This window comes from Dyella sp. (assembly GCF_035503745.1).
Lineage (GTDB): Bacteria > Pseudomonadota > Gammaproteobacteria > Xanthomonadales > Rhodanobacteraceae > Dyella_B.
Genome location: NZ_DATJTC010000022.1, coordinates 1 through 55805 on the forward strand (window position 1 = coordinate 1; position 55805 = coordinate 55805).

Annotated in this window: 55 protein-coding genes (1 of these 55 running past the window's edge); 23 read left to right on the top strand and 32 right to left on the bottom strand. The window is 64.2% G+C overall.

What is annotated here, in order from left to right; all coding sequences use genetic code 11:
- Window positions 1-54: 54 nt before the first annotated feature.
- From VME63_RS08690 to xth, 7 genes are all read right to left on the bottom strand, one after another.
- Window positions 55-924: a ParB/RepB/Spo0J family partition protein gene (locus VME63_RS08690; RefSeq protein ID WP_325432318.1), complete on the bottom strand. Its 870-nt coding sequence runs from the start codon at window positions 922-924 to the stop codon at window positions 55-57.
- Between the two features lie 269 nt (window positions 925-1193).
- Window positions 1194-2045, bottom strand: coding sequence for a ParA family protein (locus tag VME63_RS08695; protein ID WP_325432320.1), 852 nt, complete (start codon window positions 2043-2045; stop codon window positions 1194-1196).
- Between the two features lie 195 nt (window positions 2046-2240).
- Window positions 2241-2882 (bottom strand): 16S rRNA (guanine(527)-N(7))-methyltransferase RsmG, encoded by a 642-nt coding sequence (rsmG, locus tag VME63_RS08700; protein WP_325432322.1) that lies wholly within the window; start codon window positions 2880-2882, stop codon window positions 2241-2243.
- A gap of 167 nt (window positions 2883-3049) precedes the next feature.
- A complete protein-coding gene (locus VME63_RS08705) occupies window positions 3050-3451 on the bottom strand; it encodes an SPFH domain-containing protein (protein WP_325432324.1) in 402 nt (133 codons plus the stop codon).
- 309 nt (window positions 3452-3760) lie between these two features.
- Window positions 3761-4594 (bottom strand): pirin family protein, encoded by an 834-nt coding sequence (locus VME63_RS08710; RefSeq protein WP_325432326.1) that lies wholly within the window; start codon window positions 4592-4594, stop codon window positions 3761-3763.
- Between the two features lie 93 nt (window positions 4595-4687).
- Window positions 4688-5365 (bottom strand): YecA family protein, encoded by a 678-nt coding sequence (locus VME63_RS08715; RefSeq protein ID WP_325432328.1) that lies wholly within the window; start codon window positions 5363-5365, stop codon window positions 4688-4690.
- Window positions 5365-6144: an exodeoxyribonuclease III gene (gene xth / locus VME63_RS08720; protein WP_325432330.1), complete on the bottom strand. Its 780-nt coding sequence runs from the start codon at window positions 6142-6144 to the stop codon at window positions 5365-5367. Before xth ends, VME63_RS08715 begins: the two co-directional genes overlap by 1 nt.
- A 323-nt stretch (window positions 6145-6467) precedes the next feature.
- Here xth and VME63_RS08725 point away from each other — a divergent pair, with 323 nt between their 5' ends.
- Window positions 6468-8522, top strand: coding sequence for a S9 family peptidase (locus VME63_RS08725; protein ID WP_325432332.1), 2055 nt, complete (start codon window positions 6468-6470; stop codon window positions 8520-8522).
- A gap of 88 nt (window positions 8523-8610) precedes the next feature.
- Here VME63_RS08725 and VME63_RS08730 read toward each other — a convergent pair whose 3' ends face one another.
- Together VME63_RS08730 and VME63_RS08735 are read right to left on the bottom strand one after the other, a co-directional pair.
- Entirely contained in the window at window positions 8611-9693 is a 1083-nt protein-coding gene (locus tag VME63_RS08730) for a PA0069 family radical SAM protein (protein ID WP_325432334.1), read from the bottom strand.
- Between the two features lie 41 nt (window positions 9694-9734).
- Window positions 9735-11945 carry a hypothetical protein gene (locus VME63_RS08735; protein ID WP_325432336.1) on the bottom strand — a complete coding sequence of 737 codons (2211 nt, stop codon included), beginning with the start codon at window positions 11943-11945 and terminating at the stop codon, window positions 9735-9737.
- A 135-nt stretch (window positions 11946-12080) separates the two neighbouring features.
- Between VME63_RS08735 and VME63_RS08740 the strand changes: the two genes are divergently transcribed.
- The 4 genes from VME63_RS08740 (at window position 12081) to VME63_RS08755 (ending at window position 15874) form a co-directional block, all read left to right on the top strand.
- The gene (locus tag VME63_RS08740; protein ID WP_325432338.1) at window positions 12081-12302 is read left to right on the top strand and encodes a hypothetical protein; all 222 of its coding nucleotides are present in this window, start codon (window positions 12081-12083) and stop codon (window positions 12300-12302) included.
- A gap of 133 nt (window positions 12303-12435) precedes the next feature.
- On the top strand, window positions 12436-14376 hold the full coding sequence (acs, locus tag VME63_RS08745) for an acetate--CoA ligase (RefSeq protein WP_325432340.1): 1941 nt from the start codon (window positions 12436-12438) through the stop codon (window positions 14374-14376).
- A gap of 69 nt (window positions 14377-14445) precedes the next feature.
- On the top strand, window positions 14446-15087 hold the full coding sequence (locus VME63_RS08750) for a 4'-phosphopantetheinyl transferase family protein (RefSeq protein WP_325432342.1): 642 nt from the start codon (window positions 14446-14448) through the stop codon (window positions 15085-15087).
- Window positions 15088-15130: 43 nt separating this feature from the next.
- Window positions 15131-15874: a pyridoxine 5'-phosphate synthase gene (locus VME63_RS08755; RefSeq protein ID WP_325432344.1), complete on the top strand. Its 744-nt coding sequence runs from the start codon at window positions 15131-15133 to the stop codon at window positions 15872-15874.
- A 133-nt stretch (window positions 15875-16007) separates the two neighbouring features.
- On the opposite strand, the gene VME63_RS08760 is transcribed toward VME63_RS08755, so the two are convergent.
- The 9 genes from VME63_RS08760 to dnaA all read right to left on the bottom strand — a co-directional run bounded on the left by VME63_RS08760 (window position 16008) and on the right by dnaA (window position 26521).
- Window positions 16008-16427, bottom strand: coding sequence for a biopolymer transporter ExbD (locus VME63_RS08760; protein ID WP_325432345.1), 420 nt, complete (start codon window positions 16425-16427; stop codon window positions 16008-16010).
- A gap of 6 nt (window positions 16428-16433) precedes the next feature.
- Window positions 16434-16856 carry a biopolymer transporter ExbD gene (locus tag VME63_RS08765; RefSeq protein WP_325432347.1) on the bottom strand — a complete coding sequence of 141 codons (423 nt, stop codon included), beginning with the start codon at window positions 16854-16856 and terminating at the stop codon, window positions 16434-16436.
- An 11-nt stretch (window positions 16857-16867) separates the two neighbouring features.
- On the bottom strand, window positions 16868-17644 hold the full coding sequence (locus VME63_RS08770) for a MotA/TolQ/ExbB proton channel family protein (RefSeq protein ID WP_325432349.1): 777 nt from the start codon (window positions 17642-17644) through the stop codon (window positions 16868-16870).
- A gap of 47 nt (window positions 17645-17691) precedes the next feature.
- Window positions 17692-18351 carry a TonB family protein gene (locus tag VME63_RS08775; protein ID WP_325432351.1) on the bottom strand — a complete coding sequence of 220 codons (660 nt, stop codon included), beginning with the start codon at window positions 18349-18351 and terminating at the stop codon, window positions 17692-17694.
- A 208-nt stretch (window positions 18352-18559) separates the two neighbouring features.
- Entirely contained in the window at window positions 18560-19858 is a 1299-nt protein-coding gene (locus tag VME63_RS08780; protein ID WP_325432353.1) for a tetratricopeptide repeat protein, read from the bottom strand.
- Window positions 19859-20173: 315 nt separating this feature from the next.
- Entirely contained in the window at window positions 20174-22588 is a 2415-nt protein-coding gene (gene gyrB / locus VME63_RS08785) for a DNA topoisomerase (ATP-hydrolyzing) subunit B (RefSeq protein WP_325432355.1), read from the bottom strand.
- Between the two features lie 72 nt (window positions 22589-22660).
- Entirely contained in the window at window positions 22661-23740 is a 1080-nt protein-coding gene (gene recF / locus VME63_RS08790) for a DNA replication/repair protein RecF (RefSeq protein ID WP_414648228.1), read from the bottom strand.
- 90 nt (window positions 23741-23830) lie between these two features.
- Window positions 23831-24931, bottom strand: a complete 1101-nt coding sequence (dnaN, locus tag VME63_RS08795) for a DNA polymerase III subunit beta (RefSeq protein ID WP_325432358.1) — start codon at window positions 24929-24931, stop codon at window positions 23831-23833.
- A gap of 246 nt (window positions 24932-25177) precedes the next feature.
- Entirely contained in the window at window positions 25178-26521 is a 1344-nt protein-coding gene (gene dnaA / locus VME63_RS08800) for a chromosomal replication initiator protein DnaA (protein ID WP_325432359.1), read from the bottom strand.
- 181 nt (window positions 26522-26702) lie between these two features.
- On the opposite strand from dnaA, the gene rpmH reads away from it, so the two are divergent.
- The 8 genes from rpmH to VME63_RS08840 all read left to right on the top strand — a co-directional run bounded on the left by rpmH (window position 26703) and on the right by VME63_RS08840 (window position 33007).
- A complete protein-coding gene (gene rpmH / locus VME63_RS08805) occupies window positions 26703-26837 on the top strand; it encodes a 50S ribosomal protein L34 (protein WP_008438884.1) in 135 nt (44 codons plus the stop codon).
- A gap of 12 nt (window positions 26838-26849) precedes the next feature.
- Entirely contained in the window at window positions 26850-27230 is a 381-nt protein-coding gene (gene rnpA, locus VME63_RS08810; protein WP_325432362.1) for a ribonuclease P protein component, read from the top strand.
- Window positions 27231-27291: 61 nt separating this feature from the next.
- Window positions 27292-28995: a membrane protein insertase YidC gene (yidC, locus tag VME63_RS08815; RefSeq protein ID WP_325432364.1), complete on the top strand. Its 1704-nt coding sequence runs from the start codon at window positions 27292-27294 to the stop codon at window positions 28993-28995.
- Window positions 28996-29045: 50 nt separating this feature from the next.
- Window positions 29046-30398 carry a tRNA uridine-5-carboxymethylaminomethyl(34) synthesis GTPase MnmE gene (mnmE, locus tag VME63_RS08820; RefSeq protein ID WP_325432366.1) on the top strand — a complete coding sequence of 451 codons (1353 nt, stop codon included), beginning with the start codon at window positions 29046-29048 and terminating at the stop codon, window positions 30396-30398.
- Between the two features lie 367 nt (window positions 30399-30765).
- Window positions 30766-31215: a hypothetical protein gene (locus VME63_RS08825; protein WP_325432368.1), complete on the top strand. Its 450-nt coding sequence runs from the start codon at window positions 30766-30768 to the stop codon at window positions 31213-31215.
- 292 nt (window positions 31216-31507) lie between these two features.
- Window positions 31508-31654 carry a hypothetical protein gene (locus VME63_RS08830; protein ID WP_325432464.1) on the top strand — a complete coding sequence of 49 codons (147 nt, stop codon included), beginning with the start codon at window positions 31508-31510 and terminating at the stop codon, window positions 31652-31654.
- A gap of 34 nt (window positions 31655-31688) precedes the next feature.
- Window positions 31689-32180 (top strand): hypothetical protein, encoded by a 492-nt coding sequence (locus tag VME63_RS08835; protein ID WP_325432370.1) that lies wholly within the window; start codon window positions 31689-31691, stop codon window positions 32178-32180.
- A gap of 170 nt (window positions 32181-32350) precedes the next feature.
- Entirely contained in the window at window positions 32351-33007 is a 657-nt protein-coding gene (locus VME63_RS08840) for a hypothetical protein (RefSeq protein ID WP_325432372.1), read from the top strand.
- Between the two features lie 224 nt (window positions 33008-33231).
- On the opposite strand, the gene rbsK is transcribed toward VME63_RS08840, so the two are convergent.
- Window positions 33232-34128 (bottom strand): ribokinase, encoded by an 897-nt coding sequence (rbsK, locus tag VME63_RS08845; RefSeq protein WP_325432374.1) that lies wholly within the window; start codon window positions 34126-34128, stop codon window positions 33232-33234.
- Window positions 34129-34248: 120 nt separating this feature from the next.
- Window positions 34249-34707 (bottom strand): hypothetical protein, encoded by a 459-nt coding sequence (locus VME63_RS08850; protein WP_325432376.1) that lies wholly within the window; start codon window positions 34705-34707, stop codon window positions 34249-34251.
- Window positions 34708-34920: 213 nt separating this feature from the next.
- Here VME63_RS08850 and VME63_RS08855 point away from each other — a divergent pair, with 213 nt between their 5' ends.
- Window positions 34921-35607: a glutathione binding-like protein gene (locus VME63_RS08855; protein WP_325432378.1), complete on the top strand. Its 687-nt coding sequence runs from the start codon at window positions 34921-34923 to the stop codon at window positions 35605-35607.
- Window positions 35608-35675: 68 nt separating this feature from the next.
- Here the strand turns inward: VME63_RS08855 and VME63_RS08860 are convergent, their stop codons facing one another.
- The 7 genes from VME63_RS08860 to lptM all read right to left on the bottom strand — a co-directional run bounded on the left by VME63_RS08860 (window position 35676) and on the right by lptM (window position 41281).
- On the bottom strand, window positions 35676-36290 hold the full coding sequence (locus tag VME63_RS08860) for a hypothetical protein (RefSeq protein WP_325432380.1): 615 nt from the start codon (window positions 36288-36290) through the stop codon (window positions 35676-35678).
- 113 nt (window positions 36291-36403) lie between these two features.
- A complete protein-coding gene (gene hslU, locus VME63_RS08865) occupies window positions 36404-37744 on the bottom strand; it encodes an ATP-dependent protease ATPase subunit HslU (protein ID WP_325432382.1) in 1341 nt (446 codons plus the stop codon).
- A gap of 106 nt (window positions 37745-37850) precedes the next feature.
- Window positions 37851-38384, bottom strand: a complete 534-nt coding sequence (hslV, locus tag VME63_RS08870; RefSeq protein ID WP_325432384.1) for an ATP-dependent protease subunit HslV — start codon at window positions 38382-38384, stop codon at window positions 37851-37853.
- 154 nt (window positions 38385-38538) lie between these two features.
- Window positions 38539-39429 (bottom strand): tyrosine recombinase XerC, encoded by an 891-nt coding sequence (gene xerC, locus VME63_RS08875; protein ID WP_325432386.1) that lies wholly within the window; start codon window positions 39427-39429, stop codon window positions 38539-38541.
- A gap of 8 nt (window positions 39430-39437) precedes the next feature.
- Entirely contained in the window at window positions 39438-40121 is a 684-nt protein-coding gene (locus tag VME63_RS08880) for a DUF484 family protein (RefSeq protein ID WP_325432388.1), read from the bottom strand.
- Between the two features lie 72 nt (window positions 40122-40193).
- Window positions 40194-41042 carry a diaminopimelate epimerase gene (gene dapF, locus VME63_RS08885; protein ID WP_325432390.1) on the bottom strand — a complete coding sequence of 283 codons (849 nt, stop codon included), beginning with the start codon at window positions 41040-41042 and terminating at the stop codon, window positions 40194-40196.
- 17 nt (window positions 41043-41059) lie between these two features.
- Window positions 41060-41281 (bottom strand): LPS translocon maturation chaperone LptM, encoded by a 222-nt coding sequence (gene lptM / locus VME63_RS08890; RefSeq protein WP_325432392.1) that lies wholly within the window; start codon window positions 41279-41281, stop codon window positions 41060-41062.
- A gap of 136 nt (window positions 41282-41417) precedes the next feature.
- On the opposite strand from lptM, the gene VME63_RS08895 reads away from it, so the two are divergent.
- The gene (locus VME63_RS08895) at window positions 41418-42107 is read left to right on the top strand and encodes a hypothetical protein (RefSeq protein ID WP_325432394.1); all 690 of its coding nucleotides are present in this window, start codon (window positions 41418-41420) and stop codon (window positions 42105-42107) included.
- A 212-nt stretch (window positions 42108-42319) separates the two neighbouring features.
- On the opposite strand, the gene VME63_RS08900 is transcribed toward VME63_RS08895, so the two are convergent.
- Window positions 42320-42811, bottom strand: a complete 492-nt coding sequence (locus VME63_RS08900) for a GNAT family N-acetyltransferase (RefSeq protein WP_325432396.1) — start codon at window positions 42809-42811, stop codon at window positions 42320-42322.
- Between the two features lie 275 nt (window positions 42812-43086).
- Between VME63_RS08900 and VME63_RS08905 the strand changes: the two genes are divergently transcribed.
- A complete protein-coding gene (locus VME63_RS08905) occupies window positions 43087-44571 on the top strand; it encodes a RimK family protein (protein WP_325432398.1) in 1485 nt (494 codons plus the stop codon).
- Window positions 44572-44737: 166 nt separating this feature from the next.
- Here the strand turns inward: VME63_RS08905 and VME63_RS08910 are convergent, their stop codons facing one another.
- Window positions 44738-44995: a hypothetical protein gene (locus tag VME63_RS08910; protein ID WP_325432400.1), complete on the bottom strand. Its 258-nt coding sequence runs from the start codon at window positions 44993-44995 to the stop codon at window positions 44738-44740.
- Window positions 44996-45176: 181 nt separating this feature from the next.
- On the opposite strand from VME63_RS08910, the gene aroE reads away from it, so the two are divergent.
- From aroE to VME63_RS08935, 5 genes are all read left to right on the top strand, one after another.
- Complete coding sequence (gene aroE, locus VME63_RS08915) at window positions 45177-46007, top strand: shikimate dehydrogenase (RefSeq protein WP_325432402.1); 831 nt, start codon at window positions 45177-45179, stop codon at window positions 46005-46007.
- A complete protein-coding gene (locus VME63_RS08920; RefSeq protein ID WP_325432404.1) occupies window positions 46004-46273 on the top strand; it encodes a YkgJ family cysteine cluster protein in 270 nt (89 codons plus the stop codon). Before aroE ends, VME63_RS08920 begins: the two co-directional genes overlap by 4 nt.
- A 146-nt stretch (window positions 46274-46419) precedes the next feature.
- The gene (locus VME63_RS08925) at window positions 46420-48144 is read left to right on the top strand and encodes a peptide-N4-asparagine amidase (RefSeq protein ID WP_325432406.1); all 1725 of its coding nucleotides are present in this window, start codon (window positions 46420-46422) and stop codon (window positions 48142-48144) included.
- Window positions 48145-48248: 104 nt separating this feature from the next.
- Window positions 48249-48545, top strand: coding sequence for a hypothetical protein (locus VME63_RS08930; protein ID WP_325432408.1), 297 nt, complete (start codon window positions 48249-48251; stop codon window positions 48543-48545).
- A 310-nt stretch (window positions 48546-48855) separates the two neighbouring features.
- Window positions 48856-49332: a hypothetical protein gene (locus VME63_RS08935; RefSeq protein WP_325432410.1), complete on the top strand. Its 477-nt coding sequence runs from the start codon at window positions 48856-48858 to the stop codon at window positions 49330-49332.
- A gap of 54 nt (window positions 49333-49386) precedes the next feature.
- Here the strand turns inward: VME63_RS08935 and VME63_RS08940 are convergent, their stop codons facing one another.
- Both VME63_RS08940 and VME63_RS08945 read right to left on the bottom strand, forming a co-directional pair.
- Window positions 49387-49920, bottom strand: a complete 534-nt coding sequence (locus VME63_RS08940; protein WP_325432412.1) for a gamma carbonic anhydrase family protein — start codon at window positions 49918-49920, stop codon at window positions 49387-49389.
- Between the two features lie 9 nt (window positions 49921-49929).
- Window positions 49930-51795, bottom strand: a complete 1866-nt coding sequence (locus VME63_RS08945; protein ID WP_325432414.1) for a patatin-like phospholipase family protein — start codon at window positions 51793-51795, stop codon at window positions 49930-49932.
- A 24-nt stretch (window positions 51796-51819) separates the two neighbouring features.
- On the opposite strand from VME63_RS08945, the gene VME63_RS08950 reads away from it, so the two are divergent.
- Both VME63_RS08950 and VME63_RS08955 read left to right on the top strand, forming a co-directional pair.
- Window positions 51820-53877 carry a M3 family metallopeptidase gene (locus VME63_RS08950; RefSeq protein ID WP_325432416.1) on the top strand — a complete coding sequence of 686 codons (2058 nt, stop codon included), beginning with the start codon at window positions 51820-51822 and terminating at the stop codon, window positions 53875-53877.
- 161 nt (window positions 53878-54038) lie between these two features.
- The gene (locus VME63_RS08955; protein ID WP_325432418.1) at window positions 54039-54920 is read left to right on the top strand and encodes a 2OG-Fe(II) oxygenase; all 882 of its coding nucleotides are present in this window, start codon (window positions 54039-54041) and stop codon (window positions 54918-54920) included.
- 49 nt (window positions 54921-54969) lie between these two features.
- On the opposite strand, the gene VME63_RS08960 is transcribed toward VME63_RS08955, so the two are convergent.
- Window positions 54970-55805 carry the 3' portion of a class 1 fructose-bisphosphatase gene (locus VME63_RS08960; RefSeq protein ID WP_325432420.1) on the bottom strand. Its footprint extends 181 nt past the window's final position, so the window shows 836 of its 1017 coding nt (coding positions 182-1017); the start codon falls outside the window, past its right edge; its stop codon occupies window positions 54970-54972.

Genomic DNA, 55805 nt, shown 5'->3' on the forward strand with positions numbered 1-55805 from the left:
TGCGCTGACAAGCTTTACTCTCGTTTCTCACTCCTCTTCACTCATTTCTAACTCTCAACGCATCTTGCCCAGAATCCCTTCCAGCTCGTCATTGCTGTGGTAGTGGATCACCAGCTTGCCGCGGCCGCCGCTGCCGGTGTCGAGTTCGACGCGGGTGGCGAAGCGTTCGGCCAGTTCGCGTTCCAGCGCGTCGACGTTCGGGTCGCGCGCGGGCGCGCTCTTGGCTTTGCCCTTGGGTGCGGTTTGCGCTTTACGTGCGGCGTCTTCCAGTTCGCGCACGCTCCAGTTGTTGCGCGCCGCTTCCAGCGCCAGGGCTTCGGCCTGATGCTCGGGCAGCGTGAGCAGGCAGCGCGCGTGACCCATTTCCAGCTTGCCGTCATCGAGCAGGCGCTTGATGGAAGCGGGCAGATCGATCAGACGCAGCATGTTCGACACCGCCGCACGCGAACGGCCCACGGCGTCGGCCGCCTGCTGATGCGTGAGATCGAAATCGTCGATCAGGCGCTTGATCGCGTCGGCTTCTTCCAGCGGGGTCAGATCCTGGCGCTGGATGTTTTCGATCAGCGCCATCGCCGGCACGGCCACTTCCGGCACGTCTTTCACCAGCGCGGGAATCTCGCTGAGCTGCGCGCGTTGCGCCGCGCGCCAGCGACGTTCGCCGGCGATCAGCTCGTAGCTGTTCTTGCCCAGCGCACGCACTACGACCGGTTGAATCAGGCCTTGTGCGCGAATCGATGCCGCCAGCTCGTCCAGCGCTTCGTCGTTCCAGTGACGACGCGGCTGGTATTTGCCGGGCTGGATGTACTGGATCGGCAGGGTGCGCAGCTCGCCTTCCTGTTCGATTACCGATGGCGTGCCGCTGTCGCCGCCGCCGAGCAGGGCATCCAGGCCACGTCCCAATCCACGCTTCTTAGCGGCTGACATGCTTTAGAACCTATGTATGGTTTGAGCGTAGCCCGCGCTGCCGCGGTGCGTTCGCCAGGTAGTGGTGCGCGGCGCAGCGCTTGCCTGGCTGGCAAACCCAGCCGCGCGTTGACGCATGGTGGATGCAGCGCGGCAACCCTTCGGGCCGGGGCTGTCTGCCTGCCGGGCGGCGTCCGTACGCCGTGGTGTATGGACATACACGCCTTCGTTCCTCCTTGCCCCAGCGGCAAGCAGTGCCCGCGCGGGCGACGCCAAACGATGCATAGGCTCTATTCCTGATCCATGGGGGCCGAGGCTTCCACCGATGCCTCGGCGGCGTCGCCATGCATGGCGTGCAAGGCGGCCACGGCGGCCTGCGAGCCGCGCTCGCGGCGGATGATTTCGCCGGCGAGCCCGATGTAGGCGATGGCGCCGCGCGAGCTGCGGTCGTAGAGATGGATCGGCTGGCCATGGCTGGGCGCTTCGGCCAGGCGTACGTTGCGCGGAATGATCGAGCGCAACACCTTGTCGCCGAAATGCTGGGTGAGCTGCGCGGACACTTCGTTGCCGAGGTTGTTGCGCACGTCGTACATGGTGCGCAGCAGGCCTTCGATTTCCAGCTGCGGATTCAAGTGCTGGCGCACCGCCTTGACCGTGTCGAGCAGACTGGAAAGACCTTCCAGCGCGAAGTATTCGCACTGCACGGGAATCAACAGGCTGTTGGCGGCGGTAAGCGCGTTGACGGTCAGCAGGTGCAGCGTAGGCGGACAGTCGACCAGGATGGTGTCGTACTTGTCGGCGATTTTCGCCAGCTGTTCCTTCAAGCGGTTTTCGCGTGCGAACGCGTCCATCAGCTTGAGTTCGGCGGCGGTGAGATCGCCATTGCCGGGCAGCAGGTCGTAATGCGCCTGGGTGGTGACGATGGCCTTGTCGATCGGCGCTTCGCCCAGCAGCACTTCGCAACCGCTGGGCGAGGCCTCGTGCTTGTCCACGCCCGATGCCATGGTCGCATTGCCCTGCGGATCGAGATCGATCAGCAGCACTTTGCGCTTCGCCGCGGCCAGCGCCGCGGCGAGATTGACAGCAGTGGTGGTTTTGCCGACGCCACCCTTCTGGTTGGCGACAGCGATGATACGGGCCATGTCTCGTCCGGTACCGTGCGTGTTCGAAAGGACGGCTAGATTAGCAGGAAGGGGTCGCCACGGCCCGGCGTACCTTGGCATTTGCCACGCCTTGCGCCCTCTTCCCCGCGCAAACACGGCTGGGAAGGGGCCGGCCCTGCCGGAAGCTTTCCGCGTGAAACGAAGCCGGCGAAGATGCGTCGGCCCGGCGGTAGATCAGCCGGGTAATGCCCGGCCCAACTCGATCACGTGGCGGTCCGCCGCCTCCAGCCCGGGCACGCGCAGCGCGCGGATCTGGCGCACGGCAAACGCCGGCGGCACGCCGCGCAGTTCATCCTCGGGCGTCTTGCCCTTCATCGCCAGCCACACGCCCTCAGGCGCCAGCAGGTGGCCGCCCCAGGCGAGCATGTCGCCCAGGGTGGCGAAGGCGCGGGCGGTGACGCAGTCAAACTGGCCCTGGACTTCTTCCACCCGCGCTTGCACGGCCTGCACGCCCTCCAGCTTCAGCGAGCGGATCGCCTCGCGCAGGAAGCGCACCTTTTTGCCGTTGGAATCGACCAGCAGCACGCGCCGGCCCGGCGCGGCGATGGCCAGCGGAATGCCGGGCAGACCGGGACCGGTGCCGAGGTCGGCCAGGCTGTCGCCCTGCACGTAGGGCAGTACCGCCAGCGAATCGAGCAGATGGCGGCTCACCATTTCGGCCGGATCGCGGATGGCGGTGAGGTTGTAGGTCGCGTTCCAGCGCGCCAGCAGCGCAATGTAGTCCAGCAGCCGGCCCGGCGCGTCGGCGGGCAGGCTCACGCCTAGCGCGTCGATGCCCTGTTCGAGCTTGGTGTGCAGGGCGTCGCGGTCGGTCATCGGTATTCCATGGACATGGGGGCCGCTCAGTATCGGGAACGGCGCCGCCGGATGCCAGCGCCGCAAAAAAGAAGACCCGCCGTAGCGGGTCGATACTTTCAGGACTCCCCTGCGCCGGTGCTTCTTTTAGGGCGACCTGGCTCAGATTCCCCTGTGAATCCTGTCGATCAGGCGGCTTCCAGCTCCACGCGCGTCACCATCACGCCGCGCTCGCGCAGATGTTTGTTGAGACTGCATTTCAGGCGCGCGGCCACTTCGCGGCGCTCGTCCTGGACGGCATCGGAATCGGCGTGCAGCGCATCGAGCACACCCTCGCGTATCAGCTGGTCGGCCTGCTCGATCACGGCATCGGCGCGCTCGGGTTCGAGCACCTGCCAGTACACCGTGCCCAGCAACGGCTGAGTGACCGCGGCGGAAGCATCGAAACGCAGCGTGCGGCCGCCCAGATCGATGCGGTGCCCGACCCGGTCCAGCAGCGGCAGCACCACGTGGGTGCCCGGCTGCAGCAGGCGAACGGGCTTGCCGTGGCGGTACACGCTATGCACCTGTCCCGCCGGCACACGCTTCACCGCAGCCGCCACCAGGGCGAGGACTGCGAAGAGAAGAGTGGTCGTCAGGAGGGTCATATTCTATAAAAACAACAAGTTAGGTTGGTTTTCTAAATTTTTCACGAGGCTTTATTCTACAGGCCCATGAACATCCGTGGATTAATCCTAATTTAACGGCAGTACAAACGATTTCGCAACGATTAAGCACTAACGATTTGCTGACAAATGCGAAGCATCGTCTGTGCCAGCCCCACGCCAAAAAGCATCGCCCCGCCGGTATTTCTATCGGCAGGGCGAGGACTTGGCTTGAATGAATCGCCGCGGGCGGCTTTAGAACTTGCCGGCGCGGAAATCGGCGATGGCCTGGTGGATCTGCTCGGGCGTGTTCATCACGAATGGGCCGTAGCGCGCGACCGGCTCATGTAGTGGTTGACCGGCCACCAGCAGCACACGGGCTGGGGTTTCGCGCCCGGCCACGCGCACGCACGCGCCCTTGGAAAGCACCGCCAGTTCGCTGCGCAAAAGCTTCTCGCCGGCAACCTGGGCATCGCTGCCGTCGAACACGTAGGCGAACGCGTGGTGGTTTTCGGGCAGTGGAATCTCCACGCCCGCGCCGGGCTGGACTTCGATATCCAGGTACACCGGTGCGGTGGCGATGCCCGAAACCGGACCCGTAGCGTCACCCAGCGTGCCGGCAATGACCTTGACCGTCACCCCGCTGGCCGGATGGACCACCGGGATCCGGTCCGGCGCGATGTCCTGGTAGCGCGGCTCGGTCAGCTTGTCCTTGGAGGGCAGGTTGACCCATAGCTGGAAGCCCCACATCAGGCCGTTTTCCTGCTGCGGCATTTCCGAATGCAGGATGCCGCGGCCGGCGGTCATCCATTGCACGCTACCGGGTAGGAGGTCGCCGCGATGGCCCTTGTTGTCGCCGTGCTGCATGTGGCCGGCCAGCATGTAGGTGACGGTTTCGAAGCCGCGGTGGGGATGCTCGGGAAAGCCGGCGATGTAATCGCCCGCCTGGTCGGAACGGAATTCGTCCAGCAGCAGGAACGGGTCCAGCATGTCCAGCCCTGGCTGCCCGATGATGCGCTTGAGTTTGACCCCGGCGCCGTCGGCGGTGTCGGTGCCGCGGATGCGGCGAAGGATGCTGCGCTCGGTCATGGCTTGGCTCCACTGAAAAGAACTGCCGCCCATGATGGTTGCACGCGCCGTGTCGCCCAAGTAGGGCGATACGAACGGACTGTTTCCGTGACCTCAATGCACCCAGTGGCCACTGCGCTGGCGCGGCGGCGAAGGCTGCTCGTCCTCGATGTCGCGGCTGTGGCTGAGCGCGTCCAGCTCCGCTTGGGTGGCCGGGTGCTGGTCCCAGTAGTGATTGACCGCACCCAGCACGGCGGGCAGTTGCGCCAGGCAGTCGTCGTATTCTTCTTCGCTGAGCTTTTCGAATTCCGCCTCGGCGCTGAGGATGCCTTCATCGACGGCCAGGGCCATGACCGGGCCGAGCATTTCCATCAGCGGCGGATCGTCGGCCAGGCGCTTTTCCCACAGCTGCGCGCGCAGGTCGATGCCGCGGCTGAATCCCTCGCACCAGCCGGCCGCCGACAATGCGGGACCGTTTTCGGTATCCACCTCGCCCAGGATCGGCTCGTAGGCGTCGACATCAAGCTCGGCGCTGATCGAATCATTGAGCTTGGCCAGCAGCGCCAGGACGCGGTTGCCTTCGTCTTCGTTGGCGAAGGGTTCGTGCAGCACTTCGGGCAGCCATTCGTCCGGCAGCACGCGCATGGGGCCCACCGCGATGGCCGAGAGCAGGCCGTGCACGCCGTCCAGCAGCAAGTGGCCTTCCTGGGCGTGCGCGCGCAGGTAGGCGTCCAGTTCGTCCAGTTCGCCGTCGTTGAGTGAGCTTGGCCAATCAGTAGTGCTGTGTGTCATCAGATATCCAGGTCCACGGTGACCGGAGTGTGGTCGGAAGGTCGTTCCCAGCGGCGCGGTTCGCGGTCGATGGCGGCGGCCCTGGCCGACGATTTCAGGGCATTGCCCAGCAGGATCAAGTCGATGCGCAACCCCATGTTGCGCCGGAACGCGCCCTGCCGGTAGTCCCACCAACTGTAATGGCCGGCGTCCTGTTCAAACATCCGAAAGCTGTCGTTTAGGCCCAGTTCGATGATGGTTTTCAGGGCCGCTCGCTCGGGCGGCGAGCACAGGATGTCCTCGCCCCAGCCTTCGGGATCGTGGACATCGCGGCTGTCGGGGGCGATGTTGAAGTCGCCCAGCACCACCAGCCTGGGATGGCGCTTGATTTCGCCTTCCAGGAACTGGCTGACGTGCTTTAGCCAGCGCAGCTTGTATTCGTACTTTTCGTCGCCCACGGCCTTGCCGTTGACCACGTACAGATCCACCACGCGTACGCCGCCGACGGTGGCGGCCAGGATGCGTCGCTGCGGGTCGTCCAGGCCGGGGATGTCGGTGACCACGTCCTGGAAGGCGAGCCCCGCGTCGCTGCGCGCCAGGATCGCCACGCCGTTGTAGGTCTTCTGCCCGGCATATACCGCGTGGTAACCGGCCGCGGCCAGTTCATCGACCGGAAATTTGGCGTCTTCGAGCTTGGTTTCCTGCAGCGCCACCACGTCCGGCCGGGCGTCGGCCAGCCATTGCGCCAAGTGCGGGATGCGCACCTTCAGCGAATTCACATTCCATGAGGCGATTTTCATGGGATCGATTGTAAGGGATGCAGATGACCGGTTACCGATGCGCGGCCCAGCCTGCGTTCGCGTTCGACTCGTGTACGAAAGCCCTGGCGTGCCAGGTGTTGATCCAACGCTGTCGCCAGGCGGCATGCTCGGACTGATCGCAGGCAACAGCGCGGGCAAATTCGCGCTGATCCGCGCACGCGGCCGGCGCGGTCGGCGAGGACGCGCGCATCCGCTTCTGACGGTGGGGGCGATCGTGGGTGAGGTGCCGTTTTTCCCATGGGCACGGCGACCGCCAGCTGTTAGCGTAGCGGTTTTTCCGGTAACTGTCGGACATCCCCGCCATGCGCAAACCCGCCCATCTGCTGCTGCCGTTGCTGGCAGCCCTGGTTTCCCCGCTTGCCCTCGCCGATACGCACGGCACCACCGATCCGCGCATCGATGCGCTGCTGACCCAGCTCGGCAAAGTGCGCGACATCAACGAAGTGGCGTTGTCGCCCGATGGCCATCAACTGGCGTGGGTGGTCATGACCAACGGCAAGCCGGGCATCGTGCTGGCCGACGCCAATGGCCAGCACGCGCACAACGTGGGCCTGGCGAGCCAGCCGGGCACGTGCAGCGAGAGCGGCCTGGCCTGGGCGCCCGATTCGCGGCATTTGGCCTTCCTTTCCAATTGTGCCAGCGCGCGCGCGGGGATGGGCGGCAGCAAGCAGCCGGATATCTACGTGCTGGACACGCAGGCGCAAGACAAACCCATGCATCTTGCAAGCCTTGCAGGTTACGCGCATGCGCTGAGCTGGTCGCCGGACGGTAAAACGCTGGCGTTCCTGTACGTGCAAGGCGCCACGCGCCGTGCCAGTGCCTTGGCGGCGGCGAAACCGCAGACCGGCGAGATCGGCGTGGAAGGCATCGAGGTACAGCGCGTGGCCACGCTGCCCGCGCAGGGCGGCGTGCCGCAAGCGGTGACGCCCGCCGGCAGCTACGTCTATGAATTCAGCTGGGCGCCCGATAGCCAGCGCGTGGCCTACGTCGCGGCACCCGCGCCGGGCGACAACAACTGGTGGATCGCGCAGCTCTATGTGCAGGCGGCGCAGCCCGGCGCACCGCGCACCGCGCTGGTCGATCCGCACACCGTCAGTGGGCCGTTGCGCGGCTTGCAGATCGCCTTGCCGCGCTGGTCGCCGGATGGTTCGCGCATTGCATTTATCGGCGGACTGATGAGCGATCAAGGTTCCACCGGCGGAGATATCTACAGTGTTGCGGCCAACGGCGGCGCGCTCGTGGATCTCACGCCCGGCATCCACGTCACGCCTTCCTGGCTGAGCTGGCGTTCGCCCGAGTCGATGCTGGTAACGCAGATCAACAACGGCCAGGCCGAATTGGCCGAATACACCGTGCAGGCGGACCGTGCGCAACAGCAGCGCGTGTTGTTCGTCGCGCCCGGTTACGTCGGCGACGGCACGGCACTGCTGGCGCTGTCTTTCTCGGCCGATCACAAGCTGGTCGCGTTCAGCCAGTCCTCGTTCGAGGTGGCGCCGGAGGTTTACGCCGGCGCGGTGGGCGAGGCGATGCCCAAGGCCGTCACCGCGATCAACGACGGCCAGAAGCCCAGCTGGGGCAAGGCGCGCTCGGTGGAGTGGAACAACCAGGGCATGCATGTGCAGGGCTGGCTGCTTTATCCGGCCCATTACGATCCAAGCAAGCGCTATCCGATGATCGTCAATATCCATGGCGGCCCGTCCGCCGCGGTGATTCCGCACTGGCCGTCGGTGGGCTATGGCGCGGTGCCGTTCTCTACGCTCGGCTATTTCGTGTTCATGACCAATCCGCGCGGCAGCTTCGGCGAAGGCGAGGCGTTTGTGCAGGCCAATCGCAAGGACTTCGGCTACGGCGATCTGCGCGACACGCTGGCCGGCGTGGATGCGGTGGAGAAGATGGTGCCGGTGGACGATCATCGCCTGGGCCTGACCGGCTGGAGCTACGGCGGCTTCATGAGCATGTTCGCGCCCACGCAGACGCAGCGCTTCCGCGCGGTGGTCGCCGGCGCGGGCATAGCCAACTGGCAGAGCTACTACGGACAGAACCTGATCGACCAATGGATGATTCCGTTCTTCGGCGCTTCCGTGTACGACGATCCGGCCGTCTACGCCAAAAGTTCGGCAATCAATTTCATCAAGCAGGTAAAAACGCCCACGCTGATCGTCGTCGGCGAACGCGATGCGGAGTGTCCCGCACCGCAATCGTTCGAATACTGGCATGCGCTGCGCGCGCTGGGCGTGGCGACTTCGCTGGTGGTGTATCCCAACGAGGGGCATCACTTCTACAACCCGGCCAACCAGCGTGACGTGCTGCAGCGTGCGCTCAACTGGTTCGAGAAATACCTGCCGCCGGGACAGTAAGGTTCTGGCGTAGCGCGTGTGATTCCGGCGCCGGCGGGAATCACGCGCGGGTAGAACGCTGGCCGTTGCATCACGCCATGATCCGGCGCTAAAACAATTCTCCCTGCGGCGAGCGCTCGCGCGGCGGCACGAAACGCGTGCCGTCCAGCGCCAGTTCGCGCGTACGGCCAAGATCGTGACGCCGGCACGCCAGTTCGAAACGCTTGCGCAGCAGGTCGGCAAATACGCCCTGGCCGCGCATGCGCGTAGCGAAGTTGCTGTCGTAGTCGCGCCCCTGGTTCATCTGCCGCACCAGGCTCATCACGTGTTCGGCGCGCTGCGGCGCGTGCAAGGCCAACCATTGGCGAAACAGCGCCTTCAACTCCAACGGCAGTCGCAGCACGGTGTATCCCGCGCACGCGGCGCCGGCCTGGGCTGCCTGTTCGATCACCGCTTCCATGTCGCAGTCGTTCAGCGCGGGAATGATCGGCGCCACCAGCACGCCCACCGGCACGCCCGCCTGGGCCAATGTCCGAATCGCCTTGATGCGCCGATGCGGCGCGCTTGCGCGTGGCTCGAGCTTGGCGGCCAGGTGGTTGTCCAGCGAATTGACCGAAACGAAAACCTGCACCAGCCGTTCGCGCGCCATCGGCACCAGCAGATCGAGGTCGCGCTCCACCAGCGCGTTCTTGGTGACGATGACGCAGGGGTGGCGACATTGGGCCAGCACTTCCAGCGCTGCGCGCGTGATGCGCCAGCGCTTTTCGATCGGCTGATACGGATCGGTGCTGCTGCCAATGTTGATCGGGCTCACCACGTAACCTGGCTTGGTCAGCTCCGCGCGCAACACCTGGGCGAAGTTGGTCTTGGCGCGCAGTTTTGTTTCGAAATCCAGGCCCGGGGAAAGATTGAGATAGCTGTGCGTGGGTCGGGCGAAGCAATAAATGCATCCATGTTCGCAGCCGCGGTACGGATTCATCGCCTGGCTGAAGTGGATGTCGGGCGAGTCGTTGTGTGTGATGACGCTGCGTGCGCGCTCCTCGGTGACCTGTGTGCACGGGCGCGGCGTTTCTTGATCCAGCACCGCTTGTTGCCAGCCGTCATCTTCGGCGTGGTGCCGGATCGTCTCGAAGCGTCCTTCCGGATTGGAAGCGGCGCCACGGCCCTTGAATGCGGTGGGGTGCTCAGCCATCGCTCCATCATGCATGCGCGCCATCTCAGACGGTGCGACACTCAGGGTTGCGCGGCATCGCGCAGTTGCTGGTCCAGCCAGGCTGCCATCGCCGGCAGGGGATAGTTTTGTTCGAGCTGCCGCTGCATCTCGTCGAACACCGGCGGCGAGATGGTCCAGCCGAGCGGCAGCGGATAATGGCCGGGACAAAGACGCATATGCCAGAGCACGTCGCCGCCATTCGGTTCGGCGGCATCCAGGTGCAGCGAGGCGAGCAATTGGGCGCGGGCAAATTCGCCGCGTGCGTCGCGCGTGCCGAGCAGGGCGATCGCCGGTGCAAGCACATCGCCGTAGCTGGCACGTTCTGTGGCGCTTGGCACGCGCGGGCATGCGGCCGAATACAGAGGAAGCGGGTGGTCGGGATCGTGCGCGTCGACGAAATCGTGCAGGCTCGGGTCGTTGCTGATGTGTATCACGATGAAGCGTAGCGGCTGGTGTTGCCGCGCCGCGATGGCGCGCAGGCGCCGCATGATTTCGCGCAAGGTGGTGGTGCCGGAGTTTTCGAAGTAACCGCCATCGACCAGCTGCAGCGAAGGAAGCGCCGCGGATGAAGCGTGGGCCGGCGCGGCGGTTTGCAACGTGCCGGCGGGACTGAAGTAGGTGAAGCGCGCACTGTTGAGCACGGCCTCGCTCAGCGGCATGCGCGGGTCGAGCCAGCGCGAGCCGTCGTAGGCCGTGGTCCATGGGCTGTTTGCGAACGGCTGGAATGGATCCTCGATGAAACGCCATCCCTGGCCCACGGTAGTGCTGTTGAAGAACAGTGCGGGCGCGTCGATGTTGGCGCTGCCATCGGCGTGTTCGTATAAGTTGGCAAAGGGCGCGGACCATGACGTGATGCCCTGCGCGCCCGCAGCCTGTTCCCACGCGCGTGCGAGCGCGCGTCCGCGGTCGTCGAACAAGGCGAACGGCAGCCAGCGTTGGGTGAAATCGACGAACCACGTATTGGCCATCACCGGCGCCAGGAAATCGTGGTTCAGCATGTTCTCGCACAGTGCCTGCGCGGACAGGCCGGTATGCGGTGCCACTTGCAAGCTGGTGACGTAGGCCGCAAGCCCCATGCTTCCGCCCGAAACGCCGCTGCCGGCGAAAAAGTAGCGTTCGAACACCGGCTCGCCGCCGTTCGGCGGCGACGTCCGATCGACCAGCGCGGTAAACCGGCTTAGCACCATCGCCGTCCATGCCGCGCTGCGCAGGCCGCCGCCTTCGGTGGATACCACGATCACCGGGCAGGCACGTTGCGGCACGCAGCGGCTATCGAGCCATGCGCGCGCATAGGCGTCGAAATCCGGGCGTCGATCCGGCGGCGGCGGGGCGGGCCGCTGGTGCGTGCTCATCGACGGATACTGGCGCACGCGGTGGTTGTCGTTCAAATGCAACGCCTGCAGCGTTGCGGCTGTCAGCATCAACAGGCTGATCAGCGGCAAGCCGCGGCGGTCGGCGAGCATGCACAGGAATCCGCCACTCATGCAGAAGAAGCTGCCCACGATCAGCAGCACCGCCAGCGTACCCATGCCATCGAACTGGCGCGGCTGCAGCACCACCAGACCGGTCACCAGCACATTGAGCAGCAAGCTGGCGATGAAGATGCTTAGCGGCAGCATGCCAAGTGCGCTGATCGACTGCACGCGCGATTCAACCGCCTCGGCCGTCGCTGGGCCGCTGTTCCTGTTGCGTGCCTTCACGAACCATTGATGTCCGGTAAACAGCGCGATCATCGCGGCGGCTTCGATCAGCAGGCCCGCGCAGCGCAGGTCGCGGCGATGGCACGCCTCAAGGGTGCTGCAACTGGCTTGCGGCGCACCGCGCAACGCCAGCGCGTAGCCGAACAACAGGAGCAACGGCGCGCTGGCGCCCAACACCCTGGGAATCCACCGGCGCAACGGTGCGGCGCGCGGATCCTGCAGCGACGGCCAGCGCGGATAGGTCAGGCGATAGGCGTGATAGGCGCTGTACCAACCCGCCCAGCCCGCCATGGCCGCGGTAGCCAGCAGGAAGACGTAGCGGGTGCTGCTGGGATCGGCCCACATCGCGATCAGGAACAGCTCCGAAACCTGTTCGACGTTGCTCACCACCACCGTGGCGAAGGCCAGCACGAGCAACGGCACGCGGACCGGCTTGGCGTGGTCCAGCGCAACGCCGAGCCACTGGACCGCGCCCAGGACCGCCGCCCATGGCTGTCGCCGCAGGGACGTGGATGAAGCCCGCTCTGCCATCTATCTGCGTTCCTGTGCCGGTGGGCCTCCATAGTAAGCACAAGGCGGCACCGGACTGGTGCCAGGGATCGCACTGGCGCGCCGGCCGCCAGCGTATGATGCGTTTGGCGCTTTCGGTGGCGGAAGGGGCTTGTCATGCGTTGGTTATGGCTGGTTGCAACGTTGCTGTCATGGATGCTGTGCTTTACCCGCCACGGCGCCGGCGCGATGATGGTGTGGTTGCTGCTTGGCGTCCTGGGCGCGGTCGCCACGGTACTGATGTTCGCGCAGGCACGCATCCGTGCCGTTGCGCGGCCGGAGCCGCCGATCGAGCTGATGCGCCGTTCAGACGATTTCAACAAGCCTCCCCAGGCATGATGTTGCACTGCAACTTTGGCGGTTTAGCCACCCGAACGCTACACTCGAACGTTGATGGTTGACGCCAGCAGCGCAGGTGTCGCGCCGTTTCCCCTGAGTGCGCTCGCCGATGAACGGCGAGCAGGAGGCAAGCATGTCCAAGGTCTATCCGGTCGATCCCACATTCGCCGCCAAGGCGCGCCTGCGCAAGGATGATTACGAACACTTGTACGCCGAGTCGGTGGGCGACCCGGAAGGTTTTTGGAAGCGCATGAGCGAGCGGCTGGCGTGGATCAAGCCGCCCACCCGCATCCGCGATGTATCGTTCGATCCGAACGACCTGCACATCCGCTGGTACGACGACGGCCAGCTCAACGTTTCGGCCAACTGCCTCGATCGCCACCTGGCCACGCGCGGCGACAAGACCGCGATCATCTTCGAGGGCGACGATCCGAACGAGTCGCGCCGCATCAGCTACCGCCAGCTGCATACGGAAGTTTGCAAGTTCGCCAACACGCTCAAGCATCTGGGCGTGGCCAAGGGCGATCGTGTGGCGATCTACATGCCGATGGTTCCAGAAGCGGCCGTGGCCATGCTGGCGTGCGCCCGCATCGGCGCGGTTCACTCGGTGGTATTTGGCGGCTTCTCGCCCGATTCGCTGGCCGGCCGCATCGCCGACTCCACCGCCAAGCTGGTGGTGACCGCTGATGAAGGCGTGCGCGGCGGCAAGAAGATTCCTCTGAAAGCCAACGTGGACGCTGCCCTGGAGCGCCCCGGCACCAACAGCGTGGAAACGGTGGTGGTGGTGCGCCGCACGGGTTCGGCAGTGCCGATGCAATCGCCGCGCGATCGTTATTACCACGTGCTGATGGAAGGCCAGTCGGCCGATTGTCCGGCCGAGCCGATGGAGGCCGAGCACCCGCTGTTCATCCTCTACACCTCCGGCTCCACCGGCAAGCCCAAGGGCGTGCTGCACACCTCCGGCGGATACCTCGTGTATGCCGGCCTGACGCACGAGATGATTTTCGATCTGCGCGAGGATGACGTGTACTGGTGCACCGCCGACGTGGGCTGGGTCACCGGCCACAGTTACGTGGTGTATGGACCGCTGGCCAACGGCGCGACCACGCTGATGTTCGACGGCGTGCCGAACTATCCGGATTTCAGCCGCTTCTGGCAGGTGGTGGACAAGCACAAGGTGAGCCTGTTCTATACCGCGCCCACCGCGATCCGCGCATTGATGCGCGAAGGCGAAGCGCCGGTAAAGAAGTGCTCGCGCGCCAGCCTGCGCCTGCTCGGCTCGGTGGGTGAGCCGATCAATCCGGAAGCCTGGGAGTGGTATCACCGCGTCGTCGGCGACGAGCGCTGCCCGATCGTCGATACCTGGTGGCAAACCGAAACCGGCGGCATTCTCATCACGCCGCTGGCCGGCGCCATCGCGACCAAGCCCGGATCGGCTACGTTGCCGTTCTTTGGCGTCAAGCCCGCGGTGGTTGACGCCGGCGGCGCGGTGCTCGAGGGCCCGGCCGAAGGTAACTTGCTGATCACCGATTCCTGGCCGGGCCAGATGCGCACCGTCTACGGCGATCACCAGCGTTTCATCGACACCTATTTCAAGGCGTATCCGGGTAGCTACTTCACCGGTGACGGCGTGCGCCGCGACGAGGACGGTTATTACTGGATCACCGGTCGCGTCGATGACGTCATCAATGTATCGGGGCATCGCATCGGCACCGCCGAGGTTGAAAGTGCGCTGGTGTCGCATCCCAAGGTAGCCGAGGCGGCGGTGGTGGGTTGCCCGCACGAGATCAAGGGCCAGGGCATTTATGCGTACGTCACGCTGGTTGCCGGCGAACAGGGCAGCGAGGAGCTGCGCAAGGAGCTGGTGGCATGGGTGCGCAAGGAAATCGGCCCGATCGCCACGCCCGACTACATCCAGTGGGCGCCGGGTCTGCCCAAGACGCGTTCGGGCAAGATCATGCGTCGCATCCTGCGCAAGATCGGCGAGAACCAGCCCGATCAGCTGGGCGATATTTCGACGCTCGCCGATCCGGGCGTGGTGAAGAATCTGGTCGATGAACGTCTGATCCGCTGACCTCGCGCCTGGGCAAAGGCAACGCCGTCGCGCTTGTCAGCGGCGGCGGCGATCCGGCAGCATGTGGCGATGCAGACCACCCTCGGCCAGGACGTCGCGACCATTGCCGCGGGCTTGGGCAACGAGCGTATCGACGTTTGGCAACTCGCGTATCGGCGCGCGCAGCGGCGCGATCCGCTGCGTGCATTGCTGGCCGTTTACCTGGGTGTGCCGGCCGATGCGGTAACGTTTGTCCAGGATGTGCACGGCCGGCCGGAGCTGGCGCCTCCGTGGCACGGACTGCTGCAATTCAATTGGTCGCATAGCGTGGATCGCGCATTGATTGCCGTTACGCGCGATGTCGCACCGGGCATCGATGTGGAGCGAATTCGGCCCCGACCGCGCGCGATGGCATTGGCCGAGCGTTTTTTTCACAGCGAGGAAACCGCGGCGTTGGCCGCACTGGACCCAGCACGGCGCGAGCATGCTTTTCTTGAGCTGTGGACGGGCAAGGAAGCGGTCTTGAAGGCGCTAGGCCGTGGCCTTGCCTTCGGCCTGGACCGCCTGCGGCTGGGCGTAACGCCACCGGGACCATTGCTGTGGCTTGACGGCGACGATCCCGGGCAATGGCAATTGCATCGCCTCCCGCTCGGCGCCGACCATGTGGCCAGCGTGGCCTGGCGCGGCCCACCTCGCGAGATACGCCTATGGACACTTGCCGACGGCCCTTGAACGGCGCACTGTGTGCGGCCCGGAGCTATTTTCCTGCCGATCCATGACTCTGCTTAGCGTCAATCTCAACAAGATTGCGGTGCTGCGCAATTCGCGCGGTGGACACGAACCTGAGATCGCGCGCGCGGCGGCCACCTGCATCGAAGCCGGCTGCGGCGGCATCACCGTGCATCCGCGGCCGGACATGCGGCACGTAAGGCCCGGCGATGTGCGCAGCCTGGCGGCATTGCTGCGCGGACGCGTGGAATACAACATCGAGGGCAACCCCTTTGCCGCGCCGCGTGGAGAATATCCCGGCCTGATCGCGCTGGCGCGCGAAGTGCGCCCGACCCAGGTGACCCTGGTGCCCGACAGCGATGGGCAAATTACTTCCGATCACGGGTTCGACCTGGCCAACGACGCCGAACGCTTGCGTCCGCTGGTAGCGCAGTTGCGCGAACTAGGCTGCCGCGTAAGCCTGTTCGTCGATCCGGGCGCCACCGGCTTCGAACACGCCGTGGCCATCGGTGCGCAGCGCGTGGAAATCTACACCGGTCCTTACGCCGAAGCCTTCGCCGACGGCAACGCCGCCGCGCAGCTGGCCTTGTGCGTAGACACCGCGCGCCGCGCGCAACAGGCAGGTTTGGCCGTCAATGCCGGACACGACCTGAGCCAGGCCAATCTCGGCACCTTGCGCGTGGCCATTCCGGGTTTGGCGGAAGTGTCGATCGGGCATGCCCTGATCGGCGAGGCGCTTTATGAAGGGCTCGCCAACACGGTTCGCCATTACCTGCAGATCCTGCGCTGACCGGTCCTTTCCATTTGGACGGCTATACGGATAGGCGCTGCCGGCCGGCAAACAAAAACCCCCGCTTGCGCGGGGGTTTTTGCGGGTAGCGCCGGGTGGCGATTGAATTGCTCCGGTTCAATCGCCGCCTTTATTACTGACCATTGCTGTCGGTGAAGCCGATCTTGTTCAGGCCGTAGCTCTTCGCATCGGCAAGCACGCGGGCGACCACCTGGTAAGGCACTTCGTCGGCCGCATCGATCTGCAATTCCGGCTGATCGGCATCCGCCTTGGTCGCGATCACGGCGATCTGCGTCTTCAGCTGGGCCTCGTCCACCGGCGTGTCGTTCCAGTAGAACGCACCGGACTGGTCGATCTTCAGATGCACCGGCTCGGGCGGATTCGACGGCGGAATCACGTTCGGGTTCGGTTGCGGCAGGTCGATCTTGATCTTGTGGGTCATGATCGGCGCCGTGATCATGAAGATGATCAGCAGCACCAACATCACGTCGACGAGCGGCGTAACGTTGATGTCGGCCATCGGGCCTTTGCCACTTCCACTACTGAATGCCATGGCTCGTCACTCCTTGCCGGTCGTCATGAAACCGACGTGGACCATGCCCGAATCCTTGGCTTCACCCAGCACCTTGCGGACCGTCTTGAATTCGGTGTCCTTGGCGGCGCGAATCTGCAGCTCAGGCTGCGGAGTCATCGACGCATAGACCACGAACTTCGCTTTCAACTCGCTATCGCTGAGCGACTGCTGGCTGTCGTTGAGGTACATACTGCCATCGTCCTTGATGGCCAGATCAATCGGCTCGACCTTGGGCGCCTCGTCGGCGGTCTTGGGGTTGGCCGTCGGCAGCTTCACCGTAATCCGGTGCGACATCAGGGGTGCCGTGATCATGAAGATGATCAGTAGCACCAACATCACGTCGACGAGCGGCGTGACGTTGATTTCCGACATCGGCGAGCCGGATTCGTTTCCGGAACTCATCGCCATGGGTCAATCCCTCACTTTTGGCTCGGAGCGGTGCCTTCGACACGAGCGCCGGTCGCGAAGAAGTCGTGCAGGTCGTGCGCGAATTCGTCGAAGCGAGCGTAGGTCAGGCGGTTCGAACGGGTGAAGAAGTTGTAGGCGAGCACGGCCGGGATAGCGGTGAACAGACCGAACGCGGTCATGATCAGCGCTTCACCCACGGGGCCGGCCACCGCTTCCATCGACGCGTTACCGGAGGCGGCGATGCGGATCAGCGCACCGTAAATACCCCACACGGTACCGAGCAGACCGACGAACGGAGCGGACGAACCGACCGTGGCGAGCAGGGTCATGCCGCCTTCCATGCGCAGGCTTTCGCGAGCGACGGCCTGGCGCAGGGCGCGGTCGATGAATTCCGAGCGGCTCAGCGATTCGGCGAGGCGGCCACCGCCGGCCGAAGCCTGCTGGTGGTGAGCCACCGCGGAAGCGGCGTCGAGGGCGATCTTGGAGAAGGGTTCGCCCTTGGGCTGGGCTTCCAGCTCACGGATGGCGTCCTGGGTCGAGTTATTCGACCAGAAGCCGTTGATCACGCCGTCGGCACGACCGCGCACCATTTGGTTGCGGATGGCGTTGGCGATGATGAAGTACCAGGAGGAGAAGGACATCACCACCAGTACCACGAACACCGTCCACCCCAGAAAATCGAAGTTGTGGAGCAGGTCGTGGAAACCCATTTGTTGCATCGCCATTGCGTTGGCGTTGCCACCCAGAGCCGGAGCGGCATTGGACGGAGCAGGAGTCTGTTGGAACATAAACGCTACCCTTGGAAGTCAAGCGTGAACTGTAACTGTAATTGGTATTACAGCTGATTGAGATTGAAGTTGACGGGTACGCGAACGTAACCCTCAATCTTCTGGCCATTTTTGATTTCAGGATTGAAACGCCACTTTTGCGCCGTTTCAACCGCTGCACGGTCAAGCTCGCGGTAGCCGCTGGACTGTTCGACCTTGATGTCCTTGGGCGTACCGTCGACAGACACCAGGATCAACAGCGTAACCGTGCCCTCATGCCGCTGGCGAATGGCCTGGGGCGGGTACCTGGGCGTAATGCGGCTGTTGTAGCTGATGTCTTGCGCTGCCTGGATATCCTGCGGCGGTGCCGGCGGCGCGGGTGGCGCGGGCGGCGGCGACGGCGCTGGATTGGTGGACTGCTCCGTCACAGCCGGCGGCGGTGCCGGCGGCGGCGGCGTCGGCGGCGGGATCACCTGCTTGATGATCTTCGGCGGCGGCTGCTTGGGCGGCTCCGGCGGCGGCGGCGGCGGGGGAGGAGGCGGCGGCGGGGGTTCGATGAAGTTCACCTGCACGATCTTTTCTTTCTGAACTTCCGCCGTTTTCGGGGGCGCCATTGGCGCGATCAGTATCAGGAAAGCAAACGCATGCAGCGCAATGGCTACCGCCAGCGCCCATGTGCGCCCCCAACTGAACGGCTTTACGCCGGTGTCTTCGTTACTTGAGGCCATCTGTCGCTTTCAATCAGGAGCTAGTCAATCGAGTGACGTGGTCGCAGCACCCAGCGGCAAAGCCGTTCCCAAGAGGGTGACATTTGCCACTGGACAATGCGGGAAAAGTCCAACGGTACAACAGCACATGGCGTTTGTATAGCGTTTTCAGGGCGGATTTATGGCCGCCTAGAAGGCCGCGAAACGACAAACGCCACGTGTTCTTACATCAATTACCCACACCGGCTTTTTGCAGCCAGGCCTTGGCCTGGGCCGCGGTTTCCGGATCCTTCTCTGCATCGAGCATGGCGGTCGCGGCACCTGCCTTGTCCTTCAAGCCGATATTGGCCTGGGCCAGATCCATGTAGGCCCGTCCCTTGTGCTGCACACCTTTGTTGATGCCTTGCTGGATAAGCTGCTTGGCATCGGTGTAGTTGTTGTTTTCCAACTGGGCGAGGCCGGCCTTGACGTAGATCTCGCCGGTCTTGGCATCAGGTATCGCTTTCTTGTACGCGGCGATGGCAGTGTCGTAGTCACCGCCGTTGAAGGCGGCATCGCCGAGCAGTTCGTTGCTCTCGGCATCGTCGGGCACGACACCCTTGCTGATGCCTTCCTTCAATACGGCAATGGCCTTGTCCGAATCAGGCTTGGGATCGTCGGCCTGCTGCGCGGCCATCATGTGGAGCTTGGCCAGGATCACGTATTCCTGCTTGTCTTTGAGCAGGCCTTGCGTGCGGCCTTTCTCCAGCAGGCTCATGGCCTCGGGATACTTCTGGGTCTGCACGAGCAGGTTGACGTTGTTCTCGAACGCCACCGGGTTGCTGCTGTCGGTGCTGAGCTGCTTCTGTGCAATCTGCGTGGCCAGATCCTTCTGCCCCGTGGCGTTGTACGACTGCAGCAGCACCTCATCCCAATTGGGTTCGGACTTGCCGCCGTTCATCGCCTGGGCTTGCTTGATCTGCGCGATAGCCTCGGGATATTTCTTCAGGCCGTAATACGCTTCGCCTTCCCAACCGTGCGAGTCGACGTTGTCGCTGTGACCGTCTGCGCGCCATTTTTCCAGCGTATCGATCGTCTGCTGAAACTGCTGGTTGACCAGGTAGAAGTTGGCCAGCTGCAGTTCCATCTGGAAGTAGTCGTCGTTGTCCAGCGAATCGAGCGCGAGCGCGCGCTGGATCATGTCCGTGGCGGTCTTCACGTCGTTGTTCTTGGCATGCGCGAAGGCCAATCCCTGGAGCGCCTTGGCCTGGGCGTACTTGCTTTTGCTGGAGTCGATCAGAGGCTGCAGCAGCGGCGTGGCCTTGGCCAGGTCGCCGGCGTTCGCCGCGGTGAGACCTTCCTGCAGGGCTTTGGCTTCCTTGGCGTTGGTGAGGTCGTTCTTGGGCGCCTTGCGCGTCGCATTCGGGTACAGCGTCGCGGCTTTCTGATCGCCGGAGGAGGACGAATGGTCGCTCGCTAGCGCCGGAGTGCTCGCCAACATCAGCGCGAATGCAGCGCCGGCCAGCATCTTCAGGGAAGCGTTTGTCATAGCGTTCCTCAAAATGGAGGGGAGTCGGATTTCACGCACAAGCTGTGCGGGGGATCACTGAGATTAACCTGAGGTGATACCTGATAACAAGTCGCAATGCCGCATGAAAGGCATTTTTAAATCAAAGGCTTATGGTACCCGGGCCATACGCGGGCGCATTTTTTGCGGCTGGAGACGGATATGACAGGCATAAGTCATGTCTGGCCGGTGTGAAGGAGCGCTGTACGGCTTGTACCTTTGCACTAACGCATTAACACACTAGTTTGGCCGGTCACGCGTGCGGCGCGCGCTATCCGCACGCCGCACTTGCGGGTGTTACACGTCCAGGTTGGCCACTTTAAGCGCGTTTGCTTCGATGAAGTCGCGCCGCGGTTCCACCGCCTCGCCCATCAGCATGGAGAACATCTGATCGGCCGCGATCGCGTCTTCGATGCCTACCTGCAACATGCGGCGCGTGTCCGGATTGACGGTGGTTTCCCATAGCTGCTCCGGGTTCATTTCACCCAGGCCCTTGAAGCGCTGGATGGTGCGGCCCTTCTTCGCCTCGTCGAGCAACCAGCCGCGCACGTCGGCAAAACGCAGGACGCCGCGCGAACCGTTGCCCCGGCGGACCACGGCACTGGGCTGGATCAAGCCGGCCAGCTGTTGGCTTATGTTGAGGATCGGGCGGAATTCAGAGCTGCTGAAGAACGTTTGCGGTAGCAGCCAGGTGTGATTGAGGCCATGCTGGTCGCGTATGACTTCGATCGCCGCCGTCTGGTCGCCCTGGGCCGGACGCAGGGCCAGGCGGTAGCGCGGCTTGCCCAGGCCGCTGCTGGCAAGGTTCTTGGCCACGCCATCCAGCCAGGTTTGCATGGCGGCGGCGTCCTGCCAATGACGGGCTTCCAGCGGCGCGTGCTCGACCATCGCGGTAAGTACGTTGGCATCGAAGCGATGTCCCAGGCGCTCGATCTGATCCAATGCGAGCTGGTAATCGCGCAGCAGCTTTTCGAGGGCCTCGCCGGTAATGGGCGGGGCGTCGGGACTGTAGGCCAGTTCGGCGTTGTCCACCGCGTTGGAGATCAGGTAGGCGTTGAGCGCCGCATCGTCTTTCAGGTAAAGCTCTTGCTTGCCCTGCTTGAGTTTGTACAGCGGCGGCAGGCCGATGTAGACATGGCCGCGCTCGATCAGCTCGGGCATCTGGCGATAGAAGAACGTGAGCAGCAGCGTGCGGATGTGCGAGCCGTCCACGTCCGCGTCGGTCATGATGATGATGTGGTGATAGCGCAGCTTGTCGGGGTTGTAATCCTCTTTGCCGATGCCGGTACCCAGGGCCGTGATCAGCGTGCCGACTTCGGCGGAGGACAGCATTTTGTCGAAGCGCGCTTTCTCGACGTTGAGGATCTTGCCCTTTAGCGGCAGCACCGCCTGGGTCTTGCGATTTCGGCCCTGCTTGGCCGAGCCGCCGGCGGAGTCACCCTCGACCAGGAACAGTTCGCACAGCGAGGGATCTTTTTCCTGGCAATCGGCCAGCTTGCCCGGCAGGCCGGCGATGTCGAGCGCGCCCTTGCGGCGGGTCATTTCGCGTGCTTTACGGGCCGCTTCGCGCGCGCGCGCGGCGTCCACCACCTTGACGGCAATGGCCTTGGCTTCGTTGGGATGCTCAAGCAGGAACTCGCCGAGCTTTTCGTAGACCACCTGCTCCACCACCGTCTTGACCTCGGACGAAACGAGCTTGTCCTTGGTCTGCGAGGAGAACTTCGGATCGGGCACCTTCACCGACAGCACCGCGATCAGGCCTTCGCGCATGTCATCGCCCGACAGCGTGACCTTGGCGTTCTTGGCCAAGCCTTCCTTCTCGATGTAGGCCTGCAGCGCGCGTGTCAGTGCCGCGCGAAACCCGGTCAGGTGCGTGCCGCCGTCGCGCTGCGGAATGTTGTTGGTGAAGCAGAACATCGTCTCCTGGTAGGAGTCGGTCCATTGCATCGCAAGTTCCACGGTGATGCTGTCTTGCTGGGCGCTTAGACTGATCACGTTGGGGTGCAGCGCCGTCTTCAGCTGGGCCAGATGCTGCACGAACGAGCGGATGCCGCCTTCGTACGCAAACGTGTCGTGCCGCCCTTCCCCGCGCTCATCGTACAGTTCGATGGTGACGCCGGAATTGGGGAAGGCCAGCTCGCGCAGGCGCTTGGCCAGCACGTCGTAATGGAATTCGATGTGGGTGAAGGTCTGCGGGCTGGGCAGAAAGCGCACGGTGGTGCCGCGCTTGTCCGACGGACCTACCATTTTCACCGGGTACTGCGGCTCGCCCAGCGAATATTCCTGCTGGTATTCGTGGCCGTCGCGATGGATGGTCAGCCACAGGCGTTCGCTAAGCGCATTGACCACCGACACGCCCACGCCGTGCAGGCCGCCGGACACCTTGTACGAGTTCGCGTCGAACTTGCCGCCCGCGTGCAGCACGGTCATCACCACTTCCGCGGTGGAACGGCCCTCTTCCGGATGCATATCCACCGGGATACCGCGGCCGTTATCGATCACGCTGACGGAGCCATCGTCGTGGATGGTCACGATCACGCGGTCGCAATAGCCGGCTAGCGCCTCGTCGATGGAGTTATCAACGACTTCGAACACCATGTGGTGGAGTCCGGTGCCATCGTCGGTATCGCCGATGTACATCCCGGGGCGCTTGCGCACCGCTTCCAGTCCCTTGAGTACCTTGATGCTGTTCGAATCGTAGGATGCGTTCATGCAGTAACCATTTTCGACGCCATGAACCGCCCGGATGGCGCCAGGAAAGCCGGGACGGATGCAACCCTGCAATTATAGCAGGGCCGTCAATCGGCCCTGTTCCACGTGGAACACTTTGGGCTGGGTTTGGCGCAGGAGCATGGGGATCTCGGTACCGGTAATGAGCACCTGCGCCGGGACAGCCTGAAGGCGCTCAATCACCGCGGCCTGATGCGACAGATCCAGCTCGGACGCCAAATCATCCAGGCATACGACCGGCCACTCGCCGCGCCGCTCGGCATCCAGCCTGGCCTGGGCCAGCAGGCAGACCATCGCCACCAGTTTCTCCTGCCCTCGCGAAAGGTGCTCGCGCTGTGGCGCCTGATCGAAGGAGAGGGACCAATCGGCACGATGAGGGCCCGCCGAAGTATGCCCCTTGGCAAGATCGCGCCGGCGCTGGTTAGCCAGCGTCCAGGCGAGGTCTTCGTCGTCCGGCCAGCCGGGCTTGTAACGCAGCTCCAGGCCACCCAATTCGGGTAGCAGAGCGGCGGCCAGCTCGCGCAGGTAATTCATCAACCCGGCTATATAAGCGCGGCGCCACGCATCAATTTGCGCCCCGTTTCGCGCCAGCTCCAGCTCCCAGGGGCCGTACAAGTCGTCATGGGGCCCCTGGTCGGAACGCAGCAAGCTATTTCGTTGCTTGAGGGCCCGCTGATAGCGGCGCCACGCGGCGAGGAACTCATGTTCCACGTGGAACACACCCCAATCCAGGAAGCGGCGGCGTTCCTCAGCGGCCCCGGCGATCAGCGCGTGCGACCCCGGCTCAAAGCAAACCACCGCGCATTCCCGCACCAACTGGCCGATAAGCACGTCCTGCCCCTCAACCCGGGCATTCCAACGCGAACCCTCACGCCCCAAACCGAGCCGGACCAACCGACCGTCCTGGCGGCGCAAGGTTGAAAAAATGCTCAAGCCGGCGCTACCACGTTGAAGCAAGGCCTCCCGCGCCCCGCTGCGAAAGGAGCGTCCATGCGAAAGCAAGAAGGCGGCTTCAAGCACCGAGGTCTTGCCAGCGCCATTCGCCCCGACGAGCACGTTAAAGCCCGGAGCGAGCTCCAGCGACGCATCGTCGATGCACCGCAGCGCGCGCAGCTGCAAGCGTTCAAACCTCAAAAGCGCGTACTCCAAAACGACAACGCCGGAGCTTCAAGGCTCCGGCGTCGCAATAAAAACAGACGAGAGGGTCCAACCCCGTCCGGCCCATCAGAGCCGCAACGGCATGATCACATGCCGGGATTGTTCGTTGTCGTCTTCCTGCACCAGGCAGCTCGATTGCGCATCGCGCAAGCTCAAACGCGCTTTATCGCCGCGCAGCGCCGCGAGCGCATCCAGCAGATACCCCACGTTGAACCCCACCGTGAGATCGGAAACGCCGGTATCGGCTTCGACCTCCTCTACCGCTTCCTCCTGCTCGGGGTTGTGCGCCACGATACGCAGCTTTCCGGGCGAAAACTCCAGTTTTACGCCACGGTACTTCTCATTGGACAAGATGGCCGCGCGCTGCAGCGCACCGCGCAATACTTCCCGATCGAGCGTGGCCCGCTTGTCGGCGCCCAGTGGGATCACTGCTTCGTAATCCGGAAAGCGCCCGTCGATCAGCTTGGACGTAAATACCACCTCGCCGCGGCGCACGCGCAGATGATTGCGTCCAAACTCAAGCTCCACCGCGCCTTCTCCGGACTCAAGCAGACCGACCAGCTCATTGACACCTTTGCGCGGAATGATGATCTGGCGGCGCGTGGACACCTTGCTTTCCAGGTGCGTCTCTTTCAACGCCAAACGATGCCCATCGGTGGCGACGCAGCGCAGCGCATGCTCCTGCAGATCCAGCAACATACCGTTGAGGTAGTAGCGGACATCCTGGTTGGCCATGGCAAACGCGGTGCGGTCCATCAAGTCGCGTAGCACTTCTTCGGGCAAGCTCACGCGCTCGACCAGTTCTATTTCATCGATGGTCGGAAACTCGGTAGCCGGCAAGGTGGCCAGGGTGAAGCGGCTGCGACCGGCATTCAAGGCGACGCGGTCGCCATTCTGCTTCAGCTCGATCTTGGCCCCGTCCGGCAGCGCCCGAACGATGTCGAACAACTTGCGAGCCGGAATGGTGGTTTCGCCGTCGACCAGTTTGTCGGCGTCGGTGGCGGCGACCATCTCCACCTCCAGGTCTGTGCCGGTAAACGACAGCTTGCCGCCGCTCACCTTCACCAGGAGATTGGCAAGTACAGGCAGCGTCTGGCGACGTTCGACCACACCGACGACCTGCTGCAGGGGTTTAAGCAGAGCTTCTCGTTGGATGCTGAATTGCATGTTTGTGCTTTCCCTATCCTGCAGTTCTGTTTTTAAAAGAAGAGTGGTGGTTGCAGTAGGTGCCGTGGATAACTTGAAAAGCCAAAATTACCCTTTAAAAACAACACCTTGAACCGAAACTCCGCTGTGTCTCGAAACACCTTCAGCTTGTGCATCGCCGGTGGATAACTTTGGCGCACCAAAGCATGTTCATATTATCCACAGGATTCCCGCGCGGTTTTCAAGCACTTATTCAAGGCGGCGCGATCAACCGGTCAACGTGCGGATCAACTGCTCCCAATCCTGGCGCATGCGGGTGTCGGTTTCGCATAACTTGCGGATGGTCCGGCACGCATGCAGCACCGTGGTGTGGTCGCGACCGCCGAAGGCTTCGCCGATTTCCGGCAGGCTGTGCTCGGTCAGCTCCTTGGACAGCGCCATCGCGATCTGCCGCGGCCGCGCCAGCGAACGAACGCGGCGTTTGGAGAGCAGGTCCTGCAGGCGCACGCCAAAATACTCGGCGACAATCTTCTGGATATTGGGCACAGTGACCGCCTGCGCGTGCGTGGCTAGCAGATCACGCAAGGTCTCTTCCGCGAAATCGGTGGTGATCGGGCGGCCGTAGAAATTGGCGCGCGCGGCGAGCGTATTGAGCGCGCCTTCCAGGTCGCGCACGTTGGAACGGATGCGCTTGGCCAGCAGCATGGCCACGTTTTCGCTCACCGAAACGCCTTTGTCGTGCGCCTTGGCCAGCAAAATGGCGGCGCGCGTTTCGAAATCCGGCGGCTCGATCGCCACCGACAAGCCCCAGCCCAGGCGCGATTTCAGGCGCGGTTCGAGCTTGTCCACTTCCTTGGGATAACGATCGCAAGTAAGGATGATCTGCTGCTTGGATTCGAACAGCGCATTGAAGGTGTGGAAAAACTCTTCCTGCGTGGTGTCCTTGCCGGCGAAAAACTGGATGTCGTCGATCAGCAGCGCGTCAACCGAACGGAAGCGGCGCTTGAACTCATCCATGCTCTTGGTGCGCAGCGCTTCGATCATCGACCCGACGAATTGTTCCGAGCGCAGATACAGCACCTTGCAGTTGGGGTTGTGCTGGCGCATCAGATTGCCGGCCGCATGCATCAGGTGCGTCTTGCCCAGCCCCGTACCGCCGTACAGCAGCAACGGGTTGTAGGCGCGCCCGGGATTTTGCGCCACCTGCATGGCCGCGGCCTTGCCGAGCTGGTTCGACTTGCCCTCGACGAAGGTCTCGAAGGTGTAATGAGGGTCGAGGTTGTGCGTGAACGAGACGGGCGGCGCCTCGCCGGCCGCCGCGGGCCGGCCCGTGGCCGCCAAAGCCGCGGGCCGGTGGCCGTTGGTGACGGCCGCACTGGAGCCCACTTCCAGCCGCACGGGCATGGTGCGACCGGTGAGCAGGGTCAGCACCGCCTCGATACGCGTGAGGTAACGTTCGCGAACGGCATCCAACGTGTAGGGATTGGGCGCGTAAAGCTGTAAGCCGTCCGCGTCATCGCGTGCCTGCAGCGGCATCAGCCACGTATGCAGGTCCTCGGCGCTCAACTCACCTTCCAGACGCTCCAGACAGCGCCGCCACAAATCACTCATGGATACTTTTCAAACACAGCAGGGGCGCTTTCGCGCAGGGTGGACCGGGAAGTCTAGCAGCACGCGCAGGGCAACTATCCACATGGATATCCACAAGTTGCTGTCAAGGCCCTATTTGACATGAGCCGGGCCCGTTCTGCATAATTTCCAACCTTTTTCACCCATTCAGTAGGAGGAAGCCATGAAGCGGACCTTCCAGCCCAGCAAGCTCAAGCGCGCCCGCACCCACGGCTTTCGTGCCCGTATGGCCACGGCCGACGGTCGCAAGGTTCTCAGCGCCCGCCGCGCCAAGGGCCGCAAGCGCCTGATCCCGTAAGCGCCTGCGCTTATGGGTCCCGCCGGCCTGCCGCGCGAGGCGCGGATTCGCCGAGCCGGTGACTTCGCCGTCTTGCGTCAAGCCAGCGGCCGCCTCGGCGGCCGCTGTTTTTCTGTGCGCTACCGCCAGAACGAGCAAGGCCACGCCCGGCTCGGCACGGCCGTGTCCAAACGCGTGTCCAAGCGCGCCGTGGAACGCAATCGCATCAAACGGCTGCTGCGTGAGTCGTTTCGTCGCGCCCGCAGCCAGCTACCCCCCCTGGATGTGATGGTGATCGCCCGCGAACAGGCGGCCGGCGTGCCCGGCCCGGAGCTGTTGGCCGAGCTTGAGCGGCTGTGGCGCAAGCTTGTGCCGTTGAAGCGCGGCGACGACACCTCCACAATCGCGTGCTGACCTTCCACTTTCCCACTCTCCAGGCCCGCCGCCGCGGTGCCCCATACCGGATCGCTACGCGATGAATCAAACGCGCACCTTCCTGACCTTCGCCCTGCTGGCGGTGGCTTTCCTGCTCTGGCAGGCCTGGGAACAAGACTACGGCCCGCACCCGACCCCTGCCCCGGCCGCCACGTCGAGCAACGCGCCGAGCGGTGCCAGCCCAGGCAACGGCGTACCGGGCACCTCTACGCCCGCCATCAACAGCGGCGATGCCGAAGGTGCATCCGCCTCGGCGCAGCTGGTAACCGTCACCACCGACGTGCTGCGCCTGACCATCGACACGCGCGGCGGCAGCATCGTGCGCGCCGAACTGCTGGATTACCCGATCGCACCGCGCACCAAGAAGGACCCCAACCCTGCGCCGATCCACCTGCTCGACGACGGCAGCACCGACTATTTCACCGCGCAGAGCGGCCTGGTCAGCGCCGACGGTGCCGCACCCGACCACCTGGCCGTCTTCCAGGCGGCCCAGACCAGCTACCAACTGGCCGCTGGCCAGGATGCCCTGAACATCGACCTTACCTGGACCGATCCTTCGGGCATCAAGGTCATCAAGCGCTACACCCTGCACCGCGGCAGCTACGTCATCGACCTTAGCCAGCAGATCGACAACGGCAGCGGCAGGACCTGGGACGGCAACGCCTACCGCCAGCTGCAGCGCGTGGACCGGCCCGCGCCGGTGTACAGCAACTTCCTGCAGCGCATGTCCGACCAATCGCGCTACGGCTTCTTCGGTGCGGTGTGGTACAGCCCCGAGCAGAAATTCAACAAGATCGCCTTCGACAAATACGCCAAAGACGGACTGCAAAACAACCCCGTCACCGGCGGCTGGGTGGCGATGATGCAGAACTACTTCCTCGGCGCGTGGATCCCGCCGGCGAAGGAAGCCGATACGTTCTCCACCACCATCGTCACCCACGGCGGGGCACCCCACTACGTGATCCGCGCGTTCGGCCCAGCGATCAGCGTGGCACCGGGCCAGCAGGCCAGCAGCGACGCGCAGCTGTACATCGGCCCGAAATTGTCCGACGTGCTGCAGACCGTGGCGCCGGGCCTGGAACTGACTATCGACTACGGCATGCTGAAAATTTTCGCCGAACCCTTGCACTGGGTGCTGGCGAAGCTGGACAAGCTCACCCACAACTGGGGCGTGTCGATCATCCTGCTGGTGCTGCTGATCAACCTGGCCACCTTCAAGTTCACCAACGCGCAGTTCAAATCCGCGGCCAAGATGCGCAAGCTCAAGCCGCGCATGGATGCGCTGAAAGAGCGCTACGGCGACGATCGCCAGAAAATGCAGCAGGCGATGATGGAGCTGTACAAGAAAGAAAAGGTGAACCCGGCCGCCGGCTGCCTGCCGCTGCTCATCACCATCCCGATCTTCTACGGCCTGTACTACGTGCTGCGCGACAGCGTGGAACTGCGCCAGGCACCGTTCTTCGGCTGGATCCACGACCTGTCCGCGGCCGATCCTTATTTTGTGCTGCCGGTGCTCTACACGATCGTGATGCTGGTCCAGCAGTGGATGATGCCGCAGACCGCGGGCATGGATCCCACCCAGGCGAAGATGATGAAGTTCATGCCGCTGATGTTCGCGGTGATCTTCCTGTTCTTCCCGTCAGGCCTGGTGCTCTATTACGCGGTCAACGGCCTGTGCCGCCTGTTGCAGCAATGGTGGATGATGCGCCGCGAAGACGCGGCGCCCGCCAAGGCAGCCACCTGAACCTCGCGCGGGCGGCCATGTGCCACCCGCCGCGGTTATGCTGATACGCCATGACCGCCGACGCACCCCAGCAAGACACCATCGCCGCCATTGCCAGCGCGCCCGGCGCTGCGGGCGTGGGCGTATTGCGCGTGTCCGGGCCGCGCGTGCCGGCCATCGCGCGAACCTTGCTGGGACGCATACCGGCGCCGCGCCACGCGCATTTCGCCGCATTCCGTGCGGGCGACGGTCAACTCATCGATCGCGGCCTGCTGCTGTATTTCCCTTCGCCAGCCTCCTACACCGGCGAACACGTGCTCGAGCTGCAAGGCCACGGCAGCGCCGTGCTGCTGGATCTACTGCTACGCCGCGTGTGCGAACTCGGCGCGCGGCTCGCGCGTCCGGGCGAATTCACCGAGCGCGCCTTTCTCAACGGCAAGCTCGACCTGGCGCAGGCCGAAGCCGTTGCCGACCTGATCGCCGCGCATTCGCAAGCCGGGGCACGCGCCGCGCTGCAATCGATGGAAGGCGTGTTCTCGCGCAAGGTCGATGCCCTGCTGCAGGCGTTGATCCTCCTGCGCGTGCACATCGAGGCGGCGATCGATTTTCCCGAAGAAGAAATCGATTTTCTCGCCGACCCCGCCATTGCGCGGAAACTCGACGCCTTGCGCGCGCAACTGGCCGAACTGTTGCGCGAAGCGCAACGCGGCGTGCGGCTCAATGACGGTTTGCGCGTAGCCATCATCGGACGTCCAAACACCGGCAAATCCAGCTTGCTCAACGCACTGGCCGGCAGCGAGCGCGCCATCGTCACCGACATCGCCGGCACCACGCGCGACGTATTGCGCGAACACATCAACCTCGACGGCATCACGCTGGAACTCGCCGATACGGCGGGTCTGCGCGACACCCACGATCCGGTCGAACGCGAAGGCGTGCGCCGCGCACATGGCGAGCGCGAGCGTGCCGACGTAGTCATGCTCGTCACCGATGCACAGCACGCCCAGGCCGATCTCTCGTGGCTGAAAGATCTGCCCGACACAGTCGAGCGAATCGTCGTCGTCAACAAGATCGACCTCGGCCACGACCACGCGCACAGCGAACAACACGCAAACACACATTGGCTGTGGCTTTCGGCAAAAACCAGCGCCGGCCTGCCAACCCTGTGCGAATACCTCAAGCGATTGGCCGGCGCCGGCAGCGGCGAAGGCGCCTTCAGCGCACGCCGCCGCCATGTACTGGCACTGCAGCAAGTCGCCGAACACCTCGCACGCACGGCCGACGTCCTGAACGCAACACGATCAGGCGAACTCGCCGCCGAAGAACTCCGCCACGCGCAGCACGCACTGGGTGAAATCACCGGGACTTACAGCAGCGATGACTTGCTGGGTGCAATTTTTAGTTCGTTCTGCATCGGCAAGTAAACTGAGATCCAACGACATCCACAGCAGCGTCTGGTTCGAAGTAAGTCCCACCATTTAGCCAATTTTCCGTCCATAGCCGTGCAGCCAATTCCGCCGTAGACCGGACGAATTTAGGACCACAGGTGGCAACTAGTAATGGTGCACAATCATCCCGACATTTATAGCAATCTCGATCTGACTTAACTGTTTCGGTGGCGTTGATAGATTGATTCATCCATCAACTCGCTTTGGACCCCCAAGCAAGCGTTCTTCCCGCCAGATTACCCAATGTACTCGTCAATCTATGGGCTATTTCTGGCGTCAATTCCCTAGTAACAGGGTGTTAAATTAGCCCCGACTTTAAAATGTTAAATCCCGGGGGACTAGTATGAGAAAAAGCGTCAAGGTCACGCTGCGTCTCTTGGCAGTGGCAGCCATCGCACTACTAAGTGCGATGATCGGACTTTGGGAGGGCATGAAAATTGGAGAAAGGACCGCGGCTAGGGTCGGGCACTACATTAACGCGCGTAAGGCATTATCCGCGGTGCAATCTTCGATGATCGGATTGGATCAAAGTGATTTGAACGTATCGCAACGTCAACTGGCGCGTAATCTCCAAGCAGCGCTGTCTCAATTGGGTGGATTGTCCAAGATAGACAACAACGTCGAGTGTACGGACGATGATCAGCGTACGCTAAAAGATGCCTCTGCTTATGTACAAGCACATCACGACGCGTTCGAAGAAAGCGAGCTCTTAAGCGACGGTATTCGCTTCTGTAAGTCTCAAACACCTGGTCCAAAGGTCACCGTTAATTATATGACCACCGGCCGTGATTAAAGGATAGTCGCAAGGTTTCATCCCGGAGCGCCGACTTTGGTTGAGTACGGAGGAGCCCGAGCAACGCTGTAAGGTCCTCAACCCGAAGCGGACGCCTGGTGTACTTTCGAGGTGATTTGCGTAAACAAGGGGGGAATGATCCGGTGCGCTCGCACCTTCGACGCCATTTTCTGGAGTTCAGTGCCATCCGAGTGGTCGCATACTGGGGGTGAAGACACGCTCTGCGGCAAGCTTGCCGATTTCCGCCGCGTCGTGTGGGCGATAGGAGGACGAGTCCGTGGTGTTTTCCTGGGTGGAATGGCTCGACAAATCCATCCGCGATACCTGCATGGAGAAACTCGTGAGAGGTCCGCGTATGGATGCCGCCACATACATACCCTCCGATGGAAGGCGCATGATCTTCCGCAGCTTTACACCGTTGGTCAGCCTGCCGGACTAGGAAGCAGTCCGATTCCAATTCGAAGGAGACGAAAATGGCAATACCTGATTGGGTTAGTTACGTGAGCTTGGCTGGAGGGATCGTGGGCACGATCTCGGGTTGCCTAGCGTATCGTCGAACGGGCCAGCTCAAAGCATTGGATCTCCGCCTAGAATTACGAAAAGTTGACTCCGAGCTAAGAAATTTCTTTAGCCCTTTGTCGGCGAAACTTGATTACGCCAAGCGTTCAAGAGAAAGAATTGCGGCGGTGACCGGTGGTGTTCAGTCTGGGCCGATGCAGAAATGGCTGGCTGAGTACAACGAGGATTTGTCCAACTTCCATAGGATGGAAGCTTCACTACCAACACCAAGCGAAAGCTATCGTTCCGACGCAGCTGCGACGTTAGAGTCTAAGTTAGTCATGCGCCACAATTTGATGATTGATGCAAAGGCACTTCTAGCAAAATATGAAGCTTCCGTGGTCCGGGACGATAAGGAGCGGGAATCACTTCGTGATGCGCTACAAAACTTAAGAGAACCACGATAGCGGAGCGTTTGTTTACGACCCAAGTCCATGCAGAGGTCGATGGAGGACATCCATATGCGGACGACGCGCTCGCGGCTTTATCCTGAGGATGCGTCCGGTTCTCACCCAACGCGTACAAAATTTTTCTTTTGAATGCCTTTTCATACGAAGCGCAAGCAACAGGGGATAACGTGAAAACGTATCGAGAAATACTCAAAAGAGTTGGCGTTGTTTTGATATTCGTCGGCTTGGCCGACCTTGCGTATATGGTTTACTGCATCAGTACCAAACAGAACTATTCGTCTAGCTTGAACATCTTTGCAGTCGCCGCTGGAATATTTCTTTGGCGCGGCCACCTAGGTGCGGCACGTCTTGTAGCTCGCTTCGGTGCCTTCTTTCTCGCCGCCTCTATCGGAACGCTTCTGTTCCTTGCCCCGTTCCTTCAACCTATGGATCTGTGGATTACTAAGCTAAGGCTGAATCCGATCGCGTCGGCATGGGGATTTATGGTGACGTTGGCTCTACTCGGTCTGTTCGCGTGGGCCTATGCGCAATTGCGCTCCGCTCCCGTTCTCCAGGCCCTCCAGAGCCACGGTCGTCCTACGGCGGCTCCAAAACTGACCATAGGCATTGGGTTCGCGCTTCCGATCGCCATGTCGATTCTCTTTCACTTCACTTTGAGTGGTGATGCGGGATCCAAGGCTATTGATCTGGCCAAGTCAGAATATGGAACTCAATACAAGTACTCCCCAACGGCAATCAATTGGGCCGACAATCATGTCCTAGTAACGTTAACGGCCTACAACGACCATGAGATCAAAGTCGTAACCGTTGAATGGCAGCAATAGTCGCTTGAAAAGGTCCGTTCCCAAAGCAGACGTCGGCCCCGCGTTTGATACCGTCACAGTTGACAGCAGCCCGCCGTGGAAAAGCTCGCGGTAACTATCCAACTGACCGAAGACGACTATCGGCAAGGCTCGCTGGTTGCGGCGCGCTGGAGGAAAAGAAGATGGATTGCAGGGGGATTATCGTGGTCATCCATCACTGATGATGGAGTCAAGTCGGCAAATAATCAGCCGCGCTGACGGGCCAGCAACGCATCGACTTCCGCGGGGTGCGGCATGCCGCCGCGCGCGCCAAGGCGGGTGACGGAGAGTGCTGCCGCGGCGCAGGCTTTGCGCACGGCAATGGGCAGGCCTTCATGCAGGAACACGGCCAATGCGGCATTGAAGGTGTCGCCGGCGCCGGTGCTGTCCACGGCTTCCACGTTGAAGCCTTCCTGGTGTTGGGCCTCGCCTTCCTCGCGGAACCACGCGCCCTCGGCGCCGCGTGTCAGCACCACGGGGCACGGCGAACGGCGCATCAATGTGCGGAAATCCTCGCTGGCGTCCGCGTCGAGCAGGGTGGCCAGTTCGTGCTGGTTGGGTGTGATGTAGCGGGCCAGTTGCAGCCATTCCGACGGAAGGCGCTGCGCCGGCGCCGGGTTCAGGATGACCGGCACGTGCAGGGCGTGCCCGATGCGCAGCGTCGCTTCCACCGTTTCCAGCGGTATTTCCATCTGCACCAGCACGGCATCGGCGCGCGCGATCGCTTCGCGTGCATCCTCCACTTGCGCGGGTGTCACCCGCGCATTGGCGCCGGGTGTCACGATGATCTGGTTTTCGCCGCCAGCGACGGTGATCGACGCGGTGCCGCTGCTGCAATCGTCGATGCGCGCGACGTGTTCGACGTCGATGTCTTCGGCAGCGAGCGCGTCGCGCAGCGGCTGGCCGAACGCATCGTCGCCCACGGCACCGACCATGTGTACCTGCGCGCCCAGGCGCGCCGCCGCTACGGCCTGGTTACCGCCTTTGCCACCGTGCAGGGATACGAAACGTTCACCGAGCAAGGTTTCGCCCGGCGCGGGAAACCGCGGCGACACCGTGACCAGGTCCATGTTGATGCTGCCGACGACGACCAGGCGAGTCATAGGGTGCTCTTCAAGCGACGCGCAAATGCGTACCCCGGAGAGCGTATAGGCGAACGTGCCGATGTGGTAGCGCGTTTCCCCCTGCGCGCCGGCGGTGGCCGGTGCGCAGGGGTTTCGCCGTCAGTTGCCGCCGCCGGAGCTGCTTTCGCCGCCGTTGCCTTGGCCGCCGCCATTGCGGCTGTTCTGCATGCGTTCGCGCAGCTGCTGTTTCATGTTCGCGTACTGGGTTTGTTGCGCGGGCGTGAGCACACTGTTGATCTGCGTATCGCTGTCACGCTGGATGGAACGCATTTTTGCGCGTCGATCCTGCGGTGAAAGCGAGCTGTCGCCGCGCAGGGCTTCCATCTGCTGCTGGCGGTTTTGCAGGATGGTGGCGATCTTGGACGATTGATCGTCGCTCAGCCCCAGGCGCTTGGTCAGCCGGGCCGCCTGCCTCTGCGGATCGGCGTGCCGGGGCGTCCCCGTGGACGCGCTGCTGGAGCCGGCTGGGGCACTGTCCTGGGCGAACGCAGGGGCGGCGAAACCGGCGACGCCGAGCGAAAGAGCGAGCAGGGCAAAACGCGATGCGAATGGCTTCATGGTGGGACTCCGTGGCGCGGAAAGCGTGGATGGTTTGGGCAACGCTTGCCTGTCTTCCAACGATGAACGTGCTGCGGCGTTTACTTGCGGCATCGCGCCGGCGCGCTGTCCGTCAAGAAAATGCGAAACGCCCTGCACATGCGCCTTATCGCCATACGCCTTGAAACCGCCCCTGATGGCCCAGACGCTGAGGGTTTGCGTTGGAGATCGAGCATGATCGACTTGTATTACTGGCCTACGCCGAACGGCCACAAGATAGCCTTGATGCTGGAGGAAACCGGCCTGGCCTACCGCATCAAGCCGGTGAACATCGGCAAGGGCGAACAATTCGAACCGGCGTTCCTGAAGATCTCGCCCAACAACCGCATGCCGGCGATCGTGGACCACGCGCCTGCCGATGGCGGCGAAGCGCTAAGCGTGTTTGAGTCGGGTGCGATCCTGCAGTACTTGGCCGAAAAGACCGGCCGTTTCCTGCCGGCGACGCTGCGCGGCCGAACCACGGTGATGGAATGGCTGTTCTGGCAGGTCGGCGGACTAGGGCCGATGCTTGGCCAAAACCATCACTTCAATCGCTACGCGCCGGAGAAAATCCCGTACGCGATCGATCGCTATACGCGCGAAGCGCGCCGCCTCTACGGCGTGCTGGACCGGCGCCTGGAAGGCCGCGATTTCATCGCCGGCCACGATTACACCATCGCCGACATGGCCGCCTATCCCTGGACGGTATCGCACGAAAGCCAGGGCGTGAATCCCGACGATTTCCCCCACTTCAAGCGCTGGTTCGAGCGCATCGCCGCCCGCGCGGCCACCCAGCGTGCGTACGCAATCGCCGACACCATCGAGGGCCGTGCGGACCCAAGCAAGGACGAAGAGGCGCGACGCAACTTGTTTGGGCGCTGAAGGCGCCTGCTGCCGCGCAATGAAAAGCCCGCAGGGAGGGCGGGCTCTTTCGTGCGGTGTACTTTTTATCAGTGCGCCCGGCCCACGCCCGAGTCGCCCTGCAGCAGCGGCGGCGGTGCGCCGGCCACGGCGAGCAGCGAGGTGGCGTAGCCGTCTTCGATCGTCACCGTCGAGACCTCGTCCCAGGCGAAGAATGACGGTTCGCGCAGCCACTCCGCATCGGGGGTGATTTCCTGCATGTTGAAACCATCTTCCTCGACGCTGACCAGGCGGCCGATGTAGCAGACTTCGGCCTCGTCCTCGCTGTCCACGTGCACGCCGATCACCGGCGCCATGGCGCTGGCGGCCTGCACCACGTCGCGGATGCTGTCGAGCGGAAAATTACGCGGCGGACGTGGCGTGAGGTTTTTCAGCGCCAGCGCCTTTTCCATGAACAAGTGATGTTTGTCCGGCGTTTCCAGTTCGCTGACGTCGCGGTGCCGCATGACGTACATGCCATCGTAGGTGATGCCGTCGCCCACGACCCATAGCAGGAAGAACTCGCGCCCCACGCCGCCGACGTAACCGCAGAAGCTGCCGTGTTCGAGTTCGCCGCGCCACAACCGCACCATCTGCTGATTTTGTTGCGCCTCGCGCAGCTGCGCACGCTGGCCGGTGATCTTCAATTCAATAATCTTGCCCATGGCGACCATTTTACCAGAGGGGTTCCCGGCGCTTTGTTTACAGCTCGCTAAGGTACCCGCGGGCTGGGACATTTATCCTTTACAGTCATGTGGTTACGTGAATTCGGCGGCGCCTAGAGGATATAACGGCTCAGATCTTCGTCCCGCACCAGGTCGCCAAGATTTTTATCGACATATTCGGCGCTGATTACGTAATTTTCGCCGGACTTATCCGCCGCTTCGTAGGAGATCTTCTCCAGCAGCCGCTCCATCACCGTGTGCAGGCGGCGGGCGCCGATGTTCTCGGTGCGCTCATTCACTTGGAAGGCCACCTCGGCCAGCCGGTCGATGCCGGTTTCGTCGAAGGTGAGGCTGACGCCCTCGGTGCCGAGCAGGGCCACGTACTGCTTGGTCAGCGCGTTGTGCGGCTCGCGCAGGATGCGCTTGAAGTCCTCCACCGACAGCGCCGAAAGCTCCACCCGGATTGGCAGGCGGCCCTGCAGCTCCGGAATCAGGTCGGACGGTTTGGCGAGCGAGAAGGCGCCCGAGGCGATGAACAGCATGTGGTCGGTCTTGATCGGGCCGTACTTGGTCGACACGGTCGAACCTTCCACCAGCGGCAGCAGGTCGCGCTGCACGCCTTCGCGGCTGACGCCGGCGCCGCCCCATTCGGAGCGCTGCGCCACCTTGTCGATTTCGTCGATGAAGACGATGCCGTTCTGTTCGGCCGCTTCCATCGCCTGCGCGCGCACTTCCTCTTCGTTGAGCAGATGCCCGGCCTCTTCCTCGATCAGCAGCGGGCGCGCCGCCTTGATCGCCAGCTTGCGCTTCTGCGTCTTGCCGCCGCCGAGGTTCTGGAACATCTGGCGCAGCTGCTGGCCCATTTCTTCCATGCCGGGCGGCGACATGATTTCCACGCCGACATTCATGCTGACGTCGAGCTCGATCTCGCGATCGTCCAGCGCGCCCTCGCGCAACTGCTTGCGCAGCTTCTGGCGCGTATCGCTTTCCAGCGACGGGGTCGGTGCCGGATCGTGGTTCCAGTCGCTGGGCGTCTGGCGGCGCGGCAGCAGGGCATCGAGGATGCGGTCCTCGGCGCGGTCTTCGGCCTGCGTGCGCACGCGCTTCATCGCCTGCTCACGGGTCAGCTTGTAGGCGACGTCGGCCAGGTCGCGCACGATCGATTCCACGTCCTTGCCGACGTAGCCGACTTCGGTGAACTTGGTCGCTTCCACTTTCACGAACGGTGCATTGGCCAAGGTGGCCAGGCGCCGCGCGATCTCGGTCTTGCCCACGCCGGTGGGGCCGATCATCAGGATGTTCTTGGGCGTCACTTCCTCGCGCAGCGCCGGTTCCAGCTGCATGCGGCGCCAGCGGTTGCGCAGCGCGATGGCCACCGCGCGCTTGGCGTTGTGCTGGCCGATGATGAAGCGGTCGAGTTCGTTGACGATTTCGCGCGGGGTGAGTTCGGACATGAGGTCACCGGAAAAATGTGGGTGGCTCCGTTCGGCCGGCGCAGGCGCAACCCATGTTGCCGCGGCGCTGCCGGTCGATGACGGTGTTACAGGAGCGGGCCGACGATCAAAGCTCTTCGATCGTGGTGTTGTGATTGGTGTAGATGCAGATGTCGCCGGCGATCTTCAATGCGCGCTCGACGATCGCGCGCGCGTCCAGCTCGGTGTTCTCCATCAGCGCCAGCGCGGCTGACTGTGCGTACGGGCCGCCGGAACCGATCGCGATCAAGCCATGCTCGGGTTCGAGCACGTCGCCGTTGCCGGAAATCAGCAGCGAAGCATCCTTGTCGGCTACCGCCAGCATCGCTTCGAGGCGGCCCAGGCGGCGGTCGGTGCGCCATTCCTTAGCCATCTCGACGGCCGCGCGGGTGAGGTTGCCGCTGTGCTTGTCCAGCTTCTGCTCGAACAGTTCGAACAGCGTGAAGGCATCGGCGGTGGCGCCGGCGAAGCCCGCCAGCACGTCGCCCTTGCCCAGGCGGCGGATCTTGCGCGCGTTGGCCTTCATCACCGTATTGCCCAGCGTGACCTGGCCGTCGCCGCCGATCACGACGCGGCCGTGCCGGCGCACCGAGACGATGGTGGTGGCGTGGAACGATTCCATGGAGTTCTCCGAAAACGAGCCTAGCCCCCAAACGTGGGGCCGGGGTGCCTGATTCCAAGCGGTGGACCGGCCCTTGGCGGCGCGACCGGAGCGACACCGTGCCGTCCGCCATCACGCGCCACGCCGGCAGGGCGGCGATCGGGGGCGGGCAGCGTTACGATCCTTTGCGCCGCGCGCGCGGATGCGCGGCGTCGTACACCTTGGCCAGGTGCTGGAAGTCCAGATGCGTATAAATCTGCGTGGTGGCGATGTCGGCGTGGCCGAGCAGCTCCTGCACCGCGCGCAGGTCGCCGGACGATTCCAGCATGTGGCTAGCGAAAGTATGGCGCAGCAAATGCGGATGCACGTGCTTGGCAAAACCCTGGCGCAGCGCCAAGGTTTTCATGCGCGCCTGCACGGTGCGCGGACTGATCGGCGCGCCGCCGCGGCCGCGAAACACCGGCGCATCGGCATCGCGGCCCTGCGCCTGGCCCAGGGCGCGCAGCGCGTCGATGGCGTGACGTCCCACCGGCACGATGCGCGTCTTGCGGCCCTTGCCCAGCACGCGCACTTCGCCGGCATCCAGATCCAGATCCAGCCAGCGCAAGCCGGTCAGCTCGGACAGGCGCAGGCCGGAGGAATAGAACAACTCCAGCATCGCGCGATCGCGCACCCCCAGCGCATCCTCGCCCTCGCCTTCCACCAGCGCGGTCGCTTCATCGACGTCCAGCACCTGTGGCAGTTTGCGATGCACCTTGGGTCCGCGCACCCCGGCCAGCGGATCGTGCGTGATCAAGCCTTCGCGTGTGAGTTGCCGGAACAAACTGCGGCACGAGGAAAGCAGCCGCTGCAGGCTCTTGGGCGACAGGCCGGCACGATGTTCGGCGGCGATGAAGCCGCGCATGCGGCCGGGCATCAGCGCGTCGAACGATTCGATCTGTTGCGTCTGCATGAAGCGCAGCAGCTTGGCCAGGTCGCGGCGATAGCCGTCGATGGTGTGCGCCGACGCCTTGCGCTCGGTGGCCAGCCGCGCGAGCCATGCTTGGACCAGGGCCTGGGTTTGCACGTGAGCGCTCAGGCGCCGTCTTGCAGGCGCGCCAGCGAGGCGGTGACGGTGGCGGAAATCATTTTCAGGAACATCGTGCCCATGCCCGGCTGGAAATGATCCGGATCGTGGCTGCCGATCGCCAGCAGGCCGTATTCGCCCAGCGGCATCAGCGCCACGGAGCGAACCTCCGGTGCCTGCTGGCCGAACAGGCGATACATGCGTTCGGCCGAAAGCCGTCCGGAGATCGGTTCGTGATGGGCGAGGAAGTCGGCGAATTCGGGCATGGCCGCGCGGCCGCCCGCTTCGTGTATCAACCAGTCGGCCGGCGGCAGCAGCATCTGGCCGAACAGCACCAGGCGCACCTGGTCGGTACCGAAATCGTCGAGCAGTTTGGCCACCACCGTGCGTGCGGCCACGGCAGGGGTGTTGGCGCGCAGTACGGCGACGTTGAGTTCGTGCACGCGCTGCATAAGGCGTTCGTTCTGCGCGGCGATGGTGGTCAGCTCCACCAGTTTGCGTTCCAGGTCGCCGTTCTTGTCGCGCAGGGTTTGCAGCTGGTAGGCCGCCAGCGAGGCCACCGCGCCCTGCTCGCGCGGCATCGTCAGCACGGCGGCCAGCTCCGGATAGCTGCTGAGAAAGTCAGGATGGCGCCGCAGGTAGGCGGCTACTTCGCTGGCTTTGAGCGTGTCATCGAGCAGGGCGTTGGTCATACGCGAAACCTCGAGCCGGAGTGATGGGCGAGGGGTCGCCCGACCGCAGTGTGCGATGGACGCGCCCGCGCATCAATCACCGGTTTGCCGGTCCAGCCATTCGCCTTCGAACACAAACGAGGCAGGGCCGGTCATCCACAGGCGCTCGCCCGGGCCGTTCCAGTCGATCTGCAGGCTGCCGCCGGGCAGGTCGACCCGTACCTGTGCATCCACTTCGCCGCGCTGGCGCAGTACCGCCACGGCGGCGCAGGCGCCGGTGCCGCACGCCAGCGTCCAGCCGGCGCCGCGCTCGTGCACGCGCAGGCGCACATGCGCGCGGTTGACGACCTGCACGAAGCCGGCGTTGGCACCTTCGCGAAAGCGCGGGTGTGCGGTCAAGGCGGGCCCCAGCCGCGCCAGTTCCGGCGCGGCGAGCTCGTCCACCGCGACCACCGCGTGCGGATTGCCCATCGAGACCGCGCCGATCTCCAGCGCCTGGCCGTCCACCTCGATCGTGTGGCGTATCGCGGTCTGAGCCGCGTCGAACGGGATGCGCGATGGGTCGAAGATCGGTTCGCCCATGTCTACCGTGACCCGGTGCGCGTCGATCAGGCGCACGGCCACAGGGCCGGAGGGACTTTCGATCTGAACCGCCTGGCCGATCGCCAGCGCACCCGCGCGATGCAACCACGCCGCCACGCAACGCACGCCGTTGCCGCACTGTCCGGAGGGCGAGCCGTCGGCGTTCCAGATGCCGTAATAGAACGCGCTGGCGCCATCGCGCGCCGGCTCCACGCTCAGCAGCTGGTCGAAGCCGACGCCGGTATGGCGGTCGGCGATGGCGCGGATCAATGCCGGGTTCAACGCCAGTGCGCCATGGCGGCCATCGATCACGACAAAGTCGTTGCCGCTGCCGTGCATTTTGGAAAAACGCAATGCCATCGCTTCAACTCAAACCGTCATCCGCCGTGCAAAGGCTTGGTCACTACGCTGCTGGCGCTGGCCGGTGCCGAGCTGGAGGACGCGGGCGCGGCGGCGGAAGCGGCCGGTGCCGGTGCCGGTGCAGGCTTGGCGACCGGCTTGGGCGCGGCCGGCGGCATGTACAGCGGACCTTTGTTGCCGCAGCCGGAAAGCGCGGCCAGGGCAAGGCAAGCCGGCAGAAATAGAAGCGATCGGCGCATGATGCGAAGTCCTTGGAGATCGCGGCCAGTATAGCCAAGCCGCCCGCCTTGCACTGCCGCCGTGATCCGGATCTCGGCGTGCCGCCGTTATGATGCGCATCCGATCCGCATGGACGCGTGGCACGTGGAGTACCCCATGAACTGGAACGAATTGCTACGTCTGCCCACCACCTTGCTCGCCATCCTGGCCGCGGTGGTGTTGTTCGTCGCGCTGGTGCAGCTGATCGCGGCACGTCAGCACGTGCTGGCGCATCGCCCGCTCGCGGCCAGCGGCCATGCGCTGCTGCTGGTGGTGCTGGCGGTGCTGGGATTGTTCCTTGCGGGCGTGGCCATGTCGTTGCGCGGTTATCGCTTTCTTAGCGAGGAAGAACCTGTCGTGCAGATCGAGTCGCACATTCTTTCGCCGCAACGCTGGGCACTTACCGTGAGCTGGCCGGACGGTACCACCCGCAGCGTGATGCTGGCGGGCGACGACTTTCGCATCGAAGCGGTGGTGTTGAAGTGGAAACTGCCGGCGATGCTGGCCGGCCTGCCGCCGCTATACCGGCTCGACCGCCTGTCCGGACGCTATGACGACGCCACGCAGGAAATGACCGCGCCGCGCACCGTGATCGATTTCAAGCAGGCCGGCCAGGGCGATCTGCTGGACTTGCGCAAGCAATACCCGGCCTGGCTACCCGATGTGGATACCTTGTTCGGCAGCGGCGCGTACCTGCCGCTGGTCGATGGCGGCCACTACAGCGTGAACCTGATGCGCACGGGCGCGCTGGTGGTGCGCCCGGACGAGGCCACGCAGCAGCGCATCGGCCAGCCGCTGGGCGACTGAGCCGGTCTCGGCATACTCGCCGCGCCGCGCGCCCATCCGTTGGGCTTGGACGGCCAGGTGCAGCGGGGGAAGCAACGGCTCGGCCAGGCCAAGTGGACCAGGCCCATGCGCCGTGCAAGCGGAGCGGCGGCGCTGCCCAACGCCGGCCACTGACCGGTGAACTGACGGCGGGCCGGGTTTAGTCGAAGGCCTCCCGCACAGGAGGCCCTTTTTCATGCCAGCGATTTTTCAAAGCGAAAGGCATCGGTGCCGTCTTCGTAAAACCCTTTCAGCACCGGACCGGCGCGGCGGTAGCCCAGCCGCTCGTACAAACGCACCGCGGCGTCGTTGTCGGTACGCACTTCCAGCCGCACCCACTGGCAGCGGCGCTGGCGCGCAACGCCTTCCACCGCTTCGATCAAGGCGGTGCCCACGCCCTTGCCGCGCGCTTCGGGCAGGCTGGCGATGGAATACAGCCGCGCCGCGCGGCTGCCCTTGCGGAAGAACACCAGCGCGGTGCCCAGAAAGCGGCGGTGGTTGGCGCTGGCGATCAGCACGCGCGCGGTGTCGCTGTCCAGATGACGGCGAAACTGGGCGCGGCTGATCTGGTCGTGATCGAACGTGGCGTGCTCCAGCGCGACCAGGTCGTCGAGATCGGAAAGTTCGGCTCGGCGCACCCGCACGGCGGCGGTGGCTGGCGATGGCGTCATCAAAGAGGCTCTCATTAGAACGCACCGGCGGCGGGCTTGGCGCGGGCTGCCAAAATCCAGCAGGCGTGGGTTTTGAATAAGGGCGGCACTGTAGTGCAGAGTGCGGCGGAAAGCATCCATTGCAAGTCATGGACGCGCCCCGGACAGCATCCGGGGGCAACCGGCGTTTAGTGCCGCTTCAGTGCGTACCCTTGTGCACCCCGCGCCGGTGCATGACACTGCGCCCTTGCGCTGCGCCGCCTCGTTCCCCTACGCGGCGGCGCTTCTCCCGCCGGTCCTCCTGAGGTGTCATGACCCGACTCGTCATCGTCGTCGAGAAAGCTTCCGACTGGGGCTCCTACTATCCGTCGGTCGACGTGGTCAGCGCGATGGACTACCTGCGCGAACCGGTGGGCGGCGACGACGAACGCACCCATGTCATCAACCTGTGCCGCAGCTATAAATACCTGGGCACCGGTTACTACGTGTCGCTGCTGGCCGAGGCGCGCGGGCATCGGGTGATGCCCTCGGTGCGCACCGTGAACGACCTGCGGCGGCGCTCGCTTTATGGTCTGGCGATCGACGATCTCAACGCCAAGCTCACGCATTTTTTACCCGCCGGCGGGCGCGACACCACCGATTTCGGCATCCTGGTCTACTTCGGCGAAACGGCCCAGCCCGCGCTGCAGGACCTGGCGCGGCAGGTGTTCGAAATGTACCCCTGTCCGCTGCTGCGCATCGAGTTCGAGCGCGAGCGGGTGTGGCAGATCTCCTCGATCAAGCCGGTGGGCCTGCACACGCTGGACGACGCGCAGGAAGACGCCTTCGCCGCCGAACTCGATCGCTTTTCCAAAAAGCTCTGGCGTAAGCCTCGCGCAAGGCGGCTGTACCGTTATGACCTGGCCATGCTGGTCGATCCGAACGAAGCGATGCCGCCGTCGAACAAGAGGGCGCTCAAGTCGTTCATTGCCGCGGGCAAGGAGTTGGGCATCGAGGTCGATCCGATCGGCAAGAACGATTACCAGCGCCTGGCCGAATACGACGGCCTGTTCATTCGCGAGACCACCGCCAGCGACAACCACACCTACAACTTCGCCCATCGCGCCGAACGCGAGGGCATGGTGGTGATGGACGATCCGGGCTCCATTCTTCGCTGCACCAACAAGATCTTCCTCAACGACCTGATGGTGTCGCGCAAGCTCGCTGTGCCGCGCACGGAAATTATCTATCGCGACGACACCAAGGGATGGCGCGAGGTCGCTGCCAAGCTCGGCTATCCGCTGGTGCTGAAAATTCCCGACGGCTCTTTTTCGCGCGGCGTGGTGAAAGTGCAGGACGAACAAGAGTTGGAAAAAGCCACCAGCGAACTGTTCCAGCACAGCGCACTGCTGCTGGCGCAGGAATTCGTCGCCACCGAATTTGACTGGCGCATCGGCGTGCTGAACCGCGAACCGCTGTACGCATGCAAGTACTACATGTCGCGCGGCCACTGGCAGATCTACAACCACGGCGCGAAAGGCGCGGCGAAAACCGGCAGTTCCGAAACCATCCCGATCCGCGATGCGCCGCCGGAAGTGGTGAAGCTGGCGCTCAAGGCCACCAACGCGGTGGGCGACGGTCTCTACGGCGTCGATTTGAAGCAGCTGGGCGACAAGGCCGTGATCATCGAAGTGAACGACAACCCGTCCATCGACGCGGGTGTGGAAGACGCCTATCTGGGCGAGGACCTGTACCGGCGAATCATGCAGGAGTTCTTGCGCCGCATGGAGCGCAAGCGCATGGGCATCATCGCCTAGCGTTGCCCGCGCGGGATCTTCCGGCTTGCCCGTCCATGGGCAAGCCGCAAAGGTGTGCGCATTCCCTTGCGCTGCCGCCGGCCGGCGACCACTCCCTTCAGGCCGGCGGACATCCCATTGCGCAGCGCTCCGGCCGCGCAGGCTCCACTGCCAGGCGGATACTTTGCTAATGCCAGATCAGGTGCCGTGCCGAACGGCGGCGCGGGCGACACAACGCAAGCAACTGCCGCGGCAGCGTCGGCTCCAGCGTCAAGATGACGGCCAGCGGCGCCCACAGCAGCCAGAACATCGGGGCCCAGCCAAATAGTGCGGTGTGCGCGGGCACCAGGGTGCTGAGCAGCAGCAGGGTGCCGATCAGCAGCCACAACAGCGATGCGGCCAGCAGCCGTGCGTGGCGCGGGAAATCGGTGTTCGGTTGACGCATGGCAAAGCTCCGTCTTGGGCGTGGACCAAGCGTGCCGGCGGGCGGTCTCACGGACTGCGATGGCGCCCCAACGCCCCGCCGACACCCCAGGCAAGCAGGGCGGGAGCGCACGCCGCGCTTCGATCGCCGAAATCCGGACGCATGCGGCCAAGTACAATGGGCGCCCCGCAAGGAGCACCGCATGTCACGACCCAGCCAGTTCGCCGTCTTTGGCCATCCGATCGCGCATAGCCTGTCGCCGCGCATCCACCAGGCTTTTGCGCAGCAGTTCGGTATTGCCCTGACCTACCGCACCATCGATGCCGCACCCTCTGCATTCGCCGACGCCGTGCGGCATTTTTTCAACGAAGAAGACGGCCGCGGCGCCAACGTCACGCTGCCGCACAAGCTGTCCGCCTTCGCGCTGGCTGACGAGCACACGCAGGCCGCCACGCGCGCGGGCACGGCCAATGTGCTCACGCGTCTGCCCGACGGACGCCTCGCCGCGCACAACACCGACGGCGCGGCGCTGGTGCGCGATCTCACCGACCGCCATGGCCTGGACTTGCGCGGCCACGATGCATTGCTGCTGGGTGCCGGCGGCGCCGCGCGCGCGGTGGCCTGGTCGTTGTTCGAAGCGGGTGTGCAGACGCTCACCATCGTCAACCGCTCGCCCGAAGCGGCCGATCAGCTTGCCGATGCGATCGGCGAACCGGCGCGCGTGCATACGCGCTACTGGGACGATCTGGGCAACATCGGCAGCTTCGACCTGATCGTCAACGCCACCTCGGTCGGCACGCTCGGCCAGGCGCTGAGCCTGCCGTTCTCGCTGGTGGGATCGCGCGCGGTCTGCTACGACCTTGGCTACGGCACCTCCGCGTTTGCCTTTCTCGCCTGGGCGCGCGCCGCTGGCGCGCTGCACGCCTACGACGGCCTGGGGATGCTGGTGGAACAGGCCGCCGATGCGTTCGAGCTTTGGCACGGCAAGCGGCCCGATACCGAGCCGGTGTACCAGTCCCTGCGCGCCCTATGAACGCGGGCACGGCATGCCGCATGGGTTGTGGCGCATGTTGCATCGCGCCCTCGATCAGCTCGCCGATCCCCGGCATGCCGCACGGCAAGCCGGCAGGCGTGCGCTGTATCCAACTGACCGCCGATAACCGTTGCGCCCTCTTTGGCGACCCGCGCCGCCCGCAAGTCTGCGGGCGGCTGCAGCCGGAGCCGGCCATGTGCGGCAGCGATCGCGAGCACGCCCTGGGGTGGCTGTCGGCGCTGGAAAAAGCCACTCGCGCCGCCTGAATTTCCCGCCGTTCCGGCTTGCCCGGCATTTGGCATGTCCAAATTTTGGATCGTGCTAAGTTGGCTGGACAGGGGGCATCACTCGCGGGGGTTTGCGTATGTTGCCGATGGGGAAATTCAGTCGTTGCCTGGCTGGGGCCGGGCTAATGGTGTGCGTCGCAGGCGTGGCCAGCGCCGCGCCGGATAACAGCAGTCCAGTGGGCTCGGCCAATGTCACGGTGGCCGATCCAACGGTGCCGCGCCCGCCGGGGCAGCCCTGCGCGGTGCAGCTTTTCAGCAACGATACGTTCGACGATTACAGCACGCGGCCTTTCAGCTATACGCCGCCGGCCGGCTGCGGCACGCACTGGTCCAAGGTGGTGCTGGAAGGGGATTTCTCGGTCACCGCGGGGGTGCAGTACGACCGCACCGCGACCATCTTCCTGGCCGGCGTGAACCTGTATTTCGGCACCACCCAGGAGCCCGCCTCCACGCTCGCGCCGAGCTGGCACGTGGAGCGTGACCTGACCGATTACAGCGCCTTGTTCGCCAAGCCCGGCCAGGGCCAGGCGTTCATCGGCAACATCGTCAACAGCACCTATACCGGCGTGATCCACGGTAGCGCGCGGCTGCTGTTTTATCCGGCCAGCGGCGTCGCGCCGGCGGCCAACGCACCCGACGCGGTTTATCCGCTGGGCAGCGATCCGGTCGGCAGCACGGTGGCCCTGAACACCTCGACCGACCAGCTTGCCGCCACGCTTAGCTTGCCGCGCAACATACAGAGCGCTTACCTGGATGTATTCACGCAAAGCCAGAGCAACGATGAGTTCTGGTACACCTGCGTGCCGGCGCAATACGCCGCGGAAACCGGCGAATGCAACAACGGCAATTTTCGCGAAGCCCAGATCAGCATCGATGGCCAGCCGGCCGGCGTGGCGCCGGTGTATCCATGGATCTATACCGGCGGCATCGACCTGTTCATCTGGAAGCCCACGCCCGGCGTGCAGACGCTCAATTTCATGCCCTACCGGGTGGATCTGACGCCGTTCGCCGGCGTGCTCAGCAACGGCGCGCCGCACACGGTGGCGGTGAGCGTGGCCGGTGCCGACAGCTACTTCTCGGCCACTGCCGCGCTGCTGGTGTATGAGGATCACGGCACCAAGCAGGTGAGCGGCCAGGTTACGCGCAACACGCTGGCCAACCAGCCGCCGACGCCCACGATCAGCAGCACCTTGAGCCAGGATGCTTCCGGCGACGTTACCGGCGGCGTCACCACGGCCTTAAGTCGCCACTTCGTCATCGAAGGTTACGTGGATACGTCGCGCGGACGCATCACCACCACGGTGGATGAAACCTCTGCCTTCACCAACACCGAAAGCTTCGACATCACCAGCTCGATCTACGACCAGACCAGCAACCAGCTCACCACGCTCAACGGTACGAGCCAAAGCAAGCTGGGGCCGGTCACGGTCAGCCAGTTCAGCGCCAGCTATCGCTATCCGCTTTACGTGGAATCGGACGAGAGCGTGCTGGCCGACGGCAACTACTCGATCTTCACCAAGATCGGCCAAGGCTACAAACAGCAAACCGAGGTCGGCATCGGCGGCCTGACGCTGTATGCGGCCAAGGTGGAAAACCGCGTGGATGGTTCGGACACCCTGGTGCTGACGCCCAGCTACAGCATCGTCAGCCATAGCGGCCAGCAGGCGACGCAAACTTTTGCGTTCGACGACTCGCTGGGTGACTGCTACGACAGCAGCGTCAGTTCCGCCAATAACCTCGTAACGGCCTACAGCAGCGGCCAGGGTTGCCCCGGCCGGCAGAACCGGGTGCTTTGGTTCACCCACCCCGATGGCTCCCCTTATCAGGGCGAGCGCCTGTTCAACTGGTAAGCCAGGCAGGAACCGGCACCCCTTCGGATGGTCCGAGGGGGTGCCGGCATGTTAATTTTGTCGGCATTGCACCCTGCATATGTCGTTCCACGGAGTCTTTGCCGATGCGTACCCGCTTGCTCGCACTTTCCATCCTTGGCGTGGCCGTCGTGCTCGCTGGCTGCCATCACGCCACGCGACCGGATGGCACCCGGGTCGACAGGAAAGGCGTGACGGACCTGGCCGGGTTCGAAACGTTCGTGAGCACCCACCCGAGCCCCGCACAGTTCAAGAAGATGTATCCGGGCGTGCTGCTGATGCTGCCCGGCAAGATCAGCGACCTGGACACCCGCTACGACAACACCCGTTTCTTTCCTGACCTGGATAAGAACGGCGACATCATCGGCGGCGATTTCCACTGATTTCGAGCCAATGATGGCCCGGGGGCCGGGTTTAATCGCGTATGGACGCGCACTTGCTCGCTGATCCTTGACCCGCGGGCCTGGCCGGCGGGCAAACAGCTCCCGGCCCGGGCCGCGCAGCGTCGTGCGGCAGGCCGTGGCTGTCACATTCGCAAGGCGGAGTCATTGGGCTGACACGTTAGCTAATTAATCTGGCGCGATTGCGGCAATACGCTTTGGTACGGGCGGTTGCTCCCCACGTCCCCGTCATCGTGCAGGTGTCATGTCATCTTCCCCTTCCACCGTGCCTGGCCGGCGCGGATTGCTTCTTGTGTCACTGGCCGCACTGCTGGCGATCGGCGGCGGCGTGTTCTGGTACGCGCATGCATCGATCGCAAGCAAGTCCGGCGGCCACACTGCGAACGATGGCAGCGACGTCGGCGTCATGCTCGGGCTGGCGGACAGCGCCTATAAGGACAAGCACCTGCTCGCGCCGGTCGGCAGCAATATGTACGAGTTCTACTTCAGTGTGCTGCAGCTCGACCCGAACAATTCGACCGCAATGGAACGGCTGCGCGACATGTTCAAGCCGGCTTGCGATGTCGTGGAAAGCACCATCAACAGCGGCGATCTGGACGAAGCGCAGCGCGAGCTGTCGCTGCTGCGCATGTACGATCCGCACAATTACAAGCTCGCCCTGCTCGGCAGCGTGCTCGACGCGCAACGCGTCATCGAGCGCCGCAAGCATGAAGCGGAAGCTGCGCGCATCCAGGCGCAGCAGGCGGCGGCCGGGCAACGCGCAAACTGATTCGCGCCGCCGTACAGGTTCCTCCCCGTGCCTGCAGGGGAGGCGGCGTGTCAGTCAGCCGGCGAGGTAGGTGTCCTTCAAACGGACGTAATGATCGGCCGAGTAATGCAGCTGCTCGATCTGCTTGTCGGTAAGCACGCGTACCCGCTGCGCGGGATTGCCCAGCCATAGCTCGCGCTCGCCCACCACCTTGCCGGGCGGTACCACGCTGCCCGCGCCGACGAAGCCGTATTTCTTGATGGTGGCGCCGTCGAGCACGGTGGCGTGCATGCCGATCAGGCAGTAATCCTCGATCGTGCAGGCGTGGATCACCGCGGCATGACCGATCGTCACGCCCTCGCCCACGATGGTGGGAAAACCGCCGGGCGAATAGGGACCGTCGTGCGTCACGTGCACGATGCTGCCGTCCTGCACGTTGCTGCGCGCGCCGATGCGGATGTAATGCACGTCCCCGCGCAGCACCGCGCCCGGCCAGATCGATGCGTCTTCGCCCACTACCACGTCGCCGATCACGGTCGCGGCCGGATCGACGTATGCGCGAGCGCCCAGGGTGGGCGTGATGCCCTTGTAACTGCGAATGCCATTCATGCCTGCATTCTATATGGCGGCCGTAAGGTTCTCGTTGCCGGGCGGCGGCGGGTCGCGTTCGCGTGCCTCCAGTACGCGAACCGCTTCCCGGTAGCCGGCATCCACCGCCAGCCGCCAATCCTTCCAGTCGAGCATGCGCACGTGCTCCAGCGGCGGGTTGATCAACAGATCCGCGCGCTCGATGCAGTGCAGGCTGGTTTCCTCGCTGTTGACCATCGCCGCGCGCGTGAGCGTGGAAACGATGCCCGGCCAGCCGGTGCCGTGGCGCTGGCGCACCCACAGGCGCCACCAGGGCGGCGTGGCGAATTCTTCGGCTTGCGCGCGCAATTGGATGTCGGCGCGGATGCTCACCGCGGTAATGTGCGCGATGCCGTCCTCGGCCATCACGTCGGTGGGCAGGTTGTCCACCAGCGCACCGTCCACGTAGACCTGGCCGTGATGCAGTACCGGCGGCAGGATGCCGGGAATGGAACTGGTCGCGCGCAGCCATAGCCATAACGGCCCGTGCCGATGCACCACTTTGCCCAGGCCGGACAGGTTGGTGGACACGCAAAAGAACGGCCGCTCCAGATCCTCGATATCCAGCGCGCCGAAAGCGCGGCGCAGCATGCGCGCCGCGCGCCGCCCGCGCGTGAGCGCGACCAGCGGCAGGGTCCAGTCCGACAATGGCTTGCCGCGCACGAAGGCTTCGTAAAAGACGCGCATCATCTGGTCGGTGTCCCACATGTTGGCCACGCCCGCGCCGATGATCGCGCCGATGCTGGTGCCACCGATCGCGTCGAACTGATGTCCCGCCTCGCGCAGGGCGCGCAACGCGCCCAGGTGCGCCAGGCCGCGCGCGCCGCCGCCGGCCAGCACCAGGCCCCGGCCATGGCCGCTGATCAGCCGCGCGATGCGCTCAATATCCGCTTCGCCGCACACGTGGTGATGCTGGATCTCGCCGCTGAACTGTGCGCGCCAGCGCCGCGCGGAACCCGGCTGCACGCGATGCGCGGCATGCATCAGCAACAGATGCCGCGGCCGGTGGCGCACGCGCGCGGGATGGCCCGGCGCGGCTTCCGGCCATGGCCGCGCCGCCTGCGCGGCCGGCGCGGGCAGCAGCAGCACGTCGGCCTGGCGCAGGCAGCGCAGCCGCCAGGACGTGGCGCCGGTGCTATCGAGGTAGATGACGAAACGCGCCTGCGCCTCGCGCTCGGCGAACCAGTCGCTGCCGCGATTGGCGCCGTGTTCGGCGTCGATCACGATGCAGTTGCCAAAGGCCTCCAGCGCGCGCGCCAGCTGCATCGCCAAACCGCGCACCGGCACGTCCTGGTCGACCGGCAGGATGGCGAACGTGCGCGGCTTGTCCGGCGACTGGTCGTGCCGCTCGCGCCGGATCAGCCGATCCATCGCCTGCCGCGCCACATGGAGCATCGCGCGCGGGTGGCGTTCGATCAGATGCTCGAACACCTCCCGATCGAGCCGCAGCAATTCCGAATCGCGCAGCGCGCGCACGCCGTAACGCACCGCCTCGCCGCTGAACAGGCTGATCTCGCCCACGCAGTCGTCCGCGGCAACCAGGCGCACCAGGTCGGTGGGGCCGTCGAACACGCCCAGGCTGCCGCTGCACAGGATGTACAGCGCCTGGGCCATTTCGCCGGCCTTGAACAGGTACTGGCCGCCGGGCAGGCAGATCCAGCGCAGATGGCCGGCAAGCGTGGTCCGCTGCGCGTCGTTCAGATGCGCAAACAGCGGGATGCGACCGATCAGGGCGGGGATATCGGCAGGCTGCATGCGCGCGATGGTACGCCGGCGGCGATGACGCCGTCCGCCGCGCGTGCGCCCGATCGCGATAGTGCCGTCTTGCGCCTTGATTTCGCCGGCCGCCGACAGCACCCTGTCCGGTCAGAAGGAGCACCCATGAGCCACGACAATCCCCTGCTGGCCGACGACGCCCTGCCCGCGTTCTCGCACATCCACCCCGACCAGGTCGGCCCGGCGATCGACGCCCTGCTGGCGCAGAGCCGCGCCGGCATCGCCGCGTTGACGGCTCCCGGCGCGCCGCGAGATTTCGCTTCGGTGATGCTGCCGCAGGAGCGGCTCGAACAGCGCATCGCGCATGCCTGGTCGCCCGTCTCGCACCTGCATTCGGTGGCCGACAGCGACGCGCTGCGCAAAGTCTACGGACCGGCCGAGGAGAAACTCACCGACCACGCGCTCGAAGTGGGCCAGAACCGCGATCTCTACGCCGCCGTGCAAGCGGTGGCCGATGCGCCGGGGTTCTCCATGCTGCCGCGCCCGCAGCGGGCGCTGGTCGAACACGCACTGCGCGATTTCAAGCTTTCCGGCGTCGCCCTGGAAGAACCGGCGCGCACGCGCTTTCGTGAAATTGGCGTGGAGCTGAGCAGGTTGTCCACCGAATTCTCCAACGCCGTGCTCGATGCCACCGATGCGTGGTACGAGCACATCACCGACGAGCGCGACATCGCCGGCATTCCCGAATCGGGCCGCGCGGTGCTGCGCCAGTATGCCAAGGAAAAAGGGCTCGAAGGGTATCTGGTCACGCTCAAGCAACCGAGCGTGCAGGCGGTGCTCACCTATGCCGACAACCGCGGCCTGCGCGAACGCGTGTACTGGGCCTACCAGACGCGCGCCTCCGACCAGGGCCCGGATGCAGGCAAGTACGACAACGGCGCGCGCATCGAGCAGATCATGGCGCTGCGCCACGAGGCGGCGCAGCTGCTGGGCTTCGCCAACGCGGCGGAAGAATCGTTGGCGACCAAGATGGCCGGCGCGCCCGCCGAGGTGCTGGCTTTCCTGCGCGATCTTGCCGCGCGCGCAAAACCCGTTGCGCAGAAAGAATTGGCCGCGTTGCGCGAATTCGCCGCGCGCGAATTGAAAATCGACAATCTCCAATCCTGGGATGTCGGCTACGCCGCGGAAAAGCTGCGCCAACAGCAATACGCGCTGGATGAGGAACAACTCAAGCCCTATTTTCCGCTGCCCGCCGTCATCGATGGCCTGTTCGGGCTGGTGCACCGGCTCTACGGCATCACCCTGCGTCCGCGCGACGGGGTCGATGTGTGGCATCCGGACGTGCGCTATTACGACGTTATCGATGCGGACGGACGCATTTTCGCCGGTGCCTACATCGACCTTTACGCGCGCAGCGGCAAGCGGGGCGGTGCCTGGATGGACGTCTGCCGCGCACGCTTCGACGACGGGGCGCAATCACAGTTGCCGGTGGCATTCCTCACCTGCAACTTCGCGCCGCCGACCGAAGGACGCCCGGCTCTGCTCACGCACGACGATGCGCTGACCCTGTTCCACGAATTCGGCCACGGCTTTCACCACCTGCTTACCGAAGTGCCGCTGCCTTCCGTCGGCGGCATCGACGGCGTGGAGTGGGATGCGGTGGAGCTGCCCAGCCAGTTCATGGAGAACTTCGGCTGGAACCGCCAGGCGCTGGACCTGTTCGCCAGGCATTGGCAAACCGGCGAACGCCTGCCCGATGAATTGTTCGAGCGCATGCTGGCCGCGCGGCACTTCCATGCCGGCCTGTTTCTGGTGCGCCAGCTCGAATTTGCGCTGTTCGACTTTCTGTTGCACCTGGAATACGACCCGGCCAAGGGCGCGCGCACGCTGGAAGTGCTGGAGCAGGCGCGCAGCGAAGTGGCGGTGCTGCACCCGCCGGCATGGCAGCGCTTCCCGCATGCGTTCAGCCATATCTTCGCGGGCGGCTACGCGGCCGGCTATTACAGCTACCTGTGGGCGGAACTGCTTAGCGCCGATGCCTTCGCCGCCTTCGAGGAGCACGCGGCCCAGGGCGGCAACGTGATCGACGCCAGCATCGGCAACCGCTTCCGCCATGAAATCCTCGCCGTGGGCGCCAGCCGCCCGGCGCTGGAAAGCTTCATCGCCTTCCGCGGCCGCAAGCCCGAACCAGACGCCCTGCTGCGCAGCCACGGCCTCGCCTGAAGGAGGTCAGGGTTCCTCTCCGCGCTTGCCGGGGAGAGGAACCCAGGCGATTGGCGCTTTGCTCGCAAACAGGTTCACAATCGGCGCCATGCCGCCATGCCAGCATCGGCGGTGCCTGCCTGCCGCCCAAGCGAAAGCACCGTGAACCTGAGGAGTTTGTGATGAACGCCATCACGCAACTGCCTACCGAATGGCGAGACTGGATCCGCGAAAACCTCGCGCGCGGTTGCGCACCGCAATCGCTGATCGACGACATGGTGCGCAACCGCTTCGATCCGATCTTCGCGCGTGCCGCGGTCAACGGCGTGATGACCCAGGGCGCCGCTTTCGCCGCGCCCGTCGAAGCACAACCGAAAGCCGCCGCCGGCTATGTCTACGAAACGCCGCGCCTTAGCGCAGGCAATCTGATTCGCACTTTCGACCGCCAGGTGCGCATCGTCACGCGCATGAAGCGCCCGATGATCGCCGTGCTCGAGGGCGTGCTGAGCGAGGAGGAGTGCGACGAACTGATCCGCCGCTCCGCCGACAAGATGCATCGTTCCACCACCGTCGATCCGATCAGCGGCAAACACGAAGTGATTGCCGACCGCAGTAGCGAAGGCACGTTCTTCATGCTCAACGCCGATCCGTTCATTGCGCGGCTTGACCGCCGTATCGCCGACATCATGAATTGCCCGGTCGATCACGGCGAAGGACTGCAGGTGCTGCATTACGGCACCGGCGGCGAATACAAGCCGCACTTCGATTTCTTTCCGCCGGACGAACCGGGCAGCCACGTGCAGATGACCATCGGCGGCCAGCGTGTGTCCACCCTGGTGATGTACTTGAACGACGTCGAGGAAGGCGGCACCACCATCTTTCCCGACATCGGTCTGGAAGTGGTGCCGAAAAAAGGTTCGGCCGTCTATTTCGAATACACCAACAGCCACGGCCAGCTCGACCGCCTCACCCTGCACGGCGGCTCGCCGGTGACGCGCGGCGAAAAGTGGATCGTGACCAAGTGGATGCGCCAGCGCCGCTACGGCGAAGCGGCAACCGCCTGAAAGCCTCGCCCCGCGCTCGCGCGGAGCCAGGCTCATCCATCCCGGCTGTTCAGCCCTGGGCGCCGTCCGCTTCGCGGTGATAGTGGGTGACGATGTCGATTTCCTTTTTCGAGCCCAGGAACACCGGCACGCGCTGGTGCAGGCCGGTGGGCTGAAGGTCGAGGATGCGCTCGCGGCCGGTGCTGGCCGCGCCGCCGGCCTGCTCGATGATGAAGGCCATCGGGTTGGCCTCGTACATCAGGCGCAGCTTGCCGCCCTTGCTCCTGATCTTGGCGTCCAGCGGATAAAAGAACACGCCGCCGCGCGTGATGATGCGGTGTACGTCGGCCACCATCGAGGCGACCCAGCGCATGTTGAAATCCCGCCCGCGCGGGCCGTCCAGGCCGGCCAGCAGCTCGCCGATGTAGCGCTGCATCGGCGCTTCCCAATGGCGCTGGTTGGACATGTTGATGGCGAATTCGCCGGTTTCTTCCGGAATGCGGATGTCGCGGCGGCTGAGGATGAAGCTGCCTACTTCGCGATCGAGGGTGAACTCGTGCGTGCCGTGGCCGAAGGTCAGCACCAGCACGGTGGCCGGACCGTACACCACGTAGCCGGCGGCCAGCTGGGTGGTGCCCTTCTGCTGGAAATGCTCGGCCGTGGGCTCGGTCACGCCATCGGGGCAGCGCAGCACCGAGAAGATGGTGCCCACTGAAATGTTGACGTCAATGTTGGAGCTGCCATCCAGCGGGTCGAACAGCAACAGGTGATGGCCTTTGGGATACATGTCGGGAATGGGCTGCGGATCTTCCATTTCCTCCGACGCGCAGGCCGCCAGCTGGCCGCCCCAGGCGTTGGCTTCGAGCAGGATTTCGTTGGAAATCACATCCAGCTTCTTCTGTGCCT

What these genes read in the sequence shown, in the direction of transcription:
- VME63_RS08690 (WP_325432318.1), bottom strand. Translation starts at nt 924, where the DNA reads ATGTCAGCCGCTAAGAAGCGTGGATTGGGACGTGGCCTGGATGCCCTG.
- VME63_RS08695 (WP_325432320.1), bottom strand. Translation starts at nt 2,045, where the DNA reads ATGGCCCGTATCATCGCTGTCGCCAACCAGAAGGGTGGCGTCGGCAAA.
- rsmG (WP_325432322.1), bottom strand. Translation starts at nt 2,882, where the DNA reads ATGACCGACCGCGACGCCCTGCACACCAAGCTCGAACAGGGCATCGAC.
- VME63_RS08710 (WP_325432326.1), bottom strand. Translation starts at nt 4,594, where the DNA reads ATGACCGAGCGCAGCATCCTTCGCCGCATCCGCGGCACCGACACCGCC.
- VME63_RS08715 (WP_325432328.1), bottom strand. Translation starts at nt 5,365, where the DNA reads ATGACACACAGCACTACTGATTGGCCAAGCTCACTCAACGACGGCGAA.
- xth (WP_325432330.1), bottom strand. Translation starts at nt 6,144, where the DNA reads ATGAAAATCGCCTCATGGAATGTGAATTCGCTGAAGGTGCGCATCCCG.
- VME63_RS08725 (WP_325432332.1), top strand. Translation starts at nt 6,468, where the DNA reads ATGCGCAAACCCGCCCATCTGCTGCTGCCGTTGCTGGCAGCCCTGGTT.
- VME63_RS08730 (WP_325432334.1), bottom strand. Translation starts at nt 9,693, where the DNA reads ATGGCTGAGCACCCCACCGCATTCAAGGGCCGTGGCGCCGCTTCCAAT.
- VME63_RS08735 (WP_325432336.1), bottom strand. Translation starts at nt 11,945, where the DNA reads ATGGCAGAGCGGGCTTCATCCACGTCCCTGCGGCGACAGCCATGGGCG.
- VME63_RS08740 (WP_325432338.1), top strand. Translation starts at nt 12,081, where the DNA reads ATGCGTTGGTTATGGCTGGTTGCAACGTTGCTGTCATGGATGCTGTGC.
- acs (WP_325432340.1), top strand. Translation starts at nt 12,436, where the DNA reads ATGTCCAAGGTCTATCCGGTCGATCCCACATTCGCCGCCAAGGCGCGC.
- VME63_RS08750 (WP_325432342.1), top strand. Translation starts at nt 14,446, where the DNA reads ATGCAGACCACCCTCGGCCAGGACGTCGCGACCATTGCCGCGGGCTTG.
- VME63_RS08755 (WP_325432344.1), top strand. Translation starts at nt 15,131, where the DNA reads ATGACTCTGCTTAGCGTCAATCTCAACAAGATTGCGGTGCTGCGCAAT.
- VME63_RS08760 (WP_325432345.1), bottom strand. Translation starts at nt 16,427, where the DNA reads ATGGCATTCAGTAGTGGAAGTGGCAAAGGCCCGATGGCCGACATCAAC.
- VME63_RS08765 (WP_325432347.1), bottom strand. Translation starts at nt 16,856, where the DNA reads ATGGCGATGAGTTCCGGAAACGAATCCGGCTCGCCGATGTCGGAAATC.
- VME63_RS08770 (WP_325432349.1), bottom strand. Translation starts at nt 17,644, where the DNA reads ATGTTCCAACAGACTCCTGCTCCGTCCAATGCCGCTCCGGCTCTGGGT.
- VME63_RS08775 (WP_325432351.1), bottom strand. Translation starts at nt 18,351, where the DNA reads ATGGCCTCAAGTAACGAAGACACCGGCGTAAAGCCGTTCAGTTGGGGG.
- VME63_RS08780 (WP_325432353.1), bottom strand. Translation starts at nt 19,858, where the DNA reads ATGACAAACGCTTCCCTGAAGATGCTGGCCGGCGCTGCATTCGCGCTG.
- gyrB (WP_325432355.1), bottom strand. Translation starts at nt 22,588, where the DNA reads ATGAACGCATCCTACGATTCGAACAGCATCAAGGTACTCAAGGGACTG.
- dnaN (WP_325432358.1), bottom strand. Translation starts at nt 24,931, where the DNA reads ATGCAATTCAGCATCCAACGAGAAGCTCTGCTTAAACCCCTGCAGCAG.
- dnaA (WP_325432359.1), bottom strand. Translation starts at nt 26,521, where the DNA reads ATGAGTGATTTGTGGCGGCGCTGTCTGGAGCGTCTGGAAGGTGAGTTG.
- rpmH (WP_008438884.1), top strand. Translation starts at nt 26,703, where the DNA reads ATGAAGCGGACCTTCCAGCCCAGCAAGCTCAAGCGCGCCCGCACCCAC.
- rnpA (WP_325432362.1), top strand. Translation starts at nt 26,850, where the DNA reads ATGGGTCCCGCCGGCCTGCCGCGCGAGGCGCGGATTCGCCGAGCCGGT.
- yidC (WP_325432364.1), top strand. Translation starts at nt 27,292, where the DNA reads ATGAATCAAACGCGCACCTTCCTGACCTTCGCCCTGCTGGCGGTGGCT.
- mnmE (WP_325432366.1), top strand. Translation starts at nt 29,046, where the DNA reads ATGACCGCCGACGCACCCCAGCAAGACACCATCGCCGCCATTGCCAGC.
- VME63_RS08825 (WP_325432368.1), top strand. Translation starts at nt 30,766, where the DNA reads ATGAGAAAAAGCGTCAAGGTCACGCTGCGTCTCTTGGCAGTGGCAGCC.
- VME63_RS08835 (WP_325432370.1), top strand. Translation starts at nt 31,689, where the DNA reads ATGGCAATACCTGATTGGGTTAGTTACGTGAGCTTGGCTGGAGGGATC.
- rbsK (WP_325432374.1), bottom strand. Translation starts at nt 34,128, where the DNA reads ATGACTCGCCTGGTCGTCGTCGGCAGCATCAACATGGACCTGGTCACG.
- VME63_RS08850 (WP_325432376.1), bottom strand. Translation starts at nt 34,707, where the DNA reads ATGAAGCCATTCGCATCGCGTTTTGCCCTGCTCGCTCTTTCGCTCGGC.
- VME63_RS08855 (WP_325432378.1), top strand. Translation starts at nt 34,921, where the DNA reads ATGATCGACTTGTATTACTGGCCTACGCCGAACGGCCACAAGATAGCC.
- VME63_RS08860 (WP_325432380.1), bottom strand. Translation starts at nt 36,290, where the DNA reads ATGGGCAAGATTATTGAATTGAAGATCACCGGCCAGCGTGCGCAGCTG.
- hslU (WP_325432382.1), bottom strand. Translation starts at nt 37,744, where the DNA reads ATGTCCGAACTCACCCCGCGCGAAATCGTCAACGAACTCGACCGCTTC.
- hslV (WP_325432384.1), bottom strand. Translation starts at nt 38,384, where the DNA reads ATGGAATCGTTCCACGCCACCACCATCGTCTCGGTGCGCCGGCACGGC.
- VME63_RS08880 (WP_325432388.1), bottom strand. Translation starts at nt 40,121, where the DNA reads ATGACCAACGCCCTGCTCGATGACACGCTCAAAGCCAGCGAAGTAGCC.
- dapF (WP_325432390.1), bottom strand. Translation starts at nt 41,042, where the DNA reads ATGGCATTGCGTTTTTCCAAAATGCACGGCAGCGGCAACGACTTTGTC.
- lptM (WP_325432392.1), bottom strand. Translation starts at nt 41,281, where the DNA reads ATGCGCCGATCGCTTCTATTTCTGCCGGCTTGCCTTGCCCTGGCCGCG.
- VME63_RS08895 (WP_325432394.1), top strand. Translation starts at nt 41,418, where the DNA reads ATGAACTGGAACGAATTGCTACGTCTGCCCACCACCTTGCTCGCCATC.
- VME63_RS08900 (WP_325432396.1), bottom strand. Translation starts at nt 42,811, where the DNA reads ATGAGAGCCTCTTTGATGACGCCATCGCCAGCCACCGCCGCCGTGCGG.
- VME63_RS08905 (WP_325432398.1), top strand. Translation starts at nt 43,087, where the DNA reads ATGACCCGACTCGTCATCGTCGTCGAGAAAGCTTCCGACTGGGGCTCC.
- VME63_RS08910 (WP_325432400.1), bottom strand. Translation starts at nt 44,995, where the DNA reads ATGCGTCAACCGAACACCGATTTCCCGCGCCACGCACGGCTGCTGGCC.
- aroE (WP_325432402.1), top strand. Translation starts at nt 45,177, where the DNA reads ATGTCACGACCCAGCCAGTTCGCCGTCTTTGGCCATCCGATCGCGCAT.
- VME63_RS08920 (WP_325432404.1), top strand. Translation starts at nt 46,004, where the DNA reads ATGAACGCGGGCACGGCATGCCGCATGGGTTGTGGCGCATGTTGCATC.
- VME63_RS08925 (WP_325432406.1), top strand. Translation starts at nt 46,420, where the DNA reads ATGGTGTGCGTCGCAGGCGTGGCCAGCGCCGCGCCGGATAACAGCAGT.
- VME63_RS08930 (WP_325432408.1), top strand. Translation starts at nt 48,249, where the DNA reads ATGCGTACCCGCTTGCTCGCACTTTCCATCCTTGGCGTGGCCGTCGTG.
- VME63_RS08940 (WP_325432412.1), bottom strand. Translation starts at nt 49,920, where the DNA reads ATGAATGGCATTCGCAGTTACAAGGGCATCACGCCCACCCTGGGCGCT.
- VME63_RS08950 (WP_325432416.1), top strand. Translation starts at nt 51,820, where the DNA reads ATGAGCCACGACAATCCCCTGCTGGCCGACGACGCCCTGCCCGCGTTC.
- VME63_RS08955 (WP_325432418.1), top strand. Translation starts at nt 54,039, where the DNA reads ATGAACGCCATCACGCAACTGCCTACCGAATGGCGAGACTGGATCCGC.